Below are 57,671 nucleotides of genomic sequence, written 5' to 3'. Positions count from 1 at the left end.
AGATATAATTTTTATGTATTTTCTAAGGCTTGTGTTTCTTAGGTATCTAATATTATATTGCCTTATTTCTCCCATACATATTTTAGATATAGCTTTTGATATATCTCTTAAATTTTCAGTGGAATAATCAAATCCAGATAGCATTATAAAGCATTGACAAAATAAAAAATCACCTATATACACTGCATATTCTTTGCTGTATTTGTGTTGCACTGTTTCCACACCACGTCTAAGTTTAGATTCATCTACAACGTCATCATGCACTAATGTTGCCATGTGCATCATTTCAATGGCTGCACCTAAATTATGCATTTTGTCCTTATCATACTCTCCGAATTTTGCGGCCAGTAGCAAAAAGGCTGGCCTTAACATTTTTCCGCCTGCATTAACCAGTGGAAAAATAGCTTCATCAAATTCTTTTTCACTAGATTTTACATTAGCTACAATTATCTTTTTTATACTTTCTAATTCATCTGCAATATCAGGATAACATTCCCAAAATTTACTCATTTTATCACCTTGTCCAATTATTTTTTGAGTTTCCAATAAATATTACTTATTAATTAATATTCCACTATAAAACCAAATGTCCTTTTAATTATTTTTAAAAGGACATTAGATTTAAAAAAATTCAGTTTTTAATTACATAACTATTGTATAAATATGTATTAATCAACATATAAATAAGATTTTTTAACCCATCCAATACTCTTCCAGTACTTTTTAAGTATTGGTAACACATAGTAATCCATACCAAAAGTACTTCCAGATCCACCTATAAGAGCAATTCCTGCTGATAAGTACCATAACATTTCAGTAGGAGCCATTCCTGAAGTCCAAATCATAATACCCATAGCAACTGACATAAGAGAAGCTAATGCGCTAAATAATCCAACGATAAGCATTATTCCTACTAATATTTCTGCAATTACCATACCGGTTTGGAAAATTGTAGCTAAAACTGTATACCCACCATCACCTGTATAAAAAAAAGTATCCATAGACCATTTAACTATTTTTTCTATAAAACCTGGTACCGGTAATGCAACCCATGTTGCTACTGGTGCCGCTCCTGCCGCTGGTGCTGCTGCTGTTGCAGCTGTTGCTCCATCAACTACTGGTGCAGGTATTAAGAAAATTTTTGAAGGATCAGCTATTATTTTAGGTAATTTTTCAAGTCCTTCTGTTAGCCATTTGTAACCAACGAACATTCTAAGTACTAATAGCCAGAAGTTTGGAGAGGATTTTGAAAAATAGCCACCTACAAAACTTCTATTATCTTTAACATGGAAAAATTCATGTAATAAGTATGACCAGCATTTATTAAACCCAGCGACCTGGATAAAGTAAACAATATTTATAAAGTGTTTAACAAATAATGCAAAGAATCCAGATAATGCAAAAAAGTTTTTCCCAGCTCCAACATTTGCTACACCATATTTTCCGCCAACGCATACCATTGCACCATGGAATGAAGGTTTATAGGATTTCTTTTCTCCACCCTTTATGTCTGTATAAACATTATGCGCAATTAATGCAGCAGACTCTTCTGCATTTTCTACCATTTGTGGGAGAGGTCTTTCTTCACCTTCAGGAATAAAGAAAATGTTATCACCAACAACATAAACATTTTTATAATCTAAAGACCGCAATTTATCGTCAGTTACTATTCTTTTTCTACCCTTTTGCTGAATGTCCATTTTACCAATAATATCAGAGCCTTCAACGCCAGCAGTCCAAATTACTGTATAGGTATTAACAATACCATTATTTCTTATTGTAGCAGTGTCCCCTGTAACTTCTGTAACACCAGCATTAGTTAGCACTGTAACCCCTAATTTATTAAGTCTTTTTTTAGTTTTTGCTATTAATTTATCAGGAAAATTAGGTAATATTTTAGGTAAGTCATCTGCTAATATTAAAGTTACTTCCTCTTGTTCTATGTAAAAATCCTTACATAACCTCTCTTTCCACTCACCGAGTTCTCCCATCATTTCAACACCTGTGAATCCACCACCAACAACAATAAAAGTTAGAAGTTTTTTTCTTTCTTCTTTGTTTTTTTCTTTTACAGCTTTTCTAAACATTTGAAGAATATGTTCTTTAAGTGCTACAGCATCTTCAAAAGACCATAATTTTTGGCAAAATTCTTCTGCTCCCTTTACGCCAAAGTAAGTGGGCTTACATCCAGCACCAATTACTAGATAATCATATTCATAGGTATTGTTTTCGGATTTTAGTACATTATTTTTAAAATCCAAATCAGTAATTTCATCAAGTACAACTTTTACTTTTCTTTTTGCAAATATTTTTTTGAAATCAATCCTAATAGCATCCTCTGAAACACGTCCTGCAGCTACTTCATGAAGTTCAGTAAGTAGTGTGTGGTATGGATTTTGGTCTATAAGAGTGATTTCAACTTCTTCATCTTTTTTGAATTTTTTAGCAAGCTTCTTTGCCGTTAATACTCCACCATACCCTCCGCCAAGTATAGCTATTCTTTTCTTTTCACTCATACTATATCCCCCTCAGTTTGAGAATTGTTATTATAGGACTATTTTTACCAAAAATATAGTTTATAATGCCTAAAATATAAAATTATTAAAATATTAACCTAAAATAAATTACACTCGTTATTTACATATTTACTTAGTCTTTATTTCTTTCAACTTTACTAGTTAAAATTTTATCATAATACCTTTAACTCTGCAAATAAAGAAGCTATTTGGTCATTAATAATATGTTTTGTTAATTTAGTTCATAGATATATTCCAAAGGTTGGGCTGCCAGTATTTACACTGAGTTAAATAAGTGTTATGATGACTGCGTTATTTACATTTCATTACAGGGCTTTATATTATTTTATCTACTTTCTTTCGACTTTTCAAAAAATATAATTTTTAGAAAGCTATTTGTGGACAAAATAAATTTTTATTGGAGGTACATATTGAAAAAAAAATTTTTAGCACTTACCTTAGTATTTATAATGGGTATAAGTATTGTTGGATGCACAAGCAAGGTGAAAGAAGATGCGGGGCTAAAGCCAAAAAAAACTCTAACTATTGGTGCTATGCCAGATTTAGACTCTGTTCCAGTTATTATAGCAGAGCACAATGGATATTTTAAAGAAGAAGGTATAGATGTAAAAATAGAGCATTTTAAAAGTGCAACAGATAGAGATACAGCACTTCAAACGGGTAAAATTGATGGAGCAATATCTGATATGCTTGCGGTAGTATTTTTTAACGATAATAAATTTGATGTTAAAATCACTTCAAAAACAGATGGTAGTTATAAACTAATTTCTGGAGTAAATTCTAATATTTCTAAAATTGGACAATCTGCTGGAAAATCCATAGGGATTTCTAAAAATACTATTATTGAATATCTAACAGATAGAATTATGGAAAATTCAAGCATAGATGTTAACTCACCAAAAAAAGTAGCAATACCGAAGATACCTACTAGACTTGAAATGCTAACCAATGGTAAATTAGATATGGCTACATTGCCAGAGCCTCTAGCAAGCACTGCAATTTCTTCTGGTGGAAAAGTTTTAAGTAGTTCTGATAAACTAGGTATAAACCCTGGTGTAATTCTATTCACAAAAGATACAATAGCATCAAAATCCGACGAAATAAAAGCATTTTATAAAGCCTATAATAAATCTGTAAAGTTTTTAAAAGAAGCAAAACAGGAAAGTTATATTGATTTTGTAATTAAGGAAGCTGGTTTTCCTGAAATTGTGAAAAAAACATTGATTTTCCCAACTTATTCAAATGCTACTATGCCCCCTGAAAAAGAGCTACGAGAAGTTTTAATTTGGCTTAAAGCAAAAAAATTAACTACTAATAACTATACACTAAAAGACCTATCAAATAGCTCCTTTATTAAATAATATTTAATAACAAATAAAAAGAAACCACTACAATCCTTAATGATTGTAGTGGTTTCTTGCTTTTGTGTAATATCTTATAAACTGACAACTTCCTTTGTATCTCTTGCTATCATTAACTCTTCATTGGTTGGTATTACAAAAACTTTTACTGTTGAATCTGATGTACTTATCTCTGCCGCAATACCAGCAACATTATTTTTTTCACTATCTATTTTAACGCCTAAAAATTCTAATCCTGTGCAACAAGCTTCTCTAGCTTTTGCAGAGTTTTCGCCAACTCCTGCAGTAAATATGATACAATCTACGCCACCTAATGCACCTGCATAACTACAAATAAACTTTTTAACTTCATAATGAAAAACATCTAAAGCGAGTTGTGCTCTTTTATTGTTCTTAGCCACATCCCAAAGATCTCTAAAATCACTACTTATTCCAGAAATTCCTAGAACGCCTGATTTTTTATTCAATAAATCTGCTAGTTCTTCTGAAGACAAAGATAGTTCTTCCATCAAGAAAGTTATAATTGAAGGGTCTATATCTCCAGATCTTGTGCCCATAGCAAGCCCTGCAAGAGGTGTAAATCCCATACTTGTATCAATTGATTTACCTCCTTTAATTGCAGCAATACTTGCTCCATTTCCTAAATGGCAGGAAATGATTTTTAAGTCTTTAATATCTTTGCTTATCATTTCTGCCGCTACTTGAGAGACATATTTATGAGAAGTTCCGTGGAATCCGTATTTTCTTATTTTGTGTTCTTCATATAATTCATATGGTAGTGCATAAATATATGCATGTTCTGGCATATTCTGATGAAAGGCCGTATCAAATACTGCCACCATTGGGGTGCTCGGCATAAGTGCCTTACAGCTGTTAATTCCAATTATGTTTGGTGGATTATGAAGTGGTGCTAGTTTTGAACAATCCTCTAGAGCCTTCATTACTTTTTCATCGATTAATACAGATTTAGAATAGTATTCTCCACCATGAACAACTCTATGACCCACTGCTGAGATTTCATCTACACTTTTAATTACTCCATTAGTTCCGTCTATAAGAGTTGAAAGAACTAATTTTATTGCATCTTTATGATCCTGCATAATTTGTTTTACTATATATTTTTCTCTGCCTTGTACCTTTTGAGTTAAAACAGATCCTTCACTACCAATCCTCTCAATCAATCCTTGAGCCAAACAAGTTTCATCCTCCATATTGATAAGTTGATATTTTAGAGAAGAACTGCCACAGTTAATAACTAATATTTTCATAAAAAAACTCTCCTTCCAGCATATTATTTACTTCTTTGAATTCTGACAAATATTACAGCTACAAGATTTATAATCTTGTTATTTTCTATTTCTTTTTACCACTTTTGTATAGCACATTTCCTATATAGTATATCATATAATATATATATTATATAAATAACTACATATTTGCAAGTAGTTTTGAATTTTTAATGATATAACCACTATAAAAACTAAATCTTAAAAGTTAAGACTTAGTTTTTATAGTGGTTATGTGATTTTATCCATGAAAAACAAATTATAAAAATTACATATCTCTAGGGTCTATATCACTAATCATTTTTATAGTGCCTGATATATACCATTTAGTTTCTTTTTTTTCTACTATATATACTTTTCCAAGTATTTTAAACTTAGACATAACTCCAGCAAGTGAACCTATAAATGAAGGTGTATTCAATTGGGCTTTCTTGTTTTTCTTCACATTATCTATGTTTTCAACAGTAAGCTCTTTAGGAAGGTTACTGTTTATTTCCTTACTATTTTTAGCCGTTTCTTTATTTTTAGCCCCTAATGCCTCTAGTGTTTTATAAATCTCTTCCATCTTGCGTTTTTTTCTTTCAATACTTATACTAGGACTTTCAACTTGAGTATATTCTACTAATTTTTTCATAATCATCTTTCCTTCCTTTAAATAACAATAATCTAATAAATGCATTTATATCTATTATATCATGATTTCTAGCATTTTTAAGAATAAATGTTGAAATATAAAAAAGTGTTCATTATAAAACGGTGATTACTTTTTCATTTCAGTTAAATTATTCCAATATTTCTTTGGCATATGTTGCATTTGTAACCTTTCATTACATCTTTCTTCTATGGATATACTTTTATGAAAGGCCTTCCAAAGATTTTGATAAAGCAACTCTTCCTCCTCATGACTTTCTAATTTTTCAAATTTTAAATCCCTAAGTATCATTTCATTATTTTCATAAACTATACCAATTTTTCTTTTTACATCATGAATTACCCACTTTTCATTTTTTAATCTTGCACTAAAGTGACTTCCTATCAGTTCAACAATATTGTAAGTAGGCTCTATTGCTGCATACAATATTCCCTTAAATTCTTGAAATCTAACTAGTCCTAAAAATCTATGTGCTTCAAAACCTACTTTTCTAGAAATTTTCTGTACTTCATTCACAGCTTCCTCTGTTAGAAAATCATTTACTTTACTACCCAGCTTAAATCCTAATTGTATATACCTAAATAAATTTAATTCTATGCCATCTTCCTCAGATAAAAAGGCCTGATACACATAAACTAGTGTATCTTGTGAAATCTTTTCTAATATAGCCCTGTATACTTTACCCGATTTTGCCATATCAGTTCCAATAACTATATCCTCGTATAATATATTGAAGTTATAATCACTTTCTCTCTCAATACTTTCAGGAACTCTACTATAATAGCAATCATATATAACAGATAAAAATCCATCAAAACTTCCATCATAAATGTATCTAACCAAATAAATCGCCCCTTTGGGTAAATAAACTAAGTTGCTCCGGTTTATCAAAGCTTTCAAAGTCCAATAAATAATTTTTAAGCCTTCCTCTTTCCATGGCCTTATCTCCATAAAATTTACCGCTGCAGGTTAAAAAAAATCTAGCTCTTTTAAGCACAACTCCTATTTTTTTTAAATTGTCATAGGAAAGATTACAAAGTCTTCTTGCTCTTATGATTCTTAACGCTGATGTTACTCCTATTCCTGGTACTCTAAGCAATATTTCATAGGTCGCACTATTTATCTCCACTGGGAACTTGTCTAAATTATTTAATGCCCAAAAAGCTTTAGGGTCTAAATCTACATCAAAATTAGGATTTTTCTCATCTAATAATTCCTTTGCCTTAAAACCATAATACCTTAAAAGCCAATCTGCTTGATACATTCTATGTTCTTTTAGAAGTGGTGGTGTAGTTTGAATAGCTGGTAAATTTATGTTCGCAACCACTGGAACATAAGCTGAATAATAAACTCGCTTAAGTCCAAAGGTATTATATAATCCTTCTGTAAGACTAATTACTCTTAAGTCACTTTCATTGGTTGCACCAACCATTATCTGCGTACTTTGGCCACCAGGAGTAAATTTTGGTGCTTTAAACCCTTTTTTCTTATATTCACTGGACTCAAGTATACTGTGCTTAATAAGTCCCATAGGTTTTAATATATCTTCCTTATTCTTTTGCGGTGCTAAGAGCTTTAAGCTTTTTTCAGAAGGCAGCTCAATATTTACACTCATTCTATCTGCATACAATCCTGCCTCATATATAAATTTTGGATCAGCGCCTGGAATAGCCTTTACATGAATATAACCATTAAATTTGTGAATCAATCTTAAATCTTTTAAAATTTTAACTAAATTTTCCATTGTATAATCTGGACTTCTCTCTACCCCAGAGCTTAAAAATAATCCTTCTATATAATTTCTTCTGTAGAAATTCATAGTTAAATCTACTACTTCACTAGGAGTAAAGCTTGTCCTTTCTAAATCATTGCTAGCTCTATTAATGCAATATTTACAATCATATATGCATTTATTAGTATATAAGATTTTAAGTAGTGAAATGCATCTACCATCCTGTGACCAAGAATGGCAAATGCCTGAGGTCGAAGCATTTCCTATACCCTCCGCTGTACTTTTTCTATTAGAACCACTAGAAGAGCAAGAAGCATCATACTTTGCTGAATTAGATAATATTTCAAGTTTTCTCATTACATCCACTTTTAACACCTCACAAACGTTTGTTCTCATTTTATCATATTTTGCACAAGATTGGAACACTTATTTACTGGAAAAAGTCATTAAATCATCTCCTGGGTCGTTAAAATAAGCCACTTCTAAAGATATTTAACTATCTTTAGAAATGGCTTATTTTTAAACTATATTTTTTATCCTAATATTTGTTTTAAATCCTCCGCAGGTGTACTTATAGGTTTAATATCAAAATTATCAACTAGGAATTGTAATACATTAGGACTTAAGAATGCTGGAAGTGTAGGCCCTAGATAAATGCCTTTTACTCCCAGTGAAAGTAATGCTAATAAGTCGGCAACAGCTTTTTGCTCATACCAAGTTATAATCATCGCTAGTGGTAGATCATTAATCCCACATTTAAATGCATCAGCTAGTGCTAGAGCTATTCTAACAGCGGAATATGCATCGTTACATTGACCTATATCGAGTAATCTTGGAAGTCCTGCTACTGTGCCAAACTCCAATTTATTAAAACGGTATTTTCCACAGGCTAAAGTAAGAATAATACAGTCTTCTGGAACTAATTGAGCGAATTCAGTGTAATAATTTCTTCCTGTCTTTGCTCCATCACATCCTCCAATTAAGAAAAAGTGCCTGATTTTTCCTTCTTTCACTGCATTAATTATTGTTTCAGCATGACTTAAAGTAGCTTTATGCCCAAACCCTACTAAAATTTCTTTAACTTCTTCATCTTTTTCGAAGCCGCCAAGTTCTAGAGCTTTGTTTATTATTTCAGAGAAATCCTTATGACCATTCTCATCCGCCGCTATATGTTTTATGCCATCCCACCCAACAACACTTGTTGAGTAGATTCTATCTTTATATGAATCTTTTGGTTTCATTAAACAGTTTGTTGTCATTAAAATGCAACCAGGAATACCATCAAATTCCTTTTGTTGATTTTGCCATGCCCCTCCAAAATTACCTACTAAATGAGCATATTTATTCAACTTAGGATATCCATGGGAAGGAAGCATTTCGCCGTGAGTATAAATATTTATGCCCTTACCTTCCGTTTGCTCTAGTAGCATTTCGAGATCTCTTAAATCATGACCAGAAATTACGATAAATGGTCCTTTTTTAATGTTTACATTAACCTTTTGAGGTGAAGGAGAGCTATATTTTTCATTATTAGCTGTATCTAATACCTCCATAACTTTAACACTCATCTCTCCAGTTTTAAGTAAGTACTTTATAAGATCTTGAAGATTTAAACTATCATCAGTTAATGCTGCAAGAGCTATAAAATAAAATTCATCTACTTCTTCACTATTATATTTTATAAATCTAGCTTGGTGTGCATAAGCTGCTATTCCTTTTAATCCGTATTTTATAGTTTCTCGTACAGAACGTATATCTGCATCTAATTCTTGGTCGTACATAACTCCTGCTTTTTTAGCATCTTCAAGCATTTGCTCCTTAGCATCGCTTAAATTATATAGAGCCTCTTCACCATTTATTTTTTCATTTCCTAATTTTTTTCTAACCTCTTCTTTGATTACTTGAGATTTTTTAAGCATATTAATATGAGATTCAGGATCAAAATTTACATTAGTTAACGTCATAAATAATGAATTTTCAACAAATGAAATCCATGACTTATCAAGTTTTTCACCTTTTTCTAAAAGTTTAGTAACATAACAACTTATTCCTTTTAACTGGTAAATTAATAAATCCTGCATTGCTGCAATTTCTGGAGTTTTTCCACAGACCCCTATGTTAGTACAACCTTTTCCACCTGCAGTTTGTTCGCATTGAAAACAAAACATTTTTCCTTGCATATGTAAACCTCCCAAATTTTCAAAATATTCTAACACCATCTTACACTTATTATAGGTAAATATGCAAGAGAACAGATAACATTCGTGTACTTATATTGAAAACTTTTTTAATATAACAATAAAATGTATTTAAACTAGACAGATTCGAAATCTTATGATAAATTTTATTTACATAGGTCAATATATGATTGAGGAGGGATTTTGTGAAAATTGGTTATGATATTTATGATTCCCCTATTGGTCTTATCCATGTAGTTGTGGATGAAATAGGTGCTCGGAAAGTAGAAATTTTTGAAGAAGATTGGATAAAGTACAAAAACAAACATGAATTTATTCTGAAAGATGTAGAGCTTTGCAAAGATGTTATACTTCAGCTAGATGAATATTTTAAAGGAAAAAGAAAAAATTTTAGCATACCCTTATCTATAGAAGGTACACAGTTCAGAAAAAAAGTATGGGAAGCCCTTCAAGATATCCCTTACGGTGAAACCCGGAATTATTTGCAGATTGCAGAAGCCATAGGAAACCCTAAAGCTGTAAGGGCTGTAGGGCAAGCTAATAGATCTAATCAATTACCTATAATTATACCATGTCACAGAGTTATCGGTAAAAGTGGCAATTTGGTAGGTTTTGCAGGTAATAGAACTCCAACACAAAAACTACTATTGGAAATTGAAGGGGTAAATGTTGATAAATGATTTTTACTAATGATCATGAGCATGATGCATATCAGGAGTATGATTATGTTCATGTTCAGTGCTTTCATGAACATGAACATGGTTGTGTTCCCCATTCTCAAAGTTTTCATGTACATGATTATGATGACTATCATTATGTTCATGGCGATGCTCATGTTTGACCATTTCGTGAATATGTTTATGATTATGTTTTTCTACAGCAGCATAATAGGCTCCGAAAAGCATTAAAATAACTGCTATAACAAAGTTTACTGTTATTTGTTCGTTATACAATATTAAGGATAGTCCTACACCTATAAAAGGAGCAACAGCATAATATGCACTTGTTCTTGCAGCCCCTAACTGCCTCTGTGCAGTTACATAAAAAAATATACTTAATCCGTATGCAAAGAAACCTAAAATCATAGCTATAAGTATATATCTTATATCACTTGCGTATTCATTCATTAAAACTGCTATTAAAAGTGAACCTGTCCCAGACCCAAGTCCTTTAACAATCACTATCTGCATTGGGTCTTTTAAAGACATCATTCTTGTACAATTATTTTCAAAGCCCCAGCAAATGCATGCAAACAAAACAAAAATCGAACCTACAGAAAACGAAAAACTGCTAAAGTCACTTATGGACAAAACAATGCTAGATGCCGTTATAAAAAAAATAGCTACCCATAACCTTTTTCCAATTGACTCTTTAAAAATTAGTAGTGCAACAAGAGCTGTAGCAACAATTTCAAAATTGTTTAGTAAAGAAGCATTAGATGCTGTAGTCATAGTAAGTCCAATCATTAAAAATATTGGCGCCGCAATGTCTAAAACTATCATACCTATAACAAATGGAAGTTCTGCTTTGCTAATCTTAGCTTCTTTTGCTTTAGTGTTCTTTGACCACTTTATAAGTCCTAAGAATAACATTCCAATGCCTGCTCCTAAATACAGGAGCGAAGCCATAAGCATAGGAGGTATCTTTTCTAATAATAACTTTGAAACTGGTGAACTTATTCCAAACAATGCAGCTGCAAGTATTGCTTGAAATACTGCCAAATGTTGCTTTGATTTTATCATAAAGTTTTCCTCCCTCTAAAATAGTAATTAGCGCCTATAATTATAAATTTATTATTACTGATACTTCACAGCTTTAATTTAGAATTTTTATTAGATACAAGTCATGATCTAAAATGCTTTGTTCACAACTAAATTTAACACCCTCATCAATAAATTCAAAGCACACGTCTCTTGTACTATTTATATCAAATAGACACTTTCCCTTTTCATCTAAGGATTTTACAGCATCCTCATGAATTCCTTCTCTAAGTAAACTTTCTTTAATTTCGTTATTTAACACATCCATACCTCCATTATCATCTAGAATTCCCCTTGTATTGAAATCATTATTTACTCTATTATATTACCATACACTTTCTATTTTTTCTAATCCTTAAAAGATAAAGTCTTCACAAGTCTATCAAAGCCAATAATAGTATTTTTGAAAATGCTCTCTGCGTTATCTTTATATTCTTCAGGGATATGCATAGAAGGACTAAAATGTGTCAATAGGAGTTCTTGCACTTCACCCTTCAACGCAAGCTTCGCCGCCTCGCTAAAGGTCATATGTTTGTTCTTTATGGCTTTTTCAATATCATTTCCATTACCATAAGTGCCCTCACAAATAAACAAGTCACTTTCTTTAATAAAACTCTCTATTTCAGGTATTGGCCTTGTATCTGTGGTGAAACTAAGCTTTATTCCAGTTCTTTCTTTTCCTAGCACCACACTAGGTAAATATGTTTTCCCCTGGTTAATTACAGTTTCATTTTTTTGAAGTCTACTCCAAAACATTTTTGGTATTTCATTTTTAGTCGCACTTTTAACATCGAATTTTGGTTTTCTTCTAAAATAAAAGCTATAACCCAAACAATTAGTTGAGTGCTCAAGTTCCAGTGTTGAAATTATTAAATCATGAAATTCTCCCACTGAAGCATTCATACAATTTATTGAAGTTTGTACTTTCACTGGCTTCTCTGGATTTGCTATAATATTAAGCTCATAAGGAAGGTAAGGTGCTACAACACACAGACCGTTTACAATATCAGCAATACCTTTGGGACCAATTATTGTAATAGGCTCAGTTCTACCACTGTTGCCAATGGTTAAAAGAATACCTGGAAGTCCCATAATATGATCCGCATGACCATGAGTTATACAAATTATGTCTATTGTCTTAAATCCCCAGCCAAGTATTTTCATGGATACCTGGGTACCTTCACCACAATCAAGCAATATCTTTCTGCCTTTATAGTTTATGAGAAATGAAGAAAGATACCTTTCAGGAATAGGCATTCCTCCTCCACATCCCAGCAATGCTATGTCAACCAATTAAATCACCTCATCTATCAGTTTTTATTCACTCTATTTATCTATAGAGTAATCTACACAACAATATTTTATGCATACTTATTTACATTTAGCTCATTTTTGTATATCTTACCATTAATGCCAACACGCTCAAAAAAAGTTACAAATAATAACAACTAAATATATTTATCAAAAATATTTCAAAAGTATTTGTAATATTTTGAGGTGTTTTTTAAAGCCAGGAAAAAACACCGGGTAAATAGTTGTTTAAACTATCTACTGGGTATTTATATGACTGAACTTGATATTCTTGAGTAATTTAAATGCCTTACTCTGCTCTGAACTTCTTAAGATATTCAGATGCTGATCTATTCATTTCTAGTGAAAAATCAGACATATACTTACGGTTGCATAGAGCTTTAGTATCTTCGCTAATATTTTTATTTGGAAATCCTGCCTTTTCATTTCTTGTGCTTTGCATTTCTATATGTTCTTCCTTAGTTAGTCTACGATATTTATTTTCATAGACTATATACTGTTCTTCGAAACGCACAGGTTTTTTTCTATTCTTTTGAGCCTCTACAGGATAACCATAAACCACCATGGCAGCAGGTAAAACATAATCTGGAAGGTCCAATAACTCCCTAATAGTTTCACAATGCTCAATAATATCGCCAATGTAACACGAACCAATTCCTAAAGATTCTGCAGCTACTACTGTGTTTTGAGCAGCTATTATTGCATCAGCGCAGGCAAGAAGGATGTCACCCTCCCCTGGTGTTCTTGGATTGCAATTTTGTGAGTCAAAAGCATCATACCACCTTTGATAATCTGCAAGGAATATAAGCACTAAAGTAGCTTTTGCAATAAAAGGCTGATTATCACATTCTACTGATAGTTCTTTCTTTAATTTTTCATCAGTAATATCAAGTATGCTATAAAGCATCATTGCACCACCAGTTGGAGCTTCAAAGGCAGCATTTAATATTTCTTTTTTTAACTCAGCTGCAATAGGCTTATTTTCAAATACCCTCATGGATTTTCTATCTTTTATTTGTTTTAAAATCTCGTTCATATCATAACCCCCTATTTTATTGCATACAAACCAATTTGCTAACTTTTCAGCCCAACTTCTGTTTGCTCTTGCTATTAATTTGCAAATAGTTTATTTTTTAATTTTGTTATTTCTTCTTCACTTAATTTAGAGTATTTTTTTGATTTTTTCATTTGTAATTTTAATTTTTTTTTTAAACTTCAATAAAAATAGACTAACCATAATTTACTTTTCATTTTTAATTTTTTTATTATAATATATTCTATAACCTAATATGGAGGAATTTAAATGAAGAAACGTAAGAATAAAAAGAAAAAATCTCATGTAGATAATGAATTTGATTTTGGAGTACGTCAATTTACATGCATTAAATGTGGACATGAATTTCAAGTTTCCTGGAGAGAAATATTTGACCTTCAGCAAATGACCCACGGATTTGTGGGTTATTTCTTGAATAATGAATACATAACTTGCAATAATAAAATCACAGCTACTAAATAGAAGAGGTCATAAATGAATGTACCTCATGTGCCAGTGGCTAATTTTTTGAGGAAGATATGAAGAAAAAAAGAGCATCTTCTTTAAATTATTATCTAATATTATTATACATCAATTACTTATAATCATCAAAGAAATCCATAAAATCACTTATTCATTTTAATTTCAAAAAATAACCTACTTAGATTTTTCACACTAGAACGTAGTGGAAATTTCTTGTTGCTAGCAATTGTTACATTTTTGACATAAATTAAGACTACTAATTAATTTAGTAGCCTTAATCTTTATATTTTTTTGTGGTTATCCTCTATAATTTTATAGCTTACTTAAATACTATATCCCCATCAAGTACGTTTTTGATTTCATTAAAAATTGTTAAATTTATATTTCTAATGCCTTTATTAAATCCTCTGTTATATCATCAACATTTTCAACCCCAACTGATAATCTTATTAAATTATCAGTTATGCCAATTTCTTGTCTCATCTCAGATGGAATTGCAGCGTGTGTCATAGTGGCAGGATGACAAATTAATGACTCCACGCCTCCTAAGCTTTCTCCAAAAGTTATTAACTCTAAATTTTCTAAGAATTTTTTATAATCATACCCTTCTTTAAGAAGGAAAGAAATAATACCACCATAGCCTTTAGCTTGCTTTGATTGTATTTTGTAGCCTGGGTGATCTTCAAACCCTGGATAATATACTTTTTCTACTTCTTTTCTATCTTTTAAAAGATTTGCAATAATGTTTGCGTTTGAGTTATGTCTATCCATTCTTAATGCTAGAGTTTTAATACCTCTTATCAATAAGAAGGAATCAAATGGAGACAAAACTCCCCCTGTTGAATTTTGTATAAAACCTATTTTTTCTGCTAACTCATTATTATTCACTATCACAAGACCAGCAATTAAATCACTATGTCCACCTAGATATTTTGTACCACTATGAATAACTATATCTGCACCAAGGGTGATTGGCTTTTGTAGGTAGGGTGTCATAAACGTATTGTCTACAATGGTAATCAAATTGTTTTTCTTTGCTATTTTTGCAACCTCTTCAATATCTGTAATACCCATCAATGGGTTAGTTGGGGTTTCTATAAAAATAGCCTTTACACTGTCATCAATATTATTTTTTAGTTCTTCTATGTTTGATGAATTAAATACACTGTAATTTATACCAAAGTTATTAAAATATTTGTCTAAAACCCTAAAGGTTCCACCATAAATATTGTTTGATATAAGAATCTTATCTCCTGTTTTAAACTGAGATAGTACCGCAGTTGTAGCCGCCATTCCTGAAGCAAAGGCAAAACCTGCATAGCCTTCCTCAAGCTCTGCAATAAGTTTTTCCAGAGCTGCCCTTGTAGGATTTCCTGATCTTGAATACTCATAAGTATTATCAGCATCAAATTTGCCTTTTTTAAAGGTAGATGTTTGGTAGATAGGTACATTTACTGCCCCAGTACTAGCATCCCCATCTATTCCACCATGTATTAATAATGATTCAAATTTCATATTTTTTTCCTCCTCAATAATCTATTATCTAATCTGAAACTAAATTTAAGAATTGTTTTATTCGTGCATTATTTGTTTCACTTAATATTTGCTTCGGTGTGCCCTTATCAATAATAAGTCCATTATCCATAAATATTATATTATCACCTACTTCTCTTGCAAAACTCATATTATGAGTAACAACTACCATTGTCATCCCTTCAAGAGATAGCTCCTTCATAACTTTAAGTACCTCCGCTGCAAGTTCGGGGTCCAGTGCAGAGGTTGGTTCGTCAAATAGCAACACTAATGGTTCTATAGCCATAGCGCGTGCTATAGCAACTCTCTGCTGTTGTCCTCCTGAAAGCTCATGAGGATAACTATCGGATTTTTCTGATAGACCAACCTTTTCAAGTAGGCTAAGAGCCTTATCATGAGCTACTTTTTTAGATTGCTTAAGCACAGTTACAAGACCCTCCATAATATTTTCTACCACTGTCATATGGGGAAATAAATGAAAACCTTGAAATACCATTCCTGTGTTCTTTCGCAAAATTAATATTTCTTTCTCAGTTGGCTTTTTATTTTCACCAAATGTAAGTTCATTGTCACCAATTCTTATGGTTCCATTACTTGGCATTTCTAACAAATTCATACACCTAAGAAGAGTGGTTTTACCTGAACCTGAAGGGCCTATTACAATTGTTGTTTCACCTCTTACAATTTTTAAATCTATACCTTTTAAAATTTCAATATTTCCAAAACTCTTGTGTAAATTTTGTATATTAATCATGAATTTCCTCCAATTACCTAGCCACATATCTTTCAAGATTTTTCTCTATCTTCTTTTGTGCTGTGGATAGTATAGTACAAAATAATAGGTATATAAATGCTGCTTCACAGTACAATACAAGTGGTTCATATGTTGCTGCAGTTATTCTTTGAGCAATCTGAAACATTTCAGCTAAAGTAATTGCAGCAGCCAGGGATGTATCTTTTACAAGACTTATAAAGGAGTTTGAAAGCGGCGGTACAGATACTCTAGCTGCCTGTGGCAAAATTATACGAATCAAGCTTTGCGTATGTGTCATACCAATGGAAGATGCTGCTTCCCACTGTCCCTTAGGTATAGATAAAATAGCTGCTCTAATTACTTCTGAATTATAAGCCCCAACATTTAATGTAAAACCTATAATTGCTGCAGTTAGTGGTCCCATTGTTATACCAGCCATTGGTAATCCGTAAAATACTATAAATAGCTGTACAAGAAGTGGTGTACCCCTTATTATCCAAACATAAAAACTTGATATTAAAACTAATGATTTATATTTTGATATACGTGCAAGAGCTGTTGCCATAGCCAAAATTGAACCAAGTATGAAAGAAATTATTGCCAGTGGAATAGTAAACTTCACGCCTGCTATTAATAAAGGAAAGAAAGAATCTTTAATTATGTTTAATATTCTTATTGTTTCTACATCAAAATTCATATTATCACCTTCTTATTTTGATACATCCGTGCCAAACCACTTGTTTGATATTTTTGAATAAGTACCATCTGATTTCATATCAGCAAGTGCTTTATTAGTTGCATCTACTAATTCTTTATTTCCCTTATTAAACATAATTGCACTTGGCTGTGCATTTCCTTCTTGATCAACAACTTTTATAGCAAGCTCTGGCTTTTGCTTTTTAATATCAAGGTAAGATAAGCTATCATTAACTGTGGCATCTACTCTTTTAGAAACTAGAAGGTCAATTGATTGATTAAAACTATCAACTGGCTGAAGTAGCGCGCCATTCGCTTCTGCAATTTTAGCTAAGTTACTAGTTAAGGATTGAGCAGATTTCTTGCCCTTCAAATCGGCAAACTTTTTAATAGTATTATCAGCACTATTTACTATAAGTACTGCTTTTGAAACTATATAGGGATTTGAAAAATCATATTTCAATTGTCTATCAGGTTTAATTCCAACTTGATTCACTACCATGTCAAATCTCTTTGCAGCTAGCCCAGCAACCATACCATCCCACTTTGTTTCCACAAATTCTGGTTTTACTCCGATACGCTTAGATACTTCCTCTGCAATTTCAACATCAAAGCCAGTTAACTTTCCTGTCTTATCATGGAATGTATATGGTGCGTAGGTACCTTCAGTACCAATCCGAATTTTGCCTTCGCTCTTTATTTTTGATAATAGATCTTTTGATCCAGTATTTTTATTGCTGCTTGTCCCACATCCTACAAGTCCTACCGATGCTATTAATAGTGTACTAATTAATATAGATAATTTTTTCATTTGAGTTCCTCCTAGTATTCCTACCGATTTAGTAAGGTATTGTTTATATAATACCACAGGTCTTCTTTTGTTGTCAATGTAGATTTTATAAAATCATTTTCATTTTTATTAGTTCATGGTATATTATTTATATAAATGTTAACTACAAAGGGAGGATTCTCAGTGCAAAAGGATTTTACTAGTATAAATAATTCAGAATATATAAATAGCTATAACTTAAATGATGATAAAAAAGCAACTAGAGATATAAATGAAGAATCATGGAATAAGGAGGCTTATGATGCTTGGGTTCAGAGATTTGGAAAGCCTAGTGAAGCAATCAAAAGAATTAGCAAGGAACCAATAATAACTCTCCCTATACTATATGATAAATTTGGTAATGTAAAAGGCAAAAAAATTATGAATTTAATGGGTTCTAATGGAAATAAGGCTGTAGCATTAGCATTACTCGGGGCAGATGTCACTGTAGTTGATTTTTCAGAAGGAAATAAACGTTATGCCATGGAACTGGCCAGTGAAGCAGGAGTAAAAATAGAATATGTTTTAGCTGATGTGCTTAGTCTATCTGAAAAAGAGCTTACAGGTGATTATGATATAGTATTTGCAGAAATGGGTATATTACACTATTTTACGGATTTAAAACCTTTTATAAAGGTAATCTATAAGCTTTTAGGTAATAAAGGCTTGCTTGTAATTAGAGATTTTCATCCAGTCTCCACTAAACTAATTACATCAAAGGGTACAACAGCTAAAATCCGTAAACATAAGGTTACAGGAGATTATTTTGATAATTCACTAGAAGAAAAAAATGTATCTTATTCAAAATATTTAACTAATGATGGAGAACCTAAAAAAGTACTGCTCCGTGAATGGAATCTTGGGGAGATAGTTACTGCTGTTGCCAAAGAGGGATTAGTTATTAAAAGTTTAGATGAAGAGGCAAATTTATCTTGTGAGGCTTTTGACAAGGGTATCCCAAAGACTTTTACTTTAGTAGCAGAAAAGAATACTAATATATAAGAAGGTTGATTTAGATTTGTTTTAAGGAATATTATTAAATTTCTAAAGGACTATGGAATATAGGATTAACGCCTTAATTTCATAGCCCTTATTTGTATATATTTATCTATATTTTTATAGATTTTTTAACTTTTCTCTACACTCTCAATATACTCAGTATTATCCAATTCTTCTAATGCATCTTCGATTGAGATATCGTCTATGATTCTTCCAGTAAGAATTAGGCCTCTTTTTATATCTTCATCCCACTGAAAATCAGTCATCACGGCATCAATACCTAAATTTTCAGCCATGTCTTTTGCACTAATAGTATCACGCTTATAATTATCAAGTCCATCTTCTGTGATTGTAACTTCATAAATTGTATTTTTCATTGACATTATCTATTCCTCCCTAAAACATAATATAGTAATTTTAATCTACTATATATAATGTTCTACAAAATTTTAAAAATATGCCTATATTTTGGGTAAGTGCGAAGTTTACAACTTAGGAGGCAACTGTTAAAATCCAGGATAAAACCACTTGGTTGGCAATAAGGATGTCCAGAACTCCTTAAATTTTTTTATATAGATTCAACAAAAAACAAACTTAAAAGCTCTTCTTTAGTCACATTTCCAAAATATTCTTTCATGCTAATTTTATCTAATACACTATCAATTTCCTGCGTATTATGTTTTTTATCTGTAAGAGCTTTTTCAATATCTTTAATATTTTCAACGCCAAAGAAATCACCAAAAATTCTTACCTGTTTCATTACACCTTTTTCAACATCAATACTTAACTCTATAGCACCACAGGAAAATTTCTTCTCATTATAGAAATTATATTTTGGAGATTCTCCAAAGTTCCACTGCCAGGTTTCATATTTAGTTTTAACCATATTCTCAACCTCTAGAATTTCCTGCTTATTTAAAGTAGTTATAGTCTTATCTTGCTGGGTCTTGGTTATATATTCGAATATTTTGTCCTTAAAATTAATAACATTAAGAGGCTTCTTTAGATATTCATTTATATTTGTAATTCTGCTAGCTACAGACTTAACTGCCTTATCTGAAAACTTAAGAGGCTTTGAAATTAAAGCATCACTTAAATTAACTATGTCAGAAGAAAATAATAAAGTACCATGATGCATTACTCTGTTTTTATACTTGCATTGAGCATTTCCTGAGAATTTTTTACCTTCTATTAAAAGGTCATTTCTTCCAGAAAACTCTGCTTTTATACCTAATTCCTTTAACACACCTATTATTGGAATAACAAAGGTTTCAAAATCATTAAACTTTTTTCCATCATCTTGAACTATAAATGTAAAGTTCAAATTTCCAAGGTCATGAAAAACAGCCCCACCGCCACTTTGTCTTCTTACTACTTTTATACTATGTTTTTTAATATATTCTTCATTAATTTCTGATAGTGTATTTTGATTTTTTCCAACTACAATACAAGGTTCATTTCTCCAAAGCACAAAATACTCATCATTCTTTTGTCTTAATAAATACTCCTCTAAAGCTAAATTAAAATAAGGGTTTGTACAATCATTATCTAAATAGACCATCTTTTTCTCCTTTTTATTTCATATGTCTAAGTATTTATTATTTGTTTATACTGTGTATAGCTTCTTTGTTTAATCCTAAAACTGCTTCATGCAATGCCTCTCCCAAAGTAGGATGACTATGAACTACTTCTTTCAAGTCTGAAACCCTCATTCCCTTTTCTACCATTATAGTGCCTTCTAGTATTAAATCTGAAGCATGAGGGCCAAGAATATGAACACCTAGGATTTTGTTATTTTCATCACTTATAACTTTTACCAGGCCTTCGCCTTCTCCCAGTGCTAAAGCTTTTCCGTTAGCACCAAATAAAAATTTATTCTTTTTATAACTTAGCCCACTATTTTTTGCTTCTTCCTCCGTAATTCCTACCACCGCAATTTCAGGGAAAGTAAAAATGCAATAAGGAATCACTGATTTATGACAAGTTTTATTTAATATTATACCTTCTGCCGTTACCACTCCTTGATGAGAGGCAGCATGAGCAAGAAGTGAAATGCCATTTACATCACCTATAGCATATACTCCTTTTAAAGAAGTTTCATAATTCTCATCAACCTTTATCCCTTTTTTATAAATCTCTATTCCTAATTTTTCTACATTGATACCTTCATAATTGGGATTTCTTCCTTTTGCAAGGAGTACTTGTTCTCCTTTTACTTCAAATTCACCTTTTTTGCCTTGGCATTTTATAATAACTTCCTCTTCACCGCTAAAACTCATTACTTTAGTGTTCGTAAGAATTTCTATTCCAGCTTTTTTTGCCATAACAACATATCTCTTTGAAATATCTTTATCTATATCATACAGTATAGAATCTCTTGCAACTATAACAGTTACTTTACTTCCCATAGCATTAAAGATGCTGGCAAATTCCATGCCAATTACTCCACCACCTATAATTACTAGAGATTTTGGTATATGATCAAAATCTAAAAGCTCAGTACTGGTTATAATTTTTTTATTATTTACTCCTTCAATTAAGGGAATTTCAGATTTAGAACCTGTAGCTATAATTATGCTTTTAGCTTCAATAGTCATTTCTTCATCTTTTGTAGATACTACTACAGTATTTTTATCAACTAAGGAGGCCTCGCCCTTTATAAACTCTATGTTATTTCCTTTTAAGAGAGTTTCTATACCAGTTACTAAGGTTTTTATAATATTTCTTTTTCTTTCTTGAATTTTGTTTACATCTATTTTGGGATTGGATACACTAATACCAAAATCTTCAATGTGACTTAAATTATTTAAAAGTTCTGCTGTTCTGTATATAGTTTTAGTTGGAATACAACCACGGTTAAGGCATGTACCACCTAAGCTTTCTTTTTCTATAAGACATACTTTGGCTCCTAATTGAGCAGCTCTAATGGCTGCTACATACCCACCCGGCCCTCCACCTATTACAATTATATCTTTCATAGATCTGCCTCCTACTTTAAATATACTTTATTATAATAACTATTCAGATATAAGACACATTCAAATAACAATTGGTATGCAAGTATTTCTGACTTGCTATTTATATTCATGTATCTAAGATATAACCCCAGTATTTTGCATCACAAAACGCTGAGGTTATAAATTAATTAACTAAACAGTTACCTACATAATTATTTACTCCACTTTAATATTGGTGTTCTAGCTGCTTTAACTTGATCTAATCGCCTTACTGGTGCCGTGTGTGGTGCTTCATGTAAAACTTCTGGATTTTCTTTAGCTTCTAAAGCTATTTTTTTCATAATTTCAACAAACTCATTGATAGATTCTAAACTTTCACTTTCAGTTGGTTCTATCATAAGAGCATTTTCAACTATTAAAGGAAAATATACTGTTGGTGGATGAACTCCATAATCCATTAATCTTTTAGCTACATCCAAAGTTGATATATGATTTGGATTATCTTTTAATCCAGCAAAAATAATTTCATGCTTACATATATCTTCTATAGCAACATTATAATGATCTTTTAATGCTTCCTTTATATAGTTGGCATTTAGCACTGCAATCTCTGACGCAGCTTTTAAGCCTTCTTTACCCATACTTAGTATGTAGGTATGAGCCCTAACTAATACACCAAAATTACCATAAAAGCTTCTAACTTTTCCAATGGATTCAGGTCTATCATAATCAAATACAAATTTCCCTTGTTCCTTTTTTATAATTGGAACTGGAAGGAACTGCGATATTCTCTTACAAACGCCTACAGGGCCAGCTCCTGGTCCACCACCACCATGTGGTGTCGAAAAGGTCTTATGAAGATTTAAATGACACACATCAAAGCCCATATCCCCAGGACGTGCCTTTCCCATAATAGCATTTAAATTTGCTCCATCATAATATAAAAGGCCCCCTGCTTCATGAACTAACTTACTTATGCTCTCTATGTCTTTTTCAAACAAACCTAAAGTATTAGGATTAGTAAGCATAAGTCCTGCAATTTCATCATTCAAAACTTTTTTAAGTTCTTCTATTGAAACTAAACCATCTTTATCAGATTTGATTTCAACTACATCAAATCCTGCACATTTAGCACTGGCTGGATTTGTTCCATGAGCCGAATCTGGAACTATTATTTTTGTTCGTTTAAAATCTTTTCTACTTTCATGGTATGCCTTTATTAATAAAAGTCCTGTAAGTTCTCCATGCGCTCCTGCTGCAGGCTGCAGCGTAAAATCATCCATACCTGTAATTTCAGATAGTTCTAAAGAAAGATCATGCATAAGTTCTAAAGCACCTTGTACATCTTCTGCAGCTTCTTTAGGGTGAATTTTACTAAAACCAGGAAAAGCAGCAATATCCTCATTTATTTTAGGGTTATATTTCATAGTACATGAACCTAATGGATAGAAACCTTTCTCCAAATAATAATTTTTATTAGAAAGAGCGGTGTAATGTCTAACCACCTCAACTTCACTTACCTCAGGAAGAAAAGCCTCATTTTCTCTTAACATATTTTTAGGTATAACCGAGTCTATATTTATATCCTCTACATCTAACACTGGAAGTTTATACCCTATTTTACCCTCACATGATAGTTCAAAGATAACTTTATCATAATTTTTCATTATATCTCCCCCATCACTTTAACTAATTCATCAATTTCTTCTTTTGATCTTTTTTCTGTTACACATAAAAGCACTGAATCCTTATACTGAGGGTAATCTTTTTCCAAAATATATCCACCTAAAATATCATTCTCTAATAGATTTTTATTTAGTTCATATGCAGAAGAATTTGATACAACTGCAAATTCCTTGAAAAACGGTTTATTAAATAGTGGTTTATACTTTCCACTGTCTATTAATTTTTTAAAAGCATAATGAGACTTCTTAATGCATTGGTTTCCTATCTCTTTTATACCTTCTTTCCCAAGAGTTGACATATAAACAGCAGCACCAGTAGCCATTAATGTTTGATCTGAACATATATTAGAGGTGGCTTTTTCCCTTCTTATATGTTGTTCTCTTGCTTGCAGAGTTAGTACATAGCCTTTATTACCATGTCCATCATCCGTTTCGCCAACTATCCTACCAGGCATTTTCCTCATAAGCTTTGTAGTCGTATTAAGAAAACCGAAACCTGGCCCACCAAAACTCATATTACCACCAAGACTTTGACCATCACCTATAGCTATATCTGCCCCGAGTTCTCTAGGACTTTTTAAAATACCTAAAGATAATGGGTCTACACTCATTATAAATAGTGACTTGTTTGTATGAATCATTTTTTCTAAGTCTTCTACTTCTTCTATAATTCCAAAGAAATTTGGACTTTGTACAATAACAGCTGCTATATCTTTACTTAATTCTGATTTCACTTTTTCTATATCTGTAACTCCATCTTTCTCATCAATTTCTATTAAATTATATCCTTTATATTTTAGATAAGTCTTTAAAACTTGTCTTGTATCTGGATGTACAGTTTTAGAAACTATTATAGTATTTCGTTTTGTATTTTCTAAAGCCATTACAGAAGCTTCTACTGCTGCCGTAGCACCATCATACATAGAAGAATTAGATACATCCATACCCGTTAAGTTACAAATCATAGTTTGATATTCAAAAATTGATTGCAAAGTACCTTGGCTAATTTCTGGTTGATATGGCGTGTAGGCTGTATAAAACTCAGTTCTTCCAATTAAATGTTTTACAATTGAAGGAATATAGTGATCATATATACCTGCACCTAAAAAGCAAACTAAATCCTCTGTAGATTTATTCTTTTTTGCCAAACTAGTCATGATTTTCTCAACTTCTAATTCTGATAATCCCTTAGGAATATTTAATTGTCTATTTAATTTTAAATTATCTGGGATATCTTTAAATAAATCATCTATGGATTTTGCACAAACAAAATCAAGCATTTCATTTTTTTCTTTTTCTGTAATAGGAATATAGGGAGACATATTATTCCTCCTTTTCACTTAGTTCATTACATAATTCTTCGTATTCTTTAGCTTTTAGTAAATCTTTTAATTCATCTTTATTAGATAATTCTACACTAATCATCCAAGCATCATAAGCATTTTCATTTATTAAAACTGGGCTATCAGATAGTGCTTCATTTATTTCTAAAACCTTTCCACTAGCAGGCATAAAAATATCTTCAGCAGCTTTAACAGATTCAATTGTTGAAAAAGCATCCCCTTTAGAAATTTCATCATCCTCTGATGGTAAATCTACAAAAACTATATCTCCTAATAATTTTTGTGCATAATCTGTAATTCCTATATAAGCTTTGTCCTCATCCACTTTTATCCATTCATGGTTTTTTGTATATAATAAATTTTCTAATACTAACATAACTATTCCTCCTTATTGTTGAGTTTTTTTACTATAAAATTTTTTATTTACAACTATAGCTTTTAATTCTTTATTTCTAACTTTTATATAAATTTCAGTTCCGAGAGCTGCATATTTACCTTGGATTAAAGCAAATCCTATAGTTTTATTTAAAGTAGGCGACATATATCCAGTGGTAACATGTCCTATTTCTTTACCATCTTTAACTACTGTATATCCATGTCTTCCTATTCCTTTATCTAACAATTCAAAACCTACCAATTTTCTAGTTACACCATTTTCCTTTTGTTTTAACAAAGCATCTCTACCAACAAAGTCTTCGGTATTAAGTTTAACAAAATAACCAAATCCCATTTCTAATGGAGTGATATTTGCATCCATTTCATTTCCATATAACGGAAGAGTTGCTTCAAATCTTAAAGTATCACGAGCCCCAAGCCCAATAGGTTCAACCCCTTGCGCTTGTCCAACTCTAAGTATTTCTTCCCACAAAAATGCTGCATCCTGAGGTGTGGTATATATTTCAAAACCGTCCTCACCAGTATACCCTGTTCTTGATACCATAACTTTTTTACCACATATTTCTATATCATTTTTAAATTTGAAAAATTTTATTTCAGATAAATCAACTGATGTTAATTTTTGTAATACATCTTCAGCTTTGGGGCCTTGAAGTGCCAATTGAGCAACTTTTTCTGAAATATCTTCAATGTTAACTTCAAATTTATTCTTATTATCTAATATCCATTGTAAATCTTTATCTTTATTGCTAGCGTTTACCACCAAATAGTAAAAATCTTCAGAAAATTTATAAGCTAATAAATCATCTACAACACCGCCACTTGGATAACACATAAAGCTATAAATAACTTCTCCACTGGTAAGCGTTTTCACATCATTGGTTAAAAGATAGTTAACAAAGTTTTCAGCATCTTTTCCTTTTACAAGTATTTCTCCCATGTGGGAAACATCAAATAGACCTGCTCTTTGTCTTACAGTTTCATGCTCATGCAAAATCCCTTTAAACTGCATTGGCATTTCATACCCACAAAATTCTACAACTTTTCCACCACTTTTTTCATATTCTCCTCTTAAAGGAGTGACTTTAAAATTATTCATATTGAATTAACTCCCTCCTAATTTACAAAATACTCTTTACAACTGTATTATAAATCTATTGCGGTTTTTTGTAAAGATTTATGATAAAAAATATAATATTGTAAGAAGTTACAATATATATCTGACTTTCAATAACTATTATATGTTAATTTAAATCTCATTAGTACAAACATGAGATTTAAAAATGGTGTTATTGAACAAACTAAAATATTAATAATTTAATAAGCTATATTTTAAGGAACATAATTAGAGGTTAGAGAATATATTAACTTTATCAATATTTAAAATGCATATTATTTAATCTTATTACTTACGGGGGCGGTCATTATAAAAAAAAATATAATTACAATAATTTCCATCACTATGCTAATCATATTAAGTTTAATATTATATAGTTCAAAAGTGAAAATAAAAACCCTTAAAACTTCACTTAGTTATGAAATTAACACAAATAAACAATTAGAAATTAGCACCAAGATTCTTAAATTATCAATAATTGAGTTACAAACAAATGTAAATGATTTAAATAAAACTATTAATACATTAGTAGTAGGTACTAAGCCTATAGCTAATACCCTTAAGACAGGTGAAAAAGAAGTCTACCTTACATTCGATGACGGTCCTTCTGATAACACTTCCAAAGTGCTGGAAATTTTAAAGGATAATAATGTAAATGCAACATTTTTCGTTAACGGACACCCTGGATATGAGGACATATACAAACAAATTATAAATCAAGGAAATGTTATAGGTAATCATACTTATTCACATGATTACAAAACAGCATATTCATCTATATCTAACTATAATCAAGATGTAAATAAATTGAATTCTTTTTTGGAAGGCATTGGTATTCCTAGGCCTACACTTATGAGGTTTCCTGGTGGGTCAAATAATACAATAAGTAATAACTATGGTGGCAAAGATATTATGAACAAATTAACTAGTGAAGAAATAAAAAAAGGCTATCAATATATTGACTGGAATGTTTCTTCGGGAGATGCAGAAAAAATGACAGAAAGTAAAGATATTATTATAGATAATGTTATGAGAGGGTCTAAGGGGATGAAATCAATTGTAATTTTATTCCACGATTCAAACCCAAAAACAACTACCGCCCAGGCTTTGCCTATAATAATTAAAAACTTAAAAGAGCGAGGATATGTGTTTAAGACTTTGTCAATCAACAGTCCTATTATTCACTTTAAATAAAAGCTATTGTTTAGATATTGTATTTACTTCGATTTATATTCATTAAGCGTTACAAAAGAGTCATTTAAGGCTTAATAGTTTTACATGTGCATAAGCATTCCTAAAATATAAGAAACCATCCAGACAATCCATGAGAATAAACTAAATTTATAGAATTTAGCTAATAAATTTTTATATTTTTTACTTAATATAAAAATAGCCCCAATTGCATTAATTAGCATTAGTAATAAAGCAATATACCCTAATATACCATGTACCCCAGCTGGCAACTTATTTCCACCAAGCTTATTCATTATAAAAGTACCAGATACATCAAAAATAAAACCTATACAAAACATAATAGCATGCCAAGGAAGCAATGTCTTTCGTCTGTATTCATTTAAGATAGAAATTGTATAAATAATCAATGCTAAACTCACTAAAATTATTGAAAAAACTAGCATTTTCCACTCCCCCTAAAAAGTATTATAGAATGTTACCTCATTCCAACTTAATAGTACCATAGATATAGTATTAAAAGAAAGATTGGGATACGGAGTTTTCCCATTTTTTAAACTGGATAATGTCTTTCTTTAAAGGGCAATATATTGATAGATAAAATATTAGTTTATGGAGGTATTTATATATGAAAATACTTGAGGGATTTGTAAATGGCGATGGTGCTAAAAAAGAAACTAGTGATGAGGATGCAAATATTCGTCTCCGCAAAGAAGAGCTTGATATCGCCAAGAGTAGCGTTCATAAAGGCGATGTAGAATTTGGCAAGGAAATTATTGAAGAACAAAAGTCTGTTGATGTTCCTGTAATGCGTGAAGAAGTAGTAATTGAAAGAAAAAGCTTAAACAATGAAGCAAGTGATTCACCAATTACTAAGGAACAAACTATTCGAATTCCTGTTAATGAGGAAAAAGTTAATGTAGATAAACATACAGTAATAACGGGTGAAATTTCAGCCCACAAACGTGCCATAGAAAATACAGAGCATATAGATGAAACCCTTAAACGAGAAGAAGTACTGATAAATAAAATTGGCAACCCTGATATAGTTGATATCGAGACCCATAAGTAATAAATAAAGTAAAAAAAACACCTCAGAATTTTCATGATTCGTGAGGTGTTTTTTAACAAATGGAGGTCTAACGTATGGCAACATTTCACATTAAGAAAGAAGAACTTAATGTAGCAAAAGAATGGATGCAGACCGGTGAAGTAAATATTTATAGGGAGATTTTCACTGTAGAAAAAAACTTTACTGTACCAATTAAACGAGAAGAGCTTGTAATAAAGAAAAAAAATCTTACTTCAAGTACGCCCCAATACAAAGATATGCCCACAGAGGTCATCCGGATACTCCTTAATGAAGAACATGTTGAATTCACAAAGCACAAAGTTGATTTAGAGGATGTATCCATTTATAAGGAGCAGATACAAGATATAAAACATATTGAAGAGACATTAAAAAGGGAGGAGCCTATAGTTAAAATCTCAGAATCCCTAAAGTATAGCAATGATTCAAATTATTAATTACTATCCATTAATTCCATTGATATTTAATAGGAAATAAACTACTAACAAAAAAGAGCATTATAAAGATGCTCTTTTTAGATTCTACATGATTTTTGTAAAAATTTTCAATAAGCGTAAATAATGATTTGCTTCACGTAAAGTATGATCACCTAATAGTGGTATTATTATGGACTTGATTTTACATTCTACCAATCCCTGAGTACCTTGGGATTTAAATTTAGCTATTTCAATAGTTGCTTTAAGGCTGTGGTCCGTAACTTTTGAAATTGGAATTGTCTTATCCATTGCTTCTTTTGACTCGGTTGTCAACTTATCAAACTCATTTCCAAAGTTATTTGCGATATTTATAAGCTCGTTTTCAGTTGGATCAAGCAGTCCACGAATAAATTTTGAGTGTTCAGCCATAATTCTATTCCAAAAAGATTCTTGCTCATACATATCTCTCTCCAAGTTAATTTCCTCACGATTTTGCAGTCTTTGAATTAACTGAAAATAAAATTTTGCTTCTCTTAAAATGTGGTCTATAAGTAAAGGGTAGTTACTTGTAAATATCCTACAGGATATAACCCCTGACAAAACCATACTCTTAAACTGAGCTAAGGCTTTAATTAATCCCATCGCTCTCTGATTAAGCATAAATATTCTTTGTTCAAGCATAGGATTACCTATCATTAATGCATCACTACCCATTAACCCTGCTTCTGATTTTGTCAAATGAATTGGAATATTCACTCCTGTAAAATATGCAGTCGCTATCTCAGCTTTTAGTGTGAAAGGTGTTATTACTTCACCAGACTGTAATACACTTGGGCTAACGACACCGTTAGAAAGTGATATAGCATCAGCTAGAAGTCTGTCAAACTCTGTTCGGAAGTTATCCGCCTGTTGGATATAACTTGAGTCCTTTTGTGTAAAGCCTACTTCTAAAAAGAATGAGTGCTCCTTCATAATCCTTGCAAAAAAAAGATGTAATTCCAGCGATTGTCGTATGAATTCAGTACTAGATAACATATATATTCTCCTTATTATAAAAATTATTCTTTACTATTATTGTATTAAGTGAATACATAAAAAATTACTTTTTAATATTAAGTTATAAGTCTGAAACCCCCACACCTGAAGGAGTGGAGTTGATACACCGTGGATTCGAACGCTGGACATCCTGATTAAGAATCATGTAGATGGCATATCCTATTGCATTAAATTTGTAAGTCTTATCTTTTTTTAATTATATAAAGCGGTACAACAGTTATATCAAAAACGAAAAAACCTCCAGCCAAGCTAGAGGAGTATGATTAACTTTATTGACATTTAAACTTCACATAAATAATATTGAAAAATAAGCTTATCCAATTCTTGACTTACAGAAATGATTTCACTATCAACAAGGCTATCAGTAACTGCTACTAACTTTTCTAATTTGTTTCTAAGTAATTCTACTTGTTCATTCATAATTTCAACCCTTTTCATAAAAATTCGCAAACTTAATAATAATACATTATAAACCCATTTGCAAGATATAATTCAAAATTATAACTAAATTCTAAATGAACAAAAATAAAAAAGCCCCAAGTCATCCCTCAGAGCTCCATTATTTATATCAAGTCAGTAAAAATAATCTACATGCTAAATTTACTTTAAAATCTTTTTAATATATTGTTTATTGTAAATAATATAGAATATTACTTCTAACATTATATAAATAATCCCTGCAAGAATAGAATATTTTACACCATAGCTAGTATTTATACCTGCTGATAAAAATTTTAAACATACACAATACATTCCAATTGCAATTCCAAAAACGCATGGTAGTAAAAAGATAATCCTTAATTCTTTTAAAATATTATTTGATAATTCTTTTTCTGTAATTCCCATTTTGTTCAGTTTTTTGTATTTTATTTTTTCTCCTTGGAATTCTGTTAAAATTTTAAAATGTATCATTAAATTTGATGCAACAAAAAATAAAATAAAGATAAAGCAAAATAGAAATAATAGAAATGTACCTGATCTATTAGCTAAAATATAGTCATCAATTTTTGACCCTGTTTTAAAGTTGTATTTATCTGCTGATTTTCCAAAAAACTCCCTAGTATTTTTATTATACATTTCCAATTGTTTATTTAATTCACTTGTTATTTTCCCTGTTTTGGTCCAATCACTAAAATTCATTAAATTAATAGTACCTATATCATCATTATTGACCTTTACTTTTGATTTTATATTATTATAATCATCATTATTAAATATTAAACAGTAGCGATATCTTATAACAGGACTACTATTAAATAAAATTTTCACTAGTTTTTCTTGCGAATAATAGGTTTTACCATTTATGTCGTAATTTTTAATTTCCACATCATTATGACTATATCCATCATTTATATCTGTTTGAAAAAGAGATATAAATTTTCCCTTTTCTACTTTTAAATCACATCCAACTATATCATTTAATATCTTGTTTGACATTATAATCATTCTATCTTTATCTACAAATTCTAATTTTTTTATTGCAGTTAATTGAACATCATTGCTTTTAATTACCTTATTCAATAATTCATCTGAAATACCATTTTTACCATAAACATTACAATATGCTATATCATATGGATTGTACGATATAGCATTATTACTCATTGCCTCATTGGATGTCAAAGCAAAGCTTATAAAAAAGATTATTGTTATAACTAGTAGTGTTATTGAAAATATAATATTTTTGCAACTACCTATCTTATATTTTAAATTACTTATAAAAAGTAAATTATTAATATACCTATTTTTACCTAACTTTAATATTTTCAGTATAAACCAATCTAAATTTGCTGTAACTAAGTATATACCTATTAGTATAGTTAATATATTAATTAGAACGAATTTCCATGATATTTTATTAGGTAACATTGGTATTATAATTGAACTAATTATAAGGACAACTCCTAAAATTGCAAAAACGCAATTCCCTGTAACATTTTTGTCTGCTAATTTTCCATTTTTAAGTAATTCAATTATTTTATAATGTGCCAATGAGATATAACTTTTTAAAATTAAAATCATATTAATTCCAACAAAAAAAATCATTGTATATATATAACTTTTTAAATTTATTGAAAGATCTATATTACCAATTATTTTTGCAATAATAAAATAAAATCCTTCAGAAAATATAGTTCCTAAAATAAGCCCAGAAAAAATAGAAACAATTGCAATTAAAGCATTTTCAAATACCATTATTTTTCTTACGTTGTTATTAGTCATTCCTATTACCATAAAAAGTGCATAATCTTTTTTTCTGAATTTAATAAAACTATTATGTGCATAAACTATAAAAACAAATGCAAATATCGCCAGAACCAAACTTGGTGCATACAAATTACTTGATATCATAGAATCTATCTTGGATAAATCATTAAAATCATTATTTGTCATTATAGTTGAAAATAAAAAAAATATCATAATTGAAAAACCTTCACATGCAATATACAAGTAATATTGTCGTATATTGCTTTTAAACATCCTAAAAGAAATCTGTTGAAAATTCATCATCATCCCCTCCCAAAACAGTAAGGTTCTCCATTATTTGTCCAAAAAATCTTTTTCTATTAGTACCACTCTTTGTTATTTCTGAATTAACCAACCCATCTTTAATAAAAATTATTCTATTACAATAACTTGCTGTAAATGGATCATGAGTTACAACTACTATTGTGTTCTTTTTTAAAATATTTAGTTTTTCAAAATACTGCATTACAATATTAGAAGATTTCGAATCTAGATTTCCAGTAGGCTCATCTGCAAATATAACATTAGGGTTATTTATTATTGCTCTACCAATAGCAGTTCTTTGTTGTTCCCCTCCTGAAACCGAGTAAGGATATTGATTTTTGATACTTTCAATATCAAGCATACTCATAATATTCTTTACCTTTTCATTTAATTCTTCCAAATTTTCACAACAAAAGCTTAATGGTAACATAATATTTTCTTCAATAGTTAAACTATCTAACAAATTAAATTCCTGAAATACATAACCCAAATTATTACGTCTAAATAAGGTCATCGAATTTTTAGACATTTTATTGATATCTTCTCCTAAAATTTCTATTTTTCCTGAAGTTGCATTATCTATCCCGCTAAGTATATTTAAAAGTGTAGTTTTTCCACTTCCTGATGGACCCATTATACCCACAAATTCACCCTGTTCTATTTTTAGATTAATGCCATTAAGTGCATTTGTTTTACTAATATTTTTTTTGCTGTTATAAACCTTTGTCAAATCATTTACATTCAAAACTACCATCATAAATTCTCCTAACATATTTTTTATAAGTTTTTAAAAAAACTTTTTTGAGCAATCTTTATGGTAATTGTATCACATCTGTATTTTATGTATATAAATTACAAAATTAAATTATAACAATTTTACAATTATTTTGTTGCAAATATACAAATATTAGGAAGGTAATGCCTCGATTGATGACCTTGCACCTTTCTTTGTTTTAAATTTTTGAAACGCCTCTCTCCATACTTTTATAACTTCGTTACTGCTGAATTCTGCATTCTTCAAATGTTTTAAGGCTTCCTTTTCTGAATTTGAAATCATTTCCTTATATTTTTCTTTATCTTTTATAGTGTTATCTATTCCATAACAAACAACAACTCCAATCCGTGCACTAGGAAATAGGGTCCAAAAATCATCTTCAATAACAAACTTTTTCATTAAAATTGCTCCTTCATATTAAAATGAGACAGCTATATATTTTACCATTATTAGTCTATTGATATTAATTTTAGACCAACGATTCCAATAACTATAAATACAATACAAATCATACGCATCACATTAAACGGTTCTTTAAATAAAATAATACCTAAGATTACAGTGCCAACAGTTCCTATACCTGTCCAAATTGCATATGCATTGCCTAGTGGTAAGCTTTTTAAAGACAATGATAAAAAATAGAAACTTGCAACCATTCCTATAACAGTTAATATACTAGGTAATATTTTTGTAAATCCTTGTGAATACTTCAGCCCCATTGCCCAGCCTATTTCGAAAAAACCTGCTATAACTAAATAAATCCATTCCATAAACTTTACCTCCCTAAATTAGTAATTAAGATTACTATAGTAATATCTCATGGCTTATTTAAAGAAAATAAAAATATAAAAAAAGCCATAAGAAATATTATTAAAATATCTCCCAGGCTTTTATCCTTCCGTGTACACAGTTACCTGTGCGCCTTCTCTCGGACCAGCTAGTTATAAACTGCGGAACCCTAGAAAGCTAAACTATATATTTTTTTTTGTAATTTCTAATTTGTAAGTTGCAACTTAATCTAGATTAGCATAGCAGTCGATTTATGTCAATTAATATTTTTTCTTCGACTATATAAATCAAAAGTGAAAAACAACCTTCAAATGTATCTGATATTAGTGTTATAGGTGCTTCCCCTAAATGTCTACCATCTATAGCTAAATCCAAATGATAAACTCCACACTCTATTTAAAACTAAATTTTAAGTCATGGCGTCAAACCGCCGCCAACTTTAGTTTTTACTTTTTATCATAAAAATAAAAAGCCCATAACCCATTGAGTTATAAGCATTTCTATGGTCTGAGTGACAAGAGTTGAACTTGCGACCTCATGAACCCCATTCATGCGCGCTACCAACTGCGCTACAAATCGCATGGTTGAGCCATTTCTTCATAAAATATTTAAAATAGACCACATGAGTCTTTTTATTTTTTGTTTAATTGTATACATAATAAACCATTTATTTTTAAAAAGCAACCTTTAGTTTTATATCCACATTATTATATACCTTAATCTAAATACAAAAAAGAAAAAAAGGGGTATAAGGAAAAATCCCTATACCTTGCTTATTATTTATTGTTTTCTGAAATTGCTTGTCTTGCAGAACTTTGTCCAAAATAATAACCAGTAACACAAGAGAACACTACTATAAACTGCTCTGCACTAATCATACCTTTTAAACTTAATATAGAAAATACAATACTGAATAATAAAGCCATTATTTTTTTGACTTGTAATAAATTTTTTAATATTTCCACTTATAAATACATCTCCTTAATTCTTATTATTTGTTTATATGTAAGCATTTTGCATACTTTATTTATGCTTTAACTAAGTTATTCATAGTTATGAAAGCTTTTTCTGTATTTGTACCCCAATAACCGTCTTCTTTGATTGGTTTAGAGGTATCTGTAATTTTATTAAACCAACGCTGGAACTCATAGCAATACTTATATTTTTTCCCTTTATTAATATATGTGAGAAGAAAATCCAACGACTTTTGTGTTGATGTACCGTAGAATCCATCTTCACTAATTTTGGCTTTTGTGCCTGTAATCTTATTATAAAAAATCTGCCATGATTCGCAATATCTAGATTTTTTTTGTGAAGTACTAATTGCATTATTTGGATAAAATATAAAACATTGTCCACATTCATTTCTGAATACACTAGGATTCCATGTTTGATTTGTTCTTGCCATACTTGCAGGGTCATTAACACTCACAACATTACCGTCATAATCGTATGCACATATAAAATGTCCATATCTAGTAAATGTCGGTGGTTGCATACTTAAAACTGCATAAGCACCATTTTTAACTGCTTCAAGCATTTCATTTACACTCTCTGTTTGTTTAAATCTTAAATTATATTTCTTAGCAACATGGGCAAAATAACTCCAATCTGTCCCTTCATTAGCAGTTCTATATCCATTCGCTAAAGCGTCTGCTGAAGTTTCTTTTGGTGTAATATTTCTATCTACAAGAGTTGCAAGTACCATAGCCATAGAAGTTGTTCCACATCCACTTGAACCAATAGTTTGACTAGAATCTCCCCTTGAAGAATATCTTATCCAACCCCATCGGTCATCATTTTGTAAATACATTACTGGTCTTTTATTACTCATTTTATATTTTCCCTCCTTAACCCATTATTTTTGAACATAAAAAAAAGATTATCGGCATCAAAATTGAAGCAATAATCCATTTATAATCTCCACTTTTATCTAGTTTTTTTTCTATCATGCTTGTTAATTTTTCTATACTTTTACACAATTGAGTGATTTGAGTATCTTGTTTGGTTGTATCTTTCTCTAAGTTTATAATTCTACAATCATGTTTATCTAATTTTTCTTCATGTTCATTTATCTTAATTTCTACAGTTTCACTGTTCATAAATTTCACCTGCCTTTCTTTAATTGATTTTATACTATAAAATGTATAATTATAAAATATATTGTAAAAACAGCATTGATTTATATAGTTTTATGTCCTATAATTGCTATATATAATATTTTTTGTAATATTGTTTAAAATTATATTATAAATAAAATACTAGGAGCTGATTTATTAATGCCAAATGTTATTTTACAAGATTTGAATGCTGTTATTCACGGCACATCAAAACACGGACTAGAGTACGATATAGCTCATGTAACTATTCTTCTTCAGACTGATGTTCCAATTCCTACAGAGCTTGAATGGGCAATTCCTCATGTTGAAGACATACCTCAAAAAGCAATTAATTTCATTAAAGATGGTACGACTCCAATATATCCAATGTTAAAAAGTAAATTGCGAGACGGTTTATCTGATTTTCTAACTAACATTGATTCGAATAATATGGCAGGAACATTAGAAGATATAGAACAAGCCTTATTACTAACATCGATGCATATAACCCCCCTAGAAGCTTTAGAAAACAACGATTGTCGATACATTATTTCTTATAAATATAGACTTTACCCAGTGGCAAAAGACACCTTCGATTTTAAAGTATTGTTACCTTTTGATGGATTAGTATTACATCCTGCTGGTGGTAAACTTCAAGTTACTTTGGTTTCTCCTATAGGTGCTATAATTGACCCTACCATAACTGATGCTAAAAACTTTGAAGGACAAACCGTTGCTAATGAAGAAATTGCTCCAATTGCCCTAGTTGGTAAGCAAGTAGTTAGTTTTGAAATACATCAAGACCCCATATTTACAATTAGATATCATTATTAATAATAAAAGAGGACTATTTGTCCTCTTTTATTTCTTTCAATAACTCTACTAACACTAGCAATTCGCCTATGATAAAATTTTTCTCGTTTTCTGATTTATTACCATCTAAATAGTCTATTAATTCCTTTAAAACTTCTTTAGTTTTATTTACTAATATTTGCTTCACGATACCACACCACCCTCCCTCCATAATATGTTTTTAAAATTAAAAAGACACCCTCTTAGGTGTCTTAGTTGTGTCGTCATATTTTCCTATGTGGTTTTAAAGCCCTTGTGACCGTTTGTGTGGCTTGCTTTACACTAGTATATACTAATAGTTACGATTCTGCCGTAATAGTACAATAATTTAGAATAAAGATAAAGATTAGAGACATCCAATCTTTATCTCAGCATATTTCAAACTACGTCGTAGCAATCGGTTCTTCTGTTGTTGCTCCCATGTCTTTTAATACTTCCCCAACCATTTCTCTTAAATTAAATAGTTTTGGTACTTGCTCAAATTTATAAGTACCTCCAACTATTAGAGTAATCCATACTTTTACACAGCCACTTTCTTTTTTAAATTTAAACATATTAATCATCCTTTCTCTTATATATTTTATTTTTTAGACATAAAAATAACACCTATACTGTAGGTGTTGCCATTGTCGCTATCATAGCCATCATTTCAGCGTTGCTTTGCTCTAATGCTTTCATTCTATCTTGAATGTTATTTTCTATTCCTTGTTCTTGCGTTTTCGAAATATAAATATATTCATAAAATATTTCTTTATTTTTTGGATTAACATACATTATTGGATTTTTGTTATCAACTTGTTTTGCTTCTGGGATATCGTCTACCAATATTCCATCTTTTTCTAATTCTTCTTGCGTTTTGTTCATTCCATTTACTACATCAAAGGGCATATAATGAATGAACCCAATTTTATATTTTATATCTGTAATTTTTGTTAAATTGCCTAAAAATATCATTTATTTAACCTCCTCATCATTAAGATAATATCCATTTTTTAAGTGTTGGGTATTGTGTATTATATTGACTATAACAAAATAAAATATTATCATATACTGAAATAATTTCATCTCCTCCATACGATGCAACAAAATCTCCAAATAAAAGTTTTCCTGTTTCTGCGTTAAAAGCTAATAAGCAATTACTACTATTCATACTTGAATTAAAAAGGCTGTCTAAGGTACAAGTTAAATACAATAGACCTTTATTGTAGTATAGATTATATTTTTGATATGAACGGTCTAAGGATGTACTTGTTGCAATTGACTGGTCGTCCAAAGGAGTGCTCCATGCTAAAACTCCGTTGCTTGTATACTTTTTTATAACTAGAGGACGAGGATTTTGTTTGTCAACAACATAAATATTATCATTTTCGTCTATTTCTATCTTTTCAGCATAGCTATTTGGTATACTCCATATAATTGATTTATCAGACAATTTTCTTTTTGCTATATATTCATTATTTGTATAAACATATAATCCATCCTGAGTCATCTGTTTAACAATACCAATATCTGTATAGGTATTTAAGACAGTATAATCCTTATTTATTTTTTGGATATTGCTTCCATAAGTAAGATATAAATTATCATTTTCATCAATTTTAAAAAGGTTACATGAATTACTCAAGTGACATCTTGACACTTCATTAAGGTTAATTCCCGAATCGTATACTTTTAATATTACCCATTGGTTTGTAACTACATAATAAGTGTTTGAATATAGATTTGATTTAACTATTCTTGTTGCCTTCATATCGGATATAGACATTGCATATAAATAATTTCCGTTTGAATCAAATTTACTTAGTACCCTATTTACACTCACACTTGGAATACTCCCATCTAAATAGAAGCCATCTTTTTCAGCGAAAAGAGAATTTGATTGCATGACAGGTGTAGTATGAATATTAACAGATACATTAAATGGGTATTTTGTCAATACCAAATTTGCTTTTATATATATATATGATATAAAATCTTTCCACACCTCATTTACATTTCCTTTTGGAATTATTTTTTGCTTCCAAACTCCACCAACATTCACCCATATGTTTTTAGCTTGCTTCCAAGCCCCACCAATATTTAACCAGGTTGCTTTGCTCATATAATATCACCTCTATTCATATTGCATATAAATATCACCATCGGCCCCTCCTGTTGGGATTGCTGTTCCAGATGTTATTTTTCTCTTTCTTTCTATGGGAAGCACTGGTTCATAAGTTCCTGAATGAGTGTGGTCTGTCTTAGATTTAGTTGCTATCTGTCTCACAGTTTCTGTTAAAGACGAAGCAACTGTTCCACCATCTCCCGTTTTTATATCTGTTGCACTTAATACAACATCACCTGTCTTGCCATTTACTTTTGTAACCGGAACAGTAATATTAGATGATTTATTATCAATTTCTTTTAGTTTTAAATCTACAATATCCATATTGGAATTTATATCTGCTATGTCGACTATATCAGTTCCTTCTGGTTTCTTTAATCCATAATTACTCGTTGTTTTCATTATTATTACCTCCTATTCATAAACTTTTAATTCATCCCAAGTTTTGGCTTTAGCTTGTTCCCACGTAATTTTTTTGATGGAATCCCATGTCGTATAAGTATAAGTAAAACTATACCCCAAGTGTGCAGGTTTTATAGTCTCTAGCATCTCCTTAAAACTTTCCATATTTTTAGGGATACCTTTAATTCCTATAAATCTAACTATAAAACAAGAGTTTTCGTTATCCTCGATTATATTTACCTCTCCACCGCTAAAAGCTTCGGCAGTATTTTTTATCATTTTTTTAGTGGCTGTTCCAGTCCCTCTCTTTTTAGCTTTTATTATTTCTCTTCTATCTTCATAACTTTTATTTAAATCCGTCACAATTCCTAAATTTTTTTCGTACCTATTTAATCCCCAAGTTGCAGTATCTACATAAAATTGGTCAAGTAAATCTTTTTTACAATAATTAAACTTACCAATTTCCTTGGCATTTGATTTCTGAATATTTATCATTACTTTTGATGACTTATAATAAGGGGGTAAATATTTCATTAAATCAGGAATATACGCTTCTATTTGTTCATCTTCTGTACTTACATCTGAAGCATATTTATTTGCACCATATTTTATAGAGCCATACACTTATTACACCCCCTTTAAATTATTCCACGTTATTGGGCCTTTAGGCATAAAATCGCTAGAATATTTGCCACCAACAGTATCAGAATTTTTGGCACTATTAACATTAAAATTATTAGGATTATATACATACATATTTGTAGAGTCATTTCCACCCCATAACCAAGGGGGTTGTCCTTCTTTACCATTCCAATTAAAAGTTTTACCTCCTACGGTGTCACTATTACCACCACTTGCGGGTAATACTGTTGGTTTATCAGATAATGAATTATAGCTTTTCTCGGATAAATCATTTAAATTATGTTTATGTGACTTATCAGATTTTTCAGCAACTGTATTCCAATTATTTTTATCAGCATCTTTAACAAATCTTCTATTTTCATTATCTACTATTATATCTGCTGAATGTGATACTGGATGAATATACTTATTTGCTCCCTGCTCTATGCCTGCAAGCTTTTGCTTTTCTAATGTAGAATAATCTTCCGTGCTTAGTTGTTTACCTACTGCTTTATCTACTTTAGTTGTTAATTGCTTAGTAATAGTGCCTGCAAAATCAGCGTCATTATTAAGTGATTTTGCTATTTCTTGTAAAGTATCTAATGCATCAGGTGCAACTCCTATCACATCTTTTATTTTTTGTAGAACTTCTTCTCTAGTAAATACTTGTTCTTTTAAATATCTTTTATTTAATTCAGTATCCACATAAGTTTTTTCTGATTTATTATTTTCTAAATTTGTAGCTCTGACTTTTAAATTGCCTACCTCTAAATTATTGTTAGACTTATAACTTATTGCCTCTGTTTGAGTATTGACAACACTTTCTTGTAACTTATTTATGTCCTCTGCCTCTACTGTATCTCCTTGAGTTTGATAAGTTATATATACTTTATCCATATTGGAAAATATTTTAATTTCCTTTTTCCAAGGGGTTTTTGAGGGCGTAGATAAGATAAAGTTTTCTATTTTATTGCCTGTTAACTTACTTCCAGTATAAACAGAAATAGAAGGTAAACTCACATTATCATGTTCTAGTTCACCTTCATACACTCCGTTTGCAATAGTTACTTCTTCTTCAAGTACATAAATATTATTTTCAAGTTTATTCAACTTTTCTATAAATTTATCTATATTTTGTGGATACAATTATCACACCTCCAATTGTATAGTGCCTATTATTGGTATTTCTTCATCTTTCAATCCAATGTTAGATATTTCATTATTTATTTTTAAATCTGTATAATCTAATACTCCTAGAGTATTAAGAAGTATATTACCTAATTTTGCATAACTTAAGTAAGTGTTTACAAAAGTGATATCTTTTAAGTAACCACCTAATGTTTTTAAAAACTCTTGTTGAATATTGGATATATTATAGCCAGTAGCAAGGGGAACTTTAGCTGTTATATTTATAGTTTTTCCAGTAGCACCTATAACTGTTACTGTTGCACCAATTGGTCTTTCTTCTTCTATATGTTCAATTACTGCATTTGTTAAAGTTGTATCGACTAAACTTTTGTTACTGTTTACAATAACTACCTTTACTGTTCCTGCGCCATCTTTGCCATTACTTTTGTCCCATAAAGGAAATACCTTTGCATCTCCTACTCCTATTACTTCTTTCGCCCAATTTCGATAGTGCCACTTATTTCCACTAGTTGCAGGAGTTCTAATGTGTTCATAATATCTTGTCCTTAAATCTTTGTCTGTTTCAGCGTCATAACCATTACTAATATTATTAGGATTTGTAACACTTACTAATCCTGCTAAAGTTACTGGGAAAAACTTAATAGCACCTATAGGAATATTGCCAATAACCCCTTCGATTTCGCACTCTACATTTACAGATACTTGTAAAGTAGCATCTATTATTTTGTTCTCCATAAATATAAATTCGATTGAATCGCTCGCTACTTTATCACCTTTTAAAATTAAAGAACCTACTGTCCCTGTAGCAATAACTATAGAAGTTGCTTTTGTAGCAATCTTTCTAGTAATGCCATAATCTCCTACTATTTTTTCTAAATCTATACCTGTAGCTGTGTCTGCATAACCCCTATCCCATTGTTTTTCTTGTTCTTTGTAAGATTTTTCTAATTCAATCGCAATTGGAATTTCAGCATCATGAAAAAATGACCCCTCTGATTTATCGTAAGAGTCATCTATATTTGCTAATAATCTAGCTTGTATAACATCTTTATTATCTGCCATTTATAATCACCTCCTGCTCTACTCCTGTACCATCTTTTAAAATAACTGTAAAACTAATAGTTAGCATATTTTTATTTTTATTTAGTGTGAACATGTCTATATCTAATATTTGGGGATGTATTAAAAGTGCCTCTATTACCTCTCTTTTTATTTCAGATTCTTTATAAATATTAATTTTATTACCTAAAACTAAATCCTCTAAAGTTATTCCATATTGTTTATAAATTTGAAACTTAAATTTTTCTGTCCTTATGACTTTTTCAATCCAATTTTTTAATGCTTCTGCTTCTGTCGCTATTACTAATCTTCCGTTTTGTGTTACAAAATCACCTTTTTTAAAATCAAATAAAAAAGTCTTTCCTAGTGTAATAACTTCTGTTTCTACATTAATTTGTTGTTGCAAATCTATATTTATTTCGGGGAATATACTATCTGACATTTATATCACCACCTTATCTAATACAAAGAATGTTTGTCCTGTATAATCTGGTATTAGTAATACTATGTCCCCTATTTTTAAAATGTCTTTAAATGTTATAACCGTATCATAATTTGTTTTTGTGCTTATATGTATATTACTTATTGTATCTCCTCTACCATCTGTAGCGGAACACTCTACACTATAATCCTTAATTTCCATAACTGCATTTCTCTTGTAATTTTCTATTAAATTACTACATAGAAAGCAATTAGAACTATCTAATATTACTTCATTTAGCAATATTCCAATCTTAAGAGGTGTAATACTAAGTGTAGTTCCTAAAATATTTCCTACCATGTTAGGATTATCTCTTTTCTTAAATTCGCTTACCAATTCTGTTATTTTACTCATATTATCCCTCCTAGAATTCGATTGAAATACTGACTTTGTGATTATTTTTTGCAAGAGTATGAGATGCTGATTTAATCCTATACCAACCATCAACCCCCATAGTCGGAATACTAATATTAATCATTCGATTTGCAATAATATCTTCTCCTAAATCTCCAACCACAAGTGGAATAGTTACGTCTTTAGCAACTTTATTATTTTCTTTTAAAAAGTTATTTGCCATATTTTTTGCTTTACTTTCATCTTTTTTTTCTGATACTGTAATTATTTCCTGTAACATTCCAAATTTTAAAATATTGTTTCTATCCTGTGCACTTGCTAAAACTCTATTATTCTTTTCATCCGAACTTACAACTAAAACTTTAGTAAACATATTTTCTATCGTACTATTTACCGTAATATCTTTACCTATTAAAATTTTAGGCTTTATTTTTAAATCACTTAGTTTTCTAACGTATAGAGTATCACTTATCATTTCTTTTATATAAATATTATTTGTTTCTAAATGTGATCGTTCTAAAATATCCTCTATAATTTTACTGGCTTCACTGTCCTTATGTATTTTAGTTATTAGAGTATTTATCTGGACTATGTTGGATTTTATACCTAATTTAGAACATAACTGTTTAATTGCATTTGTACCATTGACTTTATTAAATTGTATAATTAATTTGTTCTTATTTAAGTAAAAAGCATAATCCATACAAGTATAAGAGTTTTTAACTTTACCTTTATTTTTACTAATAACTAATCCTAAAAATACAACCTTACTATCTTTTTTTAGAGTAATATGTGTTCCTTCTTCTAAGTTATAAAGACTTTCAAAACTTAAACTTACTGCTAGTGTATCCTTATCACTTCCCCAACCTATGGTGTTGCTCTTACTTAATATATCTACCCATTTGCCATTATATAAAGCATATAAATGCCACATTATTCAAATACCTTCCATTGTTTAAGTGTGGCAGTATAAATTACATTACCAACCTTATCGTAGCTATAGGCAAATCCACCAACTGCCATAACTAAATTCATTACTTCTTTATTATTTACACTACTTACAAACCTAATTGCAAAATTTTTTCTTCTTGCCCGTATCAATAAAGATATAATTTTATCTGTATTTTCAAAACTTGATTTATTAAAAGCATATGCTTTTTGTGGTAATTTCCCAGTTAATTCAAATCCAAAATTGTTAACTGACCCTTGTAGTAAATAAGTTCCATTATTAAAAGTTTCGAATTCTTCATCACTCCCAATTTGTTCATAGCTTGGTAATTGTGGTGGTAGCCAAGGGAATTGTAATACTTCTTTTCTATCTAACGTACTAATCCATATATCGTTCATATAACCACATCCTTTCTTAAATTAAAATAAGAGTGGTTATATAATCCACTCTTAAGTATTTGCTAATGTTAATAAAATTTTATCACTTACTTTTTCCGCTACATCTGTAAAAAACTCATCTGTTCCTACATTCCCATTAAAATTAAAATTAAATACATGCCCACTACTAGATTTTTCTATTAATTTCTTTGATTTATCAGCTGGAATTATCATTTCTCCACTAGATGCCTTTCTAATTTCTCCACCTTTTTCGTGCATAAGTGTCAGCCCAGCTTGTGCATATGCTGTGCCACTTGCCTTTTTAGGCATAGTATTAAAAATGTTTTTAGGTTTACTTGGAGTTGTTGTTTTTTTAGGATTTTCCAATCCGAAATTATCCTCTTTTGTATATAATAATTTAGTAGTTATTGTAGAATTTTTGTCTTCTGCTTTTGTGCCATTCCACTTCGTCAACCAGTTCCACGCCTTCTCTATCCATCCACAAATATCTTTCCAGTGTGTTACGGCTTCGTAAATTGCGATTCCTAATAATGCTAAACCTGCAATTACTAATACTATTGGATTAGCAAGCATAATAGCATTAAATGCTCCTTGTGCTAATATTGCTAGATTTAAAGCGGTAGTAGAACTTATTAATCCTAACTTTTGTGCTAAAATTAAAGCTGTTTGTGCTATTATTGCCAATCCACTTAACCAAAGTTTAGCGGTGTATTCTACTATAGCTACTATCATAGTCCCTGTCATTATTAATGCATTTTTCACCATTTCCACACCTGATAATATTATACTAGCTACGAATCCTGTTACCATTTTAAACCCTGCAATACCTGCTTCAACTCCAACTTTTATTAATGCAGGTGCAAATATAGTGCCTAAAACAACCGAAACTCCACCGATAACATCTTGATTATCTATTAACATTTGTTTAAAGTTATTAAATACTTCTTTAACTTCTTTGGTATGTTTTATACAATATATTAATGCTAATGTTAAACCACCAATTGCTAATGTTATCCATCCTAAAGTAGTTATTTTTAAAGAACCATCTACTAAAACTATTGCTAATTTTAAAGCGTCTAAAGCAATTTTTAAGTCTTTTACTATTTTAATTGCTACATAAAAACTAAAAAATGCTTCTGCCACATTTATTATAGTATCCTTGTTGTCTTTTAGAAATTGAAATACCTTGCCAATAAATTCAATTATGTTACTTACTCCATTTGCAATTTTATCCACAAACTTTTGTATACTACCATTTTCTTCTAATACTTTTAATTTATCTATTATATTAGATGCTAATTTTCCAATCGCACCGCTTGTATTATCCATTATCCCTGTTGCTATATTTTTCGTTCTTACTTTTAATTTATTTAGTTTGCTACCTAAGGTGTCGCTCATTACTGCAAATGCGGTATCTGTAGCACCTGCACTATTTTTCATGCCATCCATTCCGCCTTTTACGTCTTTTAAACCACCACCCGCAAGTACTAGCGCACCACTTAAGGCTCTAACATTTCCAAATAAACCTGCCATTTTCTCTGTACTTCCACCAGTTTTCTTTTTAATTTCTTCTAAGAACCCTACAAAGCCTTTAGATTTTAACCCTGCTACACTAAAATTAATTCCTAATTCTTTTGCCATATCTGCTGATTCTTTCGAAGGAGAAATTATGCTTGTCATAACGCCTTTCATTGCAGTAACTGCTTCATCAGTTTTTATTCCATTCTTTGTCAATCCAATCATGCCCGATAGTAATTCATCTATAGATAAACCTGTGGATTTTGCAATGGGTGTTAAACTCCCCATGCTCTCTGCTAATTCCGCAACTGTTGTCACTCCCAAATTTTGGGTAATTAGCATCTTATCTGATATGCCTTGCATAGCTTTTTGTCCACTCAGTCCATAAACATTCATTGTTGCACACAAAATTTTTAAAGCTGAATTAGAGTCTGTGAAACCTGCCTTTGCCAACTTAGCTGACGTAACGGCAGATGCTAAAGAGTCTTTTGAACTAACTCCCGAACTTATTGCATTGTATTGCGTATCCCCTAATTCTGTTGTACTTATTCCAGTATCGCTCGAAGTTTTAAGAAGTCCTTTCTTAATTACCTTTTTATCTAAACTTGCACCTGCTATACTTTTAACTTTAGCACTTGCCTCGTCTAATTCTTTCATACCTTCAAATCCAACTTTAATAATAAAACCAGTAGCTAGGGTTGCCATTATGACACCCAATTTTAACGCTTTATCTCCAGCTTTCTCAAAATTCTTTTTAGCATTATTCACAAACATAGCCGATTGTTGACTTGCCCTTTTCATTTCGCTAGACATATTTTTAACGTTTTTATTTACTTTTATTATTCCACCAGACATATTATCCCGTAGGTTTAGTATCGTACTAATAGCCTTAGACATTTGTTATCACCTACTTCCTGCTATTATTTTAAATTTTTCATTTTCTTCTTCTTTATCTTTATTCATCATTTCTAACAATGCCATTTTTTCCATCATTCCTAAATTACATAAATATTCCATTGTTTGACCTTTTGCAAGATAATAACGTATAATTTCTAAATCTACATCATTACCTTGCTCTATTAGTTTTTTACTTTTCCTTTAACTTTTCCAAGACCATAAAAACTGTTTACAATCTCGCATATTTCATTCATTTCGCCCATATTATCATTTAGCAAAATAAGTGGTAATTCTAAAGCATCTTCAACCTCAAATGTTTCCATTAATTTCTTAGAGTTTTCCTTGAAAATTGGACAACATTCAAATATTACTTCAGACATAAAATCTAAGTTATCTTCCATGTCTCCATCTTCTACGTCATTCATAAGTCCCATATATTTTTTAAGTGGTATTTTAATCACCTGAATTTCTCCACCAAACTCTTTAGAGTTATACATTTTCACTTCTATTTTATCTATATTTTTTTGTAACTTTTTAGCCATTAAATCCTCAAGTGTTATTTTTTTAGCTACTGTTTTATTTGCTTTTTTAGTCATTATTAATCAATCTCCTCTATTTTTATATTTTTATAATATTTTATAAAATAAAAACGCCATAGAATTTCTTCTAAGACGTTTTTATTATTTTTATGTATTGTTACATACCTACTATAATATTTCTACGAAACTAGCTTTAAAAGGCATCTCACCTTCTGCAACAGACTTTTCTTCCCATTTTTGCAACATTAATTCATCAAAAGTTATATTTGTAATTTTAATACGTTGTGTTTTTCCACTTGCTTTATTGTAAGCTTTGGACACTATATTTACATCGGGAACATTACCTTTTGCATATTCTGCAAATATTAAATCTAATATAATATTACAATTTTTATCTGTTTTTCTATAAGAAAAAGAACCTTCATAGCTAATTCCCATTAAAACTCTGTCAGTTGTTAAACCATTTGGAACATCCTCCCACTCGTACACCGCTTTACATTCAAAACTTTTTATTTTCTCAAATTCCTTGTCTTCTAACCATAAGTTCCCATTTCCCGTCCAATAATTATTACTAGCACTATTGCCCATTATTTAATTACCACCTTTTTCGTTTATTATTTTATATTTGTTTGTTATTAAAATATTGTTATTGCAAATCTTAAATTTTCCATACCTTCTAAGAATTTTACATCGGCTATCATAAACATTTTATTTTTAAAAGCTTTTGCGATAACTTGTTCATCATCCCATGTTTCTGCTTCTGTCTTACCGCTCGCAATATAAGCATCTCTTTGTGCTACAATATCTATTTCAGACTTATTTTCATATAAACCATCTAGTACATCTTCTTTTGTTAATCCTTTAAAATACCCATTTACTGCTCCTATAAACAAAAATTGATAGTCTGTTTTATTTTTAAATTGTCCAACATAATCATTTTTATAAGTAGTTGTTACATCTTTTATTATTAAATCCATTATCTCTACAACTTCTATTTTAGACATTATCTCTGTATTAATTGTATCTATAGTTGTTAAACTATTTACAGCTGTGCTTATTTTAACAACACCTATATCATCGTTAAATAGACATAATTTACCTGCTTGAATTGATGTATCTATATCAGTTTCTTCTACTACATATTTAAGATTATTAAGTTTTAGATATGTGGCACTTCGGCTTAAAGGTAGTCCTGCAAATACTCCTAGTAGAGAAGGTATGTATTCATTACCCGTTTTTTCTCCTCTTGTATCGTCCGTGAATGTTACCTTACTATTAACAAAATTAACTACATGCTTAACATCTGCACTATTATTAAATACAATACCTTTAAATTGCTTGTTAAGTAACTCTTGCTCTTTTATAAACGTTGCTACCGCTGCTTGATCTGTAACACTATCGCTTGCTGTACCCGTCCAATCTAATTTTAAACTTTTTGCTATTACTAAAGCATCTGTAATCTTACCTAATGTTTTATCGATTCTAATTACAGTAACACTTGCAGGAGCACCCAAGAAACAATCTTTAATAAATTGCAAGTTTTCTACTGTGTATAAAGCACTGTCTTTTTCTGCTTCTGTACTTGTTTTATAAGTTTTATTAATAAACGTTTTATTTGTATCATCAAAAATTATAAATCCTACTTTACCTCTAGTACCTCTTTTAACTGCGGATTTTGCTAATTGTTTAAATATTACACTAATGTTTGGTTGCGTATTTGTTGTTGCCATTTTTTTTACCTACCTTTCTTTATTTTATATTTGTTTTAAATTCTAACTCTTCCATCATTTCTATATCACCTTCATTTACAACTATGTTCTCACTTGTGAAGATATTAAAATAAAAATGTACTACTTTATCTACAATATCAATCTCAACTTCATCAAAAATTTCAATATTAAAATCCTCATTAATTTTGATTATGTTATCTTCAACAAAAATCTCATTAAGCGAATCTATCATATTTAAGTTTTCTATTTTATTTTTCTTATCATCTTTTGGATAATAGTAAATTCTAATAGTAATCTTTTTATCCAAAGCAGAATCGCAAAATTTATTTGACTTTAAATTATCTAAACTCACAAAAAATGAAGGTCTAACAATTTTTTCTGTTATATCTGATTCTGACATTAATTTTATACTTGGAAATTTACCTAGAAGTTTTTTATTTATTGCCGTTATTATATCTGTATATTTTACAATATTAATCACCACCTAATCTATGTCTGATATTATGTCTTCAATCAATTTTTCTATTTCTTGATAATATCCACTTTTAAAAGCTTCCTCTGTTTTCTCTATAAAATGATAACCTGGAACAAAAGTTTCTGCACCATCGTGATTTTTCCCACCTTTGTGTATATATCCCAAATCTAATAAATGTGCAAGTGGGTGAGAATTAAATGCTCTACAGGTCAAATCCCCATTATATTTATAAACTTTACCAGCTTTTCCACTTGCTAATATTTCTTTCTCTATAAATCCCTGTTCTCCAATTCCTAAACTTTTAATTTCTTTTTTCTGTTCTTTACTTAATTTAGTAGCTTCCTTCTTTAAAAATTTCTTGCTTTTTTTAGCTACAGATTTACTTGTGTTTGCTAAATCTGCCATGTAATTTGCTAATTCACTTGTATCAAACCCATTACTGGTCATGGTTGCCTCCTATTCCATTATCATTTTAGTAAATATTTCTAAATATTCTCCATTTTTGAAGTCTATATCAAACGAAACAAATTCATATTTTTTACCCTGAAATATGAAAAACATATCTATAGAAGGATTTACAATACTTTTAATTCTAACTGTAAATTTGTGACTATATTCTACAGATTGTGTAACTCCATTATCCTTTTGCCGATTCATCGTTCCACTTGGAATAATATTGCAATATACAAGAGGCTTAATTATTTTTTCCTCTTTATCTGATTCCAATAATTCATTTGTAAATTCTACCATTCCCCATAACTGGGCACGATTATTTAATTTATTAGTTATATTTCTCATATAATCACCTCATAAGTGCCATATTTCATCTGTAATAGCATACCGCCAACAATATATCTAAGTTTTTCATTATTATCACTAACCATTGTTCTGTTATCATAGCAATCCTGTATAATCGTCAAGCAACATAACCTAGCTTTACGTTCAAATCTTTTATTTATTATTTTTGAGTTATAATTTTTTAAACCTATACTATCTATTATAAAATCCTCAGAAGTTAGTATTAATTGTTGTATAAATATATCATCACTTTCAAAATCTAAATTTAAAAATTCTTTTGTTTCTTGTAATTCCAATAACATTTTATATCACCTACTTTTTTAAATAAATAGAAAAAGACACTATTTAAAGTGCCAATTTCTACCTAATATTTTATATTATTTTACTATGCTAATTTAGCAAGTAATATTTTGATTGATTCTAAAGCTGAAGGAATTATTTTACCATCAAATCTAAAATCTCCCATAACTTCTGTTTTTCTCTTTCTCCAAGCTTCTCCACCAATTTTAGTAGACTCTACAACCATTTGTCTTCTGTCATACATTGTATAGATTTGTTTTAAATCTCCACAAATAAAAGGAACTAAAGTATCAGCACCATCAGTAACATTTTTTAAGAATTTCTTTGGCACTGTATTGATTTCTCTACCTAAAAATCTAAATCCACTTGCAGAAGTTACGCTTGGTTGAAGATAAGGTGTACCATTTTTATCTTCCAATCCATCTAAATAATCATACCCGTCAGAATTTGTAGTTATTGTTTCTGTTCCATTTATAAGAGCTTCCAAATCTACATTAAATACTGTTTTAAATTTCTTGATTGTTGGTGCAACTGTTAATTTTTCTGTTCTAGTTATTAAAGCTCCACCTACTTTAGTTTCGGTCATTATTCCTTGTGCAGACTTAGTTCCAGTACCTTGGAATACTTGATAAGCATATGTATTTAATTCGTTTTCTCCCAACCATTCAACAATAAAATTATAAATTGAAGTAACATCATCCTCTAGTAATTCCTTAGTAAGTGGAATGAAACCAGCATAACTTCTTACTACATAAGACATATCGTCAAAAGTTGGTTCGTATAAAGCTTGAACATCTCCGTTTTCATCGACACTTGCGAATCCACTTGCTTCTGGTTGGTTAGTAACATAAGGTCTTGTACCTTTTAGTGTTCCAACTTTCTCTACATTTATAAGATTTCTTACATCAAACATACGTCTTTGATCTTGGAATACTTTAATATCTTTAGATATATCGTCACCGATTGCTATTCCCCCTTTTCCTTTTTCTCCTTCAACCATTAAATTAGAAATTGTTTTAAGTTCCTCTTGTGTTGCAGTTCCAATTACAGCTTTTGCAAATATTTCCCTAAAGTTTTTGTTTTCCATATCTACTTTACCCTCTTTCTTTGTCTTATTTTGTATTTTAAATTCTTTTTCTGCTTCTATTCTCTCTTCATTTTCTTCCATTTCTGCTAAAACAATTTGTGCTTGTATATTTTCAATTTCAGATATTTTTGCCTTAATTTCATCTGCCTTAGTTAAACCTTCTGTACTTGCTCTTACCTCAACTAATTTTGTTTGTAATTCTGTGCTTTTTAGCATAAAAATCGCCATCCTTTATTGTTTAATATTTATTATTGTTTGTTTTTTTACATTAAAAAAGAACATTAGTTAATCATTTCCCCAACGTCCTAAAGTAGTGCTAATTGTAGTTTTGCTTTTAGAAATTCTAATTCTTCTTTTTCTAAATTATCTTGTATTGTTTTATCTACTGCAATTGGTTCTATCATTTTATCTTTTAACAATTGTGGTACATTTTTATAAGAATTAAGTATATTTTTATCAGTAATACATGCTACTAAATCTTTAGATTCAGCTAATATCTCAATATTAAACAAATCACTCATTCCTTTAGCATCTAACCATGTTTCTTTACTTAATAAATCTTTTATTTGTTCCTCTGTTACTCCCTCTTTAGCTTTGCTCATATATAATGGTAACATTACACTATCTTCCATTATATTAAGTACATCAATTGTTTTTTGCATATCATTAGCATTTCCCCAAGCTCCACTCATAGGTTTATGTATCATTAATAAAGAACTATTATAAGCAAATATATTATTACTTACCATAGGTAAAAAACTTGCACATGACGCACCTAATCCATCTATATAACTATTTATAACAACACCTTTTGCCTTAACTCTCTCAAGCATTGCAAGTATTCCCTGAGTAGTAATTACTGAACCACCTACGCTATTTACATATAAATTTATAGTTTTAATATTACCTATATTATCTAGTGCATTTTTAAAATCTTGAAAGCAAACGTCTGTACTATCCCACTTACAATCTTCTCCACCACTAATTATTTCACCATAAAGCATAATATCTAAACTTTCATCTGCCTTATTTTTAAATTCATAAAATTTATTCATCTTCCTTTTTCACCTCCTTTACTGTAGTATCCGTATCATCTTTACTGCCACTTTTGGCTTTTGCCATCTGATACTCGTCCATTTTTTCAATAGATACGAAATTTAAACTCCTATATCTTATATCTCCAATATCTCCAATAGTGTTTTTATTTTCATATTTTAAAACATCATTTATAGTGTATACTCCGTTATTCATCATTCTTTCATAAAAAGTAGAACGTGCATTATCATCACTTCGTAAAGCACTACTCATATTAAATTCCACAAATATTTTTTTACCTTTTGCAAATAATTTATAAGTAAATTCTTGTTCCCATAATGTTAATATTGGTTGTATAGTCTTCATCACAAAATCTAAACTTTGTTGTTGAATATTATTAAAACTAGATTTAGATAATTCTCCAATCATATGTAATGGTGTTGAAAATACTCGTGCTATTTCTTCTACAGTAAATTTTGAGTTTTCTAAAAATTGTTGGTCTGCGAATTTAAGAGTATTCATTTCTTTATAATCCAAACCCATATCTAAAATTGCTACCTTACCAAAATTATCACTACCACTATTTGAAGTTTGCCATGCTTCTCTTATAGTATCTTTAACTTCTTCATCTAATACTGTAGGATAGGTTATAACACCACTAGTTGTAGTTCCTTGTTTTAAATATTTACCCAACAATTTACTGCTACCTTGCATATTTCCAAGTTGTTCTCTTAATAAATCAATTTTAGATTTTCCAATAATTCCATCTAAAGATAAATCTGTTAAATGTATAATCTCATTTTCTAAAAATGTTTTTGGTTTACCATTAATTGTAGTCTGATAAGTAACTTTTCCTGTTATTGCATCTATAACTGTAGTTGTAATTTGTGGATTTAGTAACCATAAATTATTTACCTTACCATTAGAAATTTCCATATAAATATAGCCATTGCCATATAAATCTATATGAGTACTTAAACTATGTTTTAATCGAAACGGTGCCATAAATGGATTGGGTCTCGTTTCTAAAAGATAAGAAATTTCATTTTCCTGTCTTGTGCTACCATTTTTACCTGTTTTAAAAGTCTGTAATGGCATTGATGCTATTGTATTAGCTCTCACAGATACACACGCATATACAGCACTTATTGTTAAAGAGCCTTCTTTTGTTATTACTTCTCCACTATTAGTTAAATTAGCCTGACCAAAGTTATCGCTTAACCATTTTAACCCTCCACCAGTAGGAACAGTAACTTCATTTTTAATTTCTTTACTTAAAACTTTATTAAAAATTCCCATTATTCTCACCTCCCTTCATTAATAATTCACTTACTATTTTTTATTGTTTTTACCTAGTGCTAAGCCTACAATTATTAGAATTATACTAAGTCCTATAAATCCTACAAATGTATTTACAAATAAAAAAAGACTTACTACCAATGTAATAAATCCTGAGAATATAAATATATCATCTAAATTACTTACAATAAATTTTAAGAAGTTTATTAAGAAATCAAGTATTTGTTTACTAATTTTATTTTTTATTTTAATCACCCCTCTACATTTTCCATCCTGCTTTTATAATTTTATTTATATCTATTTGCAGTTCTTCTAAATAAGCCATTTTAAATGCACAAATTAAAGCATCAATTGGGTCTATTCTTTGTATTGTTGCATCTTTATCTATTTTAATCATTCCATTATTAACTTTTAAAATTGTATTAGTCATTGCAAAATTTAAAACTGGGTCGGGTAAATAAATTATATTACCTAAATATACCTGTTCTCTTAGTGCACATGTAGATTCATTAAGTTTTAAATGAGATTGAAATAATTCAACTACATTCTCACCTTCGTTAGCTAAATCCATCATTATCTTACTTGCATTTGCTGGGTCAAAACACCATGTATCTATTCCCCAACCATTCTTTTTACAAAAATCTCGAGCATAATCTATAACTTGTTGTTGGTCTATTATTGGTGTATTTGTTACTGTAATATACTCTTGTTCAACCCAACTATCATAGGGCATTTTATCTTTTAATATTCTCTCTCTTAATTTTTCATAATTTGGAATAAATGAATGACTAAAGACAATATATTTTTTAACGCCATTATCCATTATAGGTATTACAAATGATAATGAGGTTAAATCTATCTTAGCACTCATATCACCACCTATAAAACAAGATTTACCTTTAAGACAGTATTCTATTTTTTTTACTTCACATGCTTTCCATTTAACCATATTCATATATCCATTTTCTTTAGCTTGCATCCAAACATTTAAACATTTAGTCATAAATTTAGGCATCTTTTCAGGTATTTCTTTAGCTATTTTATAATCATCTGTTATTTTTTTAACACCTTCAGCAAAAGTCATTCTTATAGGATTTGATTTTCTCCAGTTTCTAACATCTTCTATATTATCATCTTCGTCTAATTCTAGAATATCAATAAAATAATTATCATTAAAAACGTCTACACTTGGATTTAAAACATTTGAACAATATTTATATTCCTGTACATAACAAGGGAAATTTAAATCTACTCCTGCTGTAGTAATTACCATAAGTAACGATTCTTTTGTATTACTTCCATAACCTAAATCATAAAATTCAGTTGTAGGATGTTGGTGATATTCGTCTATTACTAAAATAGCAGGATTCGTTCCATCACCTTTTTTACCATCTTCTTTACAAAGTGCTTTTAAATAACTTCCTGTTTTAATATGTGTTATTAGAGATTTAGTTATATTAAATTTAGTAGCTAAAGGACTACCCTTTAGCATTAATCCACATTCATCAAATATAACTTTAGATTGTTCCCTCTTTACCCCTGCACAATAAGCTTCATAAACTTCATTATTTTTTGTAGATTGTGTGGCTATTTCATATAAAACAACTCCTGCTTCTTCTTGACTCTTAGCATTTTTTCTTGCTACCTCAATGAAACTTTTAGAAAATCTTTTATAGCCTGTTGTATCATGTCTCCAACCATAAATCTGACATAAATCAAACTTTTGCCATATTGTCAAATTTATAGGTTTACCACTTAAAACTCCTTTGCTATGTCTAAGATAATAAAACCATTTAACAATTTTTTCTGCTTCTTCTTCATTCCAATAATAATAGAAATCAATATCTCCTATTCTATCTAAATCATTTAAAAATCTTTTACAAGCTTGTTTATGTTTTTTACAACTAATATAATCCTCATAATCATTTATGTATTTATCCTCTAAACAGTTATTACAATACAGTATTAACTCTTCTTTAATAGTCATTATATATCACCAAAATCTTCAACTATTTTTTTCTTACTTTCAGTTAATTTTAATGCACCCATTTTTAATCTACTATCTATTGTAAGTCCCAGTAAAGCACTATATCTTCTCATTTCGTCAGAATGTAGTGCGTCAAAATATAGCTTTATGGAACTGCATTCCTAAGTCAAATTATAACTATAATACTAATAATTATCTAGTGGTTATTTGCTTTTTTACTAAGCAGATTATTCCTATAACAAAGCTCCTAATGACTTGACATCATTAGGAGCTTAATTTATGCTTATTATTAAAACTAGAGAAAGGAAAAGGGAGAACCCCAGCCGTCCAAAGCAAAGTTCTCCCTTTATTAGAGTTAAAAACTCTTATAAAACTACTATTATGATAAGATTAAATTTACAATTATGCAAGTGTTTTAAGCAAATTTCTTTTGAAAATGAGATAACTGCCTTTAATAAATATGTAAGCTCTGTTAATATAGAGACTTTAGTATGTCCATTTTGTGGCGCTAAACATGCGTTATCTCCATTTGCGTCTTACAAACGCCATCTTGTGACTTATAATAATAATACTGCTCAAGATAATATAATCATCATTTCTAGATATATTTGTTCATCATGTAAACGTACTCATGCCCTTCTACCTTCTGTAATTGTGCCGTATATGTCATTTAGTTTTAAATTCACTGTTTACCTCATCCATGACTATCTTGTACATAAATATCACTCTGTGGAAGCTATGTGCGAACATTATGGCATTGCTATATCTACATTCTATCGAATTTTAAAGAAGTTTAAAGAACATAAACAGATGTGGCTTGGACTTTTAGAGGACAAGCTCATTTCAAACTTAACTTTTGTGCAGCATATCATAAATAGTTCCTTTGATAAACTTGAGGACTTCATAATACAATTTTTCAAGCAAAATGGTTCATCGTTTTTTCAAGGAACGTCATAGTTTAGCTATAATCATATATTTTTAATTTTAATTTAGGCAGACCACTTAATACGATAATGGTCATTGAAATACCTATATGATAACATTTTTC

At 30.1% G+C, this 57,671-nt stretch carries 66 protein-coding genes, 1 pseudogene and 1 riboswitch (1 of these 68 running past the window's edge); of the genes and pseudogenes, 9 read left to right on the top strand and 58 right to left on the bottom strand.

The window, feature by feature from the left end; translation table 11 throughout:
- On the bottom strand, positions 1-510 hold the 5' portion of the coding sequence (locus Ctaglu_RS11495; RefSeq protein ID WP_148097592.1) for a polyprenyl synthetase family protein. Its footprint begins 462 nt before the window's first position; the window shows 510 of its 972 coding nt (coding positions 1-510); it begins with the start codon at positions 508-510; its stop codon lies off the left edge, out of view.
- 158 nt (positions 511-668) lie between these two features.
- The gene (locus Ctaglu_RS11490) at positions 669-2,516 is read right to left on the bottom strand and encodes an FAD-dependent oxidoreductase (protein ID WP_125001634.1); all 1,848 of its coding nucleotides are present in this window, start codon (positions 2,514-2,516) and stop codon (positions 669-671) included.
- A gap of 431 nt (positions 2,517-2,947) precedes the next feature.
- Here Ctaglu_RS11490 and Ctaglu_RS11485 point away from each other — a divergent pair, with 431 nt between their 5' ends.
- Positions 2,948-3,898 carry an ABC transporter substrate-binding protein gene (locus Ctaglu_RS11485; protein WP_125001631.1) on the top strand — a complete coding sequence of 317 codons (951 nt, stop codon included), beginning with the start codon at positions 2,948-2,950 and terminating at the stop codon, positions 3,896-3,898.
- A gap of 74 nt (positions 3,899-3,972) precedes the next feature.
- On the opposite strand, the gene Ctaglu_RS11480 is transcribed toward Ctaglu_RS11485, so the two are convergent.
- The 5 genes from Ctaglu_RS11480 to hcp form a co-directional block, all read right to left on the bottom strand.
- Positions 3,973-5,166, bottom strand: coding sequence for an acetate kinase (locus tag Ctaglu_RS11480; protein ID WP_125001628.1), 1,194 nt, complete (start codon positions 5,164-5,166; stop codon positions 3,973-3,975).
- 286 nt (positions 5,167-5,452) lie between these two features.
- Entirely contained in the window at positions 5,453-5,818 is a 366-nt protein-coding gene (locus tag Ctaglu_RS11475) for a hypothetical protein (protein WP_125001625.1), read from the bottom strand.
- Between the two features lie 126 nt (positions 5,819-5,944).
- Entirely contained in the window at positions 5,945-6,679 is a 735-nt protein-coding gene (locus Ctaglu_RS11470; protein WP_185732687.1) for a TIGR03915 family putative DNA repair protein, read from the bottom strand.
- Positions 6,672-7,934 (bottom strand): putative DNA modification/repair radical SAM protein, encoded by a 1,263-nt coding sequence (locus Ctaglu_RS11465; RefSeq protein WP_125001870.1) that lies wholly within the window; start codon positions 7,932-7,934, stop codon positions 6,672-6,674. The genes Ctaglu_RS11470 and Ctaglu_RS11465 overlap by 8 nt, the downstream gene beginning before the upstream one ends.
- A gap of 167 nt (positions 7,935-8,101) precedes the next feature.
- Positions 8,102-9,748, bottom strand: coding sequence for a hydroxylamine reductase (gene hcp / locus Ctaglu_RS11460; RefSeq protein WP_125001619.1), 1,647 nt, complete (start codon positions 9,746-9,748; stop codon positions 8,102-8,104).
- Between the two features lie 188 nt (positions 9,749-9,936).
- Between hcp and Ctaglu_RS11455 the strand changes: the two genes are divergently transcribed.
- A complete protein-coding gene (locus Ctaglu_RS11455) occupies positions 9,937-10,446 on the top strand; it encodes a methylated-DNA--[protein]-cysteine S-methyltransferase (protein WP_207669469.1) in 510 nt (169 codons plus the stop codon).
- Between the two features lie 6 nt (positions 10,447-10,452).
- On the opposite strand, the gene Ctaglu_RS11450 is transcribed toward Ctaglu_RS11455, so the two are convergent.
- The 4 genes from Ctaglu_RS11450 to Ctaglu_RS11435 all read right to left on the bottom strand — a co-directional run bounded on the left by Ctaglu_RS11450 (position 10,453) and on the right by Ctaglu_RS11435 (position 13,873).
- A complete protein-coding gene (locus Ctaglu_RS11450) occupies positions 10,453-11,508 on the bottom strand; it encodes a DMT family transporter (RefSeq protein ID WP_125001613.1) in 1,056 nt (351 codons plus the stop codon).
- Positions 11,509-11,581: 73 nt separating this feature from the next.
- Positions 11,582-11,788 carry a hypothetical protein gene (locus tag Ctaglu_RS11445; protein WP_125001610.1) on the bottom strand — a complete coding sequence of 69 codons (207 nt, stop codon included), beginning with the start codon at positions 11,786-11,788 and terminating at the stop codon, positions 11,582-11,584.
- 86 nt (positions 11,789-11,874) lie between these two features.
- Positions 11,875-12,819, bottom strand: a complete 945-nt coding sequence (locus Ctaglu_RS11440; protein ID WP_125001607.1) for a ribonuclease Z — start codon at positions 12,817-12,819, stop codon at positions 11,875-11,877.
- Between the two features lie 307 nt (positions 12,820-13,126).
- Positions 13,127-13,873, bottom strand: a complete 747-nt coding sequence (locus Ctaglu_RS11435; RefSeq protein WP_125001604.1) for a nitroreductase family protein — start codon at positions 13,871-13,873, stop codon at positions 13,127-13,129.
- Positions 13,874-14,140: 267 nt separating this feature from the next.
- Here Ctaglu_RS11435 and Ctaglu_RS11430 point away from each other — a divergent pair, with 267 nt between their 5' ends.
- Complete coding sequence (locus Ctaglu_RS11430) at positions 14,141-14,353, top strand: hypothetical protein (RefSeq protein WP_125001601.1); 213 nt, start codon at positions 14,141-14,143, stop codon at positions 14,351-14,353.
- A 378-nt stretch (positions 14,354-14,731) separates the two neighbouring features.
- Here Ctaglu_RS11430 and Ctaglu_RS11425 read toward each other — a convergent pair whose 3' ends face one another.
- The 4 genes from Ctaglu_RS11425 to Ctaglu_RS11410 are packed head-to-tail and all read right to left on the bottom strand — an operon-like array spanning position 14,732 to position 18,147.
- A complete protein-coding gene (locus Ctaglu_RS11425; RefSeq protein ID WP_125001599.1) occupies positions 14,732-15,868 on the bottom strand; it encodes a trans-sulfuration enzyme family protein in 1,137 nt (378 codons plus the stop codon).
- 28 nt (positions 15,869-15,896) lie between these two features.
- Positions 15,897-16,640, bottom strand: a complete 744-nt coding sequence (locus Ctaglu_RS11420) for an amino acid ABC transporter ATP-binding protein (protein WP_125001596.1) — start codon at positions 16,638-16,640, stop codon at positions 15,897-15,899.
- Positions 16,641-16,653: 13 nt separating this feature from the next.
- Complete coding sequence (locus Ctaglu_RS11415) at positions 16,654-17,337, bottom strand: amino acid ABC transporter permease (protein WP_125001593.1); 684 nt, start codon at positions 17,335-17,337, stop codon at positions 16,654-16,656.
- Positions 17,338-17,349: 12 nt separating this feature from the next.
- Positions 17,350-18,147, bottom strand: a complete 798-nt coding sequence (locus Ctaglu_RS11410; protein WP_125001590.1) for an amino acid ABC transporter substrate-binding protein — start codon at positions 18,145-18,147, stop codon at positions 17,350-17,352.
- 162 nt (positions 18,148-18,309) lie between these two features.
- Between Ctaglu_RS11410 and Ctaglu_RS11405 the strand changes: the two genes are divergently transcribed.
- Positions 18,310-19,167 (top strand): class I SAM-dependent methyltransferase, encoded by an 858-nt coding sequence (locus Ctaglu_RS11405; RefSeq protein WP_233439761.1) that lies wholly within the window; start codon positions 18,310-18,312, stop codon positions 19,165-19,167.
- Positions 19,168-19,292: 125 nt separating this feature from the next.
- Here the strand turns inward: Ctaglu_RS11405 and Ctaglu_RS11400 are convergent, their stop codons facing one another.
- The 7 genes from Ctaglu_RS11400 to gcvT all read right to left on the bottom strand — a co-directional run bounded on the left by Ctaglu_RS11400 (position 19,293) and on the right by gcvT (position 26,644).
- Positions 19,293-19,547, bottom strand: a complete 255-nt coding sequence (locus Ctaglu_RS11400; RefSeq protein ID WP_125001584.1) for a hypothetical protein — start codon at positions 19,545-19,547, stop codon at positions 19,293-19,295.
- 185 nt (positions 19,548-19,732) lie between these two features.
- The gene (lplA, locus tag Ctaglu_RS11395) at positions 19,733-20,725 is read right to left on the bottom strand and encodes a lipoate--protein ligase (RefSeq protein WP_125001582.1); all 993 of its coding nucleotides are present in this window, start codon (positions 20,723-20,725) and stop codon (positions 19,733-19,735) included.
- Between the two features lie 37 nt (positions 20,726-20,762).
- Complete coding sequence (gene lpdA / locus Ctaglu_RS11390; protein ID WP_125001579.1) at positions 20,763-22,142, bottom strand: dihydrolipoyl dehydrogenase; 1,380 nt, start codon at positions 22,140-22,142, stop codon at positions 20,763-20,765.
- A 191-nt stretch (positions 22,143-22,333) separates the two neighbouring features.
- Positions 22,334-23,788, bottom strand: coding sequence for an aminomethyl-transferring glycine dehydrogenase subunit GcvPB (gene gcvPB / locus Ctaglu_RS11385; protein WP_125001576.1), 1,455 nt, complete (start codon positions 23,786-23,788; stop codon positions 22,334-22,336).
- On the bottom strand, positions 23,788-25,128 hold the full coding sequence (gene gcvPA / locus Ctaglu_RS11380) for an aminomethyl-transferring glycine dehydrogenase subunit GcvPA (protein ID WP_125001573.1): 1,341 nt from the start codon (positions 25,126-25,128) through the stop codon (positions 23,788-23,790). The genes gcvPB and gcvPA overlap by 1 nt, the downstream gene beginning before the upstream one ends.
- A 1-nt stretch (position 25,129) precedes the next feature.
- A complete protein-coding gene (gcvH, locus tag Ctaglu_RS11375; protein WP_125001570.1) occupies positions 25,130-25,525 on the bottom strand; it encodes a glycine cleavage system protein GcvH in 396 nt (131 codons plus the stop codon).
- Positions 25,526-25,537: 12 nt separating this feature from the next.
- Entirely contained in the window at positions 25,538-26,644 is a 1,107-nt protein-coding gene (gcvT, locus tag Ctaglu_RS11370; RefSeq protein WP_125001567.1) for a glycine cleavage system aminomethyltransferase GcvT, read from the bottom strand.
- Positions 26,645-27,046: 402 nt separating this feature from the next.
- On the opposite strand from gcvT, the gene Ctaglu_RS11365 reads away from it, so the two are divergent.
- Positions 27,047-27,856 carry a polysaccharide deacetylase family protein gene (locus Ctaglu_RS11365; RefSeq protein WP_185732686.1) on the top strand — a complete coding sequence of 270 codons (810 nt, stop codon included), beginning with the start codon at positions 27,047-27,049 and terminating at the stop codon, positions 27,854-27,856.
- An 80-nt stretch (positions 27,857-27,936) separates the two neighbouring features.
- Here the strand turns inward: Ctaglu_RS11365 and Ctaglu_RS11360 are convergent, their stop codons facing one another.
- On the bottom strand, positions 27,937-28,299 hold the full coding sequence (locus Ctaglu_RS11360; protein WP_125001561.1) for an HsmA family protein: 363 nt from the start codon (positions 28,297-28,299) through the stop codon (positions 27,937-27,939).
- Positions 28,300-28,481: 182 nt separating this feature from the next.
- On the opposite strand from Ctaglu_RS11360, the gene Ctaglu_RS11355 reads away from it, so the two are divergent.
- Together Ctaglu_RS11355 and Ctaglu_RS11350 are read left to right on the top strand one after the other, a co-directional pair.
- The gene (locus Ctaglu_RS11355; protein ID WP_125001558.1) at positions 28,482-28,925 is read left to right on the top strand and encodes a YsnF/AvaK domain-containing protein; all 444 of its coding nucleotides are present in this window, start codon (positions 28,482-28,484) and stop codon (positions 28,923-28,925) included.
- Between the two features lie 74 nt (positions 28,926-28,999).
- Complete coding sequence (locus Ctaglu_RS11350) at positions 29,000-29,380, top strand: YsnF/AvaK domain-containing protein (RefSeq protein WP_125001555.1); 381 nt, start codon at positions 29,000-29,002, stop codon at positions 29,378-29,380.
- A gap of 84 nt (positions 29,381-29,464) precedes the next feature.
- Here Ctaglu_RS11350 and Ctaglu_RS11345 read toward each other — a convergent pair whose 3' ends face one another.
- From Ctaglu_RS11345 to Ctaglu_RS11300, 10 genes and pseudogenes are all read right to left on the bottom strand, one after another.
- Positions 29,465-30,394 (bottom strand): DUF2935 domain-containing protein, encoded by a 930-nt coding sequence (locus Ctaglu_RS11345; RefSeq protein WP_125001552.1) that lies wholly within the window; start codon positions 30,392-30,394, stop codon positions 29,465-29,467.
- A 300-nt stretch (positions 30,395-30,694) separates the two neighbouring features.
- Positions 30,695-30,835, bottom strand: coding sequence for an aspartyl-phosphate phosphatase Spo0E family protein (locus Ctaglu_RS11340; protein ID WP_125001549.1), 141 nt, complete (start codon positions 30,833-30,835; stop codon positions 30,695-30,697).
- 180 nt (positions 30,836-31,015) lie between these two features.
- Entirely contained in the window at positions 31,016-32,836 is a 1,821-nt protein-coding gene (locus Ctaglu_RS11335; RefSeq protein ID WP_233439759.1) for an FtsX-like permease family protein, read from the bottom strand.
- A 61-nt stretch (positions 32,837-32,897) separates the two neighbouring features.
- On the bottom strand, positions 32,898-33,680 hold the full coding sequence (locus tag Ctaglu_RS11330) for an ABC transporter ATP-binding protein (RefSeq protein ID WP_125001867.1): 783 nt from the start codon (positions 33,678-33,680) through the stop codon (positions 32,898-32,900).
- A gap of 162 nt (positions 33,681-33,842) precedes the next feature.
- Positions 33,843-34,100 (bottom strand): annotated as a pseudogene (locus Ctaglu_RS11325) (B3/B4 domain-containing protein); the annotation flags it as partial.
- 50 nt (positions 34,101-34,150) lie between these two features.
- The gene (locus tag Ctaglu_RS11320) at positions 34,151-34,471 is read right to left on the bottom strand and encodes a DMT family transporter (protein ID WP_125001543.1); all 321 of its coding nucleotides are present in this window, start codon (positions 34,469-34,471) and stop codon (positions 34,151-34,153) included.
- Between the two features lie 107 nt (positions 34,472-34,578).
- Positions 34,579-34,674, bottom strand: a riboswitch (guanidine-I (ykkC/yxkD leader).
- A 50-nt stretch (positions 34,675-34,724) separates the two neighbouring features.
- Positions 34,725-34,865 carry a hypothetical protein gene (locus Ctaglu_RS25190; protein WP_185732685.1) on the bottom strand — a complete coding sequence of 47 codons (141 nt, stop codon included), beginning with the start codon at positions 34,863-34,865 and terminating at the stop codon, positions 34,725-34,727.
- Between the two features lie 401 nt (positions 34,866-35,266).
- A complete protein-coding gene (locus Ctaglu_RS11310; protein ID WP_125001540.1) occupies positions 35,267-35,455 on the bottom strand; it encodes a hypothetical protein in 189 nt (62 codons plus the stop codon).
- Between the two features lie 62 nt (positions 35,456-35,517).
- Positions 35,518-36,324: a C39 family peptidase gene (locus Ctaglu_RS11305; protein ID WP_125001538.1), complete on the bottom strand. Its 807-nt coding sequence runs from the start codon at positions 36,322-36,324 to the stop codon at positions 35,518-35,520.
- Positions 36,325-36,340: 16 nt separating this feature from the next.
- Complete coding sequence (locus Ctaglu_RS11300) at positions 36,341-36,592, bottom strand: hemolysin XhlA family protein (protein ID WP_125001535.1); 252 nt, start codon at positions 36,590-36,592, stop codon at positions 36,341-36,343.
- Between the two features lie 177 nt (positions 36,593-36,769).
- Here Ctaglu_RS11300 and Ctaglu_RS11295 point away from each other — a divergent pair, with 177 nt between their 5' ends.
- On the top strand, positions 36,770-37,423 hold the full coding sequence (locus Ctaglu_RS11295; RefSeq protein WP_125001532.1) for a hypothetical protein: 654 nt from the start codon (positions 36,770-36,772) through the stop codon (positions 37,421-37,423).
- 13 nt (positions 37,424-37,436) lie between these two features.
- Here Ctaglu_RS11295 and Ctaglu_RS25185 read toward each other — a convergent pair whose 3' ends face one another.
- The 25 genes from Ctaglu_RS25185 to Ctaglu_RS11175 all read right to left on the bottom strand — a co-directional run bounded on the left by Ctaglu_RS25185 (position 37,437) and on the right by Ctaglu_RS11175 (position 56,623).
- Complete coding sequence (locus Ctaglu_RS25185) at positions 37,437-37,589, bottom strand: hypothetical protein (protein ID WP_185732684.1); 153 nt, start codon at positions 37,587-37,589, stop codon at positions 37,437-37,439.
- A gap of 235 nt (positions 37,590-37,824) precedes the next feature.
- Complete coding sequence (locus Ctaglu_RS11290; protein ID WP_125001529.1) at positions 37,825-38,004, bottom strand: hypothetical protein; 180 nt, start codon at positions 38,002-38,004, stop codon at positions 37,825-37,827.
- A gap of 43 nt (positions 38,005-38,047) precedes the next feature.
- Positions 38,048-38,395: a hypothetical protein gene (locus tag Ctaglu_RS11285; RefSeq protein ID WP_125001526.1), complete on the bottom strand. Its 348-nt coding sequence runs from the start codon at positions 38,393-38,395 to the stop codon at positions 38,048-38,050.
- Between the two features lie 19 nt (positions 38,396-38,414).
- Complete coding sequence (locus Ctaglu_RS11280) at positions 38,415-39,542, bottom strand: hypothetical protein (protein ID WP_125001523.1); 1,128 nt, start codon at positions 39,540-39,542, stop codon at positions 38,415-38,417.
- A 12-nt stretch (positions 39,543-39,554) separates the two neighbouring features.
- A complete protein-coding gene (locus Ctaglu_RS11275) occupies positions 39,555-39,947 on the bottom strand; it encodes a hypothetical protein (protein WP_125001520.1) in 393 nt (130 codons plus the stop codon).
- Positions 39,948-39,959: 12 nt separating this feature from the next.
- Positions 39,960-40,571 carry a YmfQ family protein gene (locus Ctaglu_RS11270; RefSeq protein WP_125001517.1) on the bottom strand — a complete coding sequence of 204 codons (612 nt, stop codon included), beginning with the start codon at positions 40,569-40,571 and terminating at the stop codon, positions 39,960-39,962.
- 3 nt (positions 40,572-40,574) lie between these two features.
- On the bottom strand, positions 40,575-41,714 hold the full coding sequence (locus tag Ctaglu_RS25180) for a hypothetical protein (protein WP_185732683.1): 1,140 nt from the start codon (positions 41,712-41,714) through the stop codon (positions 40,575-40,577).
- Between the two features lie 3 nt (positions 41,715-41,717).
- Positions 41,718-42,779, bottom strand: coding sequence for a baseplate J/gp47 family protein (locus tag Ctaglu_RS11260; protein ID WP_125001514.1), 1,062 nt, complete (start codon positions 42,777-42,779; stop codon positions 41,718-41,720).
- On the bottom strand, positions 42,769-43,218 hold the full coding sequence (locus Ctaglu_RS11255) for a DUF2634 domain-containing protein (protein WP_125001511.1): 450 nt from the start codon (positions 43,216-43,218) through the stop codon (positions 42,769-42,771). The genes Ctaglu_RS11260 and Ctaglu_RS11255 overlap by 11 nt, the downstream gene beginning before the upstream one ends.
- Entirely contained in the window at positions 43,219-43,611 is a 393-nt protein-coding gene (locus Ctaglu_RS11250; protein WP_185732682.1) for a DUF2577 family protein, read from the bottom strand.
- A gap of 10 nt (positions 43,612-43,621) precedes the next feature.
- Positions 43,622-44,545, bottom strand: a complete 924-nt coding sequence (locus Ctaglu_RS11245; RefSeq protein WP_125001505.1) for an XkdQ/YqbQ family protein — start codon at positions 44,543-44,545, stop codon at positions 43,622-43,624.
- Positions 44,545-44,958 (bottom strand): hypothetical protein, encoded by a 414-nt coding sequence (locus tag Ctaglu_RS11240; RefSeq protein ID WP_125001502.1) that lies wholly within the window; start codon positions 44,956-44,958, stop codon positions 44,545-44,547. The genes Ctaglu_RS11245 and Ctaglu_RS11240 overlap by 1 nt, the downstream gene beginning before the upstream one ends.
- A gap of 51 nt (positions 44,959-45,009) precedes the next feature.
- A complete protein-coding gene (locus tag Ctaglu_RS11235) occupies positions 45,010-47,373 on the bottom strand; it encodes a phage tail tape measure protein (protein ID WP_125001499.1) in 2,364 nt (787 codons plus the stop codon).
- A gap of 182 nt (positions 47,374-47,555) precedes the next feature.
- Positions 47,556-47,969, bottom strand: coding sequence for a hypothetical protein (locus Ctaglu_RS11230; RefSeq protein WP_125001496.1), 414 nt, complete (start codon positions 47,967-47,969; stop codon positions 47,556-47,558).
- Between the two features lie 111 nt (positions 47,970-48,080).
- The gene (locus tag Ctaglu_RS11225; RefSeq protein WP_125001494.1) at positions 48,081-48,500 is read right to left on the bottom strand and encodes a phage tail tube protein; all 420 of its coding nucleotides are present in this window, start codon (positions 48,498-48,500) and stop codon (positions 48,081-48,083) included.
- A 47-nt stretch (positions 48,501-48,547) separates the two neighbouring features.
- Positions 48,548-49,642 (bottom strand): phage tail sheath C-terminal domain-containing protein, encoded by a 1,095-nt coding sequence (locus tag Ctaglu_RS11220; RefSeq protein ID WP_125001491.1) that lies wholly within the window; start codon positions 49,640-49,642, stop codon positions 48,548-48,550.
- 19 nt (positions 49,643-49,661) lie between these two features.
- The gene (locus Ctaglu_RS11215; protein ID WP_148097591.1) at positions 49,662-50,123 is read right to left on the bottom strand and encodes a phage tail terminator family protein; all 462 of its coding nucleotides are present in this window, start codon (positions 50,121-50,123) and stop codon (positions 49,662-49,664) included.
- Between the two features lie 3 nt (positions 50,124-50,126).
- A complete protein-coding gene (locus Ctaglu_RS11210) occupies positions 50,127-50,564 on the bottom strand; it encodes an HK97 gp10 family phage protein (protein WP_125001485.1) in 438 nt (145 codons plus the stop codon).
- Between the two features lie 9 nt (positions 50,565-50,573).
- Positions 50,574-50,915, bottom strand: a complete 342-nt coding sequence (locus Ctaglu_RS11205) for a head-tail adaptor protein (RefSeq protein WP_125001482.1) — start codon at positions 50,913-50,915, stop codon at positions 50,574-50,576.
- Positions 50,912-51,217: a head-tail connector protein gene (locus Ctaglu_RS11200; protein WP_125001479.1), complete on the bottom strand. Its 306-nt coding sequence runs from the start codon at positions 51,215-51,217 to the stop codon at positions 50,912-50,914. The genes Ctaglu_RS11205 and Ctaglu_RS11200 overlap by 4 nt, the downstream gene beginning before the upstream one ends.
- Positions 51,218-51,300: 83 nt before the next feature.
- Positions 51,301-52,518 (bottom strand): phage major capsid protein, encoded by a 1,218-nt coding sequence (locus tag Ctaglu_RS11195; RefSeq protein ID WP_125001475.1) that lies wholly within the window; start codon positions 52,516-52,518, stop codon positions 51,301-51,303.
- A gap of 89 nt (positions 52,519-52,607) precedes the next feature.
- Positions 52,608-53,357: a head maturation protease, ClpP-related gene (locus Ctaglu_RS11190; protein WP_125001472.1), complete on the bottom strand. Its 750-nt coding sequence runs from the start codon at positions 53,355-53,357 to the stop codon at positions 52,608-52,610.
- On the bottom strand, positions 53,350-54,636 hold the full coding sequence (locus Ctaglu_RS11185) for a phage portal protein (RefSeq protein ID WP_125001469.1): 1,287 nt from the start codon (positions 54,634-54,636) through the stop codon (positions 53,350-53,352). The genes Ctaglu_RS11190 and Ctaglu_RS11185 overlap by 8 nt, the downstream gene beginning before the upstream one ends.
- 33 nt (positions 54,637-54,669) lie before the next feature.
- Positions 54,670-54,891: a hypothetical protein gene (locus tag Ctaglu_RS11180; protein WP_125001466.1), complete on the bottom strand. Its 222-nt coding sequence runs from the start codon at positions 54,889-54,891 to the stop codon at positions 54,670-54,672.
- A 4-nt stretch (positions 54,892-54,895) separates the two neighbouring features.
- Entirely contained in the window at positions 54,896-56,623 is a 1,728-nt protein-coding gene (locus tag Ctaglu_RS11175; RefSeq protein ID WP_125001463.1) for a terminase large subunit, read from the bottom strand.
- Positions 56,624-56,902: 279 nt separating this feature from the next.
- On the opposite strand from Ctaglu_RS11175, the gene Ctaglu_RS11165 reads away from it, so the two are divergent.
- Positions 56,903-57,580 carry a DUF6431 domain-containing protein gene (locus Ctaglu_RS11165; RefSeq protein ID WP_125001460.1) on the top strand — a complete coding sequence of 226 codons (678 nt, stop codon included), beginning with the start codon at positions 56,903-56,905 and terminating at the stop codon, positions 57,578-57,580.
- The last annotated feature ends 91 nt before the right edge of the window (positions 57,581-57,671 follow it).

The organism is Clostridium tagluense, assembly GCF_003865095.1.
GTDB classification, from domain to species: Bacteria; Bacillota; Clostridia; order Clostridiales; family Clostridiaceae; genus Clostridium_AD; species Clostridium_AD tagluense.
The sequence above is the reverse complement of the archived record's forward strand: the minus strand, read 5'-3'. Positions and strand labels throughout refer to the sequence as shown.

What these genes read in the sequence shown, in the direction of transcription:
- Ctaglu_RS11475 (WP_125001625.1), bottom strand. Translation starts at nt 5,818, where the DNA reads ATGAAAAAATTAGTAGAATATACTCAAGTTGAAAGTCCTAGTATAAGT.
- Ctaglu_RS11285 (WP_125001526.1), bottom strand. Translation starts at nt 38,395, where the DNA reads ATGATATTTTTAGGCAATTTAACAAAAATTACAGATATAAAATATAAA.
- Ctaglu_RS11490 (WP_125001634.1), bottom strand. Translation starts at nt 2,516, where the DNA reads ATGAGTGAAAAGAAAAGAATAGCTATACTTGGCGGAGGGTATGGTGGA.
- gcvPA (WP_125001573.1), bottom strand. Translation starts at nt 25,128, where the DNA reads ATGTCTCCCTATATTCCTATTACAGAAAAAGAAAAAAATGAAATGCTT.
- gcvH (WP_125001570.1), bottom strand. Translation starts at nt 25,525, where the DNA reads ATGTTAGTATTAGAAAATTTATTATATACAAAAAACCATGAATGGATA.
- Ctaglu_RS11245 (WP_125001505.1), bottom strand. Translation starts at nt 44,545, where the DNA reads ATGTGGCATTTATATGCTTTATATAATGGCAAATGGGTAGATATATTA.
- Ctaglu_RS11210 (WP_125001485.1), bottom strand. Translation starts at nt 50,564, where the DNA reads ATGACCAGTAATGGGTTTGATACAAGTGAATTAGCAAATTACATGGCA.
- Ctaglu_RS11420 (WP_125001596.1), bottom strand. Translation starts at nt 16,640, where the DNA reads ATGATTAATATACAAAATTTACACAAGAGTTTTGGAAATATTGAAATT.
- Ctaglu_RS11165 (WP_125001460.1), top strand. Translation starts at nt 56,903, where the DNA reads ATGCTTATTATTAAAACTAGAGAAAGGAAAAGGGAGAACCCCAGCCGT.
- Ctaglu_RS11255 (WP_125001511.1), bottom strand. Translation starts at nt 43,218, where the DNA reads ATGTCAGATAGTATATTCCCCGAAATAAATATAGATTTGCAACAACAA.
- Ctaglu_RS11450 (WP_125001613.1), bottom strand. Translation starts at nt 11,508, where the DNA reads ATGATAAAATCAAAGCAACATTTGGCAGTATTTCAAGCAATACTTGCA.
- Ctaglu_RS11305 (WP_125001538.1), bottom strand. Translation starts at nt 36,324, where the DNA reads ATGAGTAATAAAAGACCAGTAATGTATTTACAAAATGATGACCGATGG.
- Ctaglu_RS11220 (WP_125001491.1), bottom strand. Translation starts at nt 49,642, where the DNA reads ATGGCAACAACAAATACGCAACCAAACATTAGTGTAATATTTAAACAA.
- Ctaglu_RS11280 (WP_125001523.1), bottom strand. Translation starts at nt 39,542, where the DNA reads ATGAGCAAAGCAACCTGGTTAAATATTGGTGGGGCTTGGAAGCAAGCT.
- gcvPB (WP_125001576.1), bottom strand. Translation starts at nt 23,788, where the DNA reads ATGAAAAATTATGATAAAGTTATCTTTGAACTATCATGTGAGGGTAAA.
- Ctaglu_RS11345 (WP_125001552.1), bottom strand. Translation starts at nt 30,394, where the DNA reads ATGTTATCTAGTACTGAATTCATACGACAATCGCTGGAATTACATCTT.
- gcvT (WP_125001567.1), bottom strand. Translation starts at nt 26,644, where the DNA reads ATGAATAATTTTAAAGTCACTCCTTTAAGAGGAGAATATGAAAAAAGT.
- Ctaglu_RS11290 (WP_125001529.1), bottom strand. Translation starts at nt 38,004, where the DNA reads ATGATTAATATGTTTAAATTTAAAAAAGAAAGTGGCTGTGTAAAAGTA.
- Ctaglu_RS11190 (WP_125001472.1), bottom strand. Translation starts at nt 53,357, where the DNA reads ATGAATAAATTTTATGAATTTAAAAATAAGGCAGATGAAAGTTTAGAT.
- Ctaglu_RS11185 (WP_125001469.1), bottom strand. Translation starts at nt 54,636, where the DNA reads ATGGGAATTTTTAATAAAGTTTTAAGTAAAGAAATTAAAAATGAAGTT.
- Ctaglu_RS11175 (WP_125001463.1), bottom strand. Translation starts at nt 56,623, where the DNA reads ATGACTATTAAAGAAGAGTTAATACTGTATTGTAATAACTGTTTAGAG.
- Ctaglu_RS11480 (WP_125001628.1), bottom strand. Translation starts at nt 5,166, where the DNA reads ATGAAAATATTAGTTATTAACTGTGGCAGTTCTTCTCTAAAATATCAA.
- Ctaglu_RS11410 (WP_125001590.1), bottom strand. Translation starts at nt 18,147, where the DNA reads ATGAAAAAATTATCTATATTAATTAGTACACTATTAATAGCATCGGTA.
- lpdA (WP_125001579.1), bottom strand. Translation starts at nt 22,142, where the DNA reads ATGAAAGATATAATTGTAATAGGTGGAGGGCCGGGTGGGTATGTAGCA.
- hcp (WP_125001619.1), bottom strand. Translation starts at nt 9,748, where the DNA reads ATGCAAGGAAAAATGTTTTGTTTTCAATGCGAACAAACTGCAGGTGGA.
- Ctaglu_RS11430 (WP_125001601.1), top strand. Translation starts at nt 14,141, where the DNA reads ATGAAGAAACGTAAGAATAAAAAGAAAAAATCTCATGTAGATAATGAA.
- Ctaglu_RS11340 (WP_125001549.1), bottom strand. Translation starts at nt 30,835, where the DNA reads ATGAATGAACAAGTAGAATTACTTAGAAACAAATTAGAAAAGTTAGTA.
- Ctaglu_RS11235 (WP_125001499.1), bottom strand. Translation starts at nt 47,373, where the DNA reads ATGTCTAAGGCTATTAGTACGATACTAAACCTACGGGATAATATGTCT.
- Ctaglu_RS11295 (WP_125001532.1), top strand. Translation starts at nt 36,770, where the DNA reads ATGCCAAATGTTATTTTACAAGATTTGAATGCTGTTATTCACGGCACA.
- Ctaglu_RS11225 (WP_125001494.1), bottom strand. Translation starts at nt 48,500, where the DNA reads ATGGGCAATAGTGCTAGTAATAATTATTGGACGGGAAATGGGAACTTA.
- Ctaglu_RS11320 (WP_125001543.1), bottom strand. Translation starts at nt 34,471, where the DNA reads ATGGAATGGATTTATTTAGTTATAGCAGGTTTTTTCGAAATAGGCTGG.
- Ctaglu_RS11205 (WP_125001482.1), bottom strand. Translation starts at nt 50,915, where the DNA reads ATGAGAAATATAACTAATAAATTAAATAATCGTGCCCAGTTATGGGGA.
- Ctaglu_RS11350 (WP_125001555.1), top strand. Translation starts at nt 29,000, where the DNA reads ATGGCAACATTTCACATTAAGAAAGAAGAACTTAATGTAGCAAAAGAA.
- Ctaglu_RS11275 (WP_125001520.1), bottom strand. Translation starts at nt 39,947, where the DNA reads ATGAAAACAACGAGTAATTATGGATTAAAGAAACCAGAAGGAACTGAT.
- Ctaglu_RS11250 (WP_185732682.1), bottom strand. Translation starts at nt 43,611, where the DNA reads ATGAGTAAAATAACAGAATTGGTAAGCGAATTTAAGAAAAGAGATAAT.
- Ctaglu_RS11260 (WP_125001514.1), bottom strand. Translation starts at nt 42,779, where the DNA reads ATGGCAGATAATAAAGATGTTATACAAGCTAGATTATTAGCAAATATA.
- Ctaglu_RS11200 (WP_125001479.1), bottom strand. Translation starts at nt 51,217, where the DNA reads ATGTTATTGGAATTACAAGAAACAAAAGAATTTTTAAATTTAGATTTT.
- Ctaglu_RS11400 (WP_125001584.1), bottom strand. Translation starts at nt 19,547, where the DNA reads ATGTCAATGAAAAATACAATTTATGAAGTTACAATCACAGAAGATGGA.
- Ctaglu_RS11355 (WP_125001558.1), top strand. Translation starts at nt 28,482, where the DNA reads ATGAAAATACTTGAGGGATTTGTAAATGGCGATGGTGCTAAAAAAGAA.
- Ctaglu_RS11435 (WP_125001604.1), bottom strand. Translation starts at nt 13,873, where the DNA reads ATGAACGAGATTTTAAAACAAATAAAAGATAGAAAATCCATGAGGGTA.
- Ctaglu_RS11300 (WP_125001535.1), bottom strand. Translation starts at nt 36,592, where the DNA reads ATGAACAGTGAAACTGTAGAAATTAAGATAAATGAACATGAAGAAAAA.
- Ctaglu_RS11330 (WP_125001867.1), bottom strand. Translation starts at nt 33,680, where the DNA reads ATGGTAGTTTTGAATGTAAATGATTTGACAAAGGTTTATAACAGCAAA.
- Ctaglu_RS11240 (WP_125001502.1), bottom strand. Translation starts at nt 44,958, where the DNA reads ATGAACGATATATGGATTAGTACGTTAGATAGAAAAGAAGTATTACAA.
- Ctaglu_RS11230 (WP_125001496.1), bottom strand. Translation starts at nt 47,969, where the DNA reads ATGACTAAAAAAGCAAATAAAACAGTAGCTAAAAAAATAACACTTGAG.
- Ctaglu_RS11425 (WP_125001599.1), bottom strand. Translation starts at nt 15,868, where the DNA reads ATGAAATTTGAATCATTATTAATACATGGTGGAATAGATGGGGATGCT.
- Ctaglu_RS11195 (WP_125001475.1), bottom strand. Translation starts at nt 52,518, where the DNA reads ATGCTAAAAAGCACAGAATTACAAACAAAATTAGTTGAGGTAAGAGCA.
- lplA (WP_125001582.1), bottom strand. Translation starts at nt 20,725, where the DNA reads ATGGTCTATTTAGATAATGATTGTACAAACCCTTATTTTAATTTAGCT.
- Ctaglu_RS11415 (WP_125001593.1), bottom strand. Translation starts at nt 17,337, where the DNA reads ATGAATTTTGATGTAGAAACAATAAGAATATTAAACATAATTAAAGAT.
- Ctaglu_RS11360 (WP_125001561.1), bottom strand. Translation starts at nt 28,299, where the DNA reads ATGCTAGTTTTTTCAATAATTTTAGTGAGTTTAGCATTGATTATTTAT.
- Ctaglu_RS11335 (WP_233439759.1), bottom strand. Translation starts at nt 32,836, where the DNA reads ATGATATTTTTTTTATTTTCAACTATAATGACAAATAATGATTTTAAT.